We start from the raw sequence: 55,939 nt of genomic DNA, 5'->3' as shown, positions 1-55,939 counted from the left end.
CTCCTGGCCGTGCCGCCCGAGGCCGGGGACGTAGGTGAGCTGGAGGTAGCCGAGCACCGTGCCGTCGCCCTCGTCGAGCACCAGCATCTCGTTGCGGGGATCGGCGTCCACGTCGGCGAAGGCGCGGGCGTAGGACTCGTCGACCCGGACCGCCGCCGGGTCGGTCACACCCCGCTCGTCGGTCAGCAGCGCGATGATGGCGGGCAGGTCGCGGGCCTCCGCGGTTCTGAAGATCACGTGGGGAGTGTGGCAGGGGGGCCCGAGGGGGCACCCGCCGCCCGCGCGCCCGGCCGAGCAGGCGGGCGGGCGGTCAGCCGAGCAGGCGGGCGCGGACGGCGGCGAGGTCGGCCGGGTCGACGCCGGCGGCCAGCAGGTAGCCGGCCGGCGCGAAGCCGTCCAGCGCCGCGTACAGGGCCTCCTCGGCGGTCGTACCGGCCTCGGCGAGCACCGCGTCGATCCGTGCGTGCTGGTCGGGCAGGCCCAGCATGCCGTACAGCGGGCGGACGTTGGGCGCGCTGAGCAGGTAGTCGGCGACGATCGCGGACGGCTCGACGCCGGCGAGCGAGAGCAGCAGCAGCGCGGCCAGCCCGGTGCGGTCGCGCCCGGCTCCGCAGTGCACCACCACGCCGCCGTCGCCGGCCCGGGCGACCGCGGTGACCAGCGCGGCGGCGGCGTGCGGGCAGTGGTCGAGGTACGGGCGCAGCGCGAGCGGGGTGCCGTCGAAGTGGCCGTAGCGGTGCCACCACCGGTCGCCGGCCAGCTGGTCGAGCGGCACCCGGATCAGCTCGACGCCGTCGCGCGGCGCCAGCAGCGGCTTGTACTCGGCGGGGTCGCGCAGGTCGACGACGGTGCGCACGCCGTGGTCGAGGAGGGTGTCCCAGCCCTCGGCGGTCAGCCGGTCGAGGTTGTCGGCCCGTGTGACCGCCCCCCGGAGGGTGCGTCGGCCGTCGGTGGTGGGCAGCCCGCCGAGGTCGCGTACGTTGAGGCAGCCGTCCCAGACCAGCGTGCGGTCCTCGACGGCGGTGGTCAGCGTGTGCGTGCGGCTCATTGCGGCTCCCCGATTTCCCGGGGGTCCCGTTACCCCCTCGTTATCAGGACTCCCGGGTAACCCGGAAGGTTCCGGTTCGTCGCGGAGAGTCCGAAAAGACCGTCACCCGGGCCCCACGGCTCCCGTCCGAGGGTGTGGAGGCGGGCCCCGGCCGAGGGTGAGGGGCGGCCCCCGGCAGACCGCGGTTCGCCCACCGACCGCCGTGGCCGGGCGGCCCGGTCCGGGGCCGGGGTCGAGTGGCAGTGACTGCCAGCACATCGGCCCCGCCCGACCTGGGCCTTCGTCCTCGCGCAAGCCCGGCCCCGGGGGCCCCGCCGATGCCGCATGATGTGGCGGGTGCAGAGTGCAGAGCGCCCGGCAGCGGGCACCGACAGCGCCGTCGGCCGGCCCGGAGGGATTCCGCGGACCGGCCCGCCGCCCGAAGGGGCGGCTCCACGAGCGACAGCAGAGCCCGGCGACCTGTCGGCGGCCGTGCGGGCAGCACAGGCCGGCGACGAGGAGGCGTTCCGGACCCTGTTCCGGGCCGTCCAGCCCGGCCTGCTGCGTTACCTGCGGGTCCTGGTGGGCGGACGGCCGGAGGACGCCCAGGACGCGGAGGACATCGCCTCCGAGGCCTGGTTGCAGATCGCCCGCGACCTGGGCACCTTCTCCGGCGACGGGGACGGCTTCCGGGGCTGGGCCGCCACTGTGGCCCGCAACCGCGCGATGGACCACCTGCGGGCCCGGCGCCGGCGCCCGGTGGCGGACCTCCCCTTCGAGTACCTGGCCGAACTGGCCGCCGGTGACGACACCGCCCGCTCCGCGCTGACCACGGTCGGCACCTCGGACGCCCTGGCGCTGATCTCCCGGCTGCCCCGTGACCAGGCCGAGGCGGTGCTGCTGCGGGTGGTGCTGGGGCTGGACGCCGAGAGCGCGGCCGGGGTGCTCGGCAAGCGCGCGGGCGCGGTGCGGATGGCCGCCCACCGGGGGCTGCGCGGCCTCGCCAAGCTTCTGGAGCGCACCGGCTTCGACCGCTCCGGCGGGGGCGGGATCCCCGCCCAGGCGACCGGGGAGGGTGCCGAGACCGGCCGCGAAACCGGACGTAAGGGGACAAGACGACCCGGGGGCGGATCCGCGCACGGATCCGCGAAAAAAAATTCTCCGCAGGGTGTGACAGACCGCCGGGCCGCGACGCTGAAGGACATGAGATGAGCACCAACCGATCCCGTCGGATCGACCGTGACACGGCCGAGCAGCTGCTCGGCGGTGCCGTGGCCGGTACGCCGGCCGGCCCGGACGCCCACCTCACCGCAGACGCCCGCCCGGCCGGACCGGTCGGCGGCGCCGGACACGAGGGCCTGGCCCGCGTACTGGCCGCCGCCGCGGCCCCGGCGACGGAGGGCGAGCTGGCCGGTGAGGAGGCGGCCCTGGCCGCGTTCCGGTCGGTCCGTCTCGCCCCCGCACCAACCGTGACCGAACCCGTCCGGAGACGATCGATGGCGACCGCCGCGCTGGCCCGGGCCTCCAAGGCCCTGAGCACGAAGGCCGCTGCCGCCGTGCTCGCCGCCACCGCGCTCGGCGGCGTCGCGGTCGCGGCCGGCACCGGGAACCTGCCCTCGCCCCTGGGCGGCGGGCCGGAGCCGAGCCGTCCGGCCCTCGTGCCGGGCACCCTCGGCGGCCCGTCCGCCGGCTCCGGCACGGCCGGCGGCTCCCGCACCACCGGACCGTCCTCCGGCGGGCCGTCCGCCGGGGGCGCCGCGTCCCCGGCGGCGACCGGGAACACGGGCCACCCGGTGGACCCGGCGCTGGTCGCGCTCTGCCGGACCTTCGCCGACCGCGCGGGCAAGGGCGAACGCCCGCACGCGCTGGCCGGCGAGGGGAAGTTCGGGCCGCTGGTCGACGCGGCGGGCGGGCCCGACAAGGTGGAGGGCTACTGCGGGGCCGTCCTCGCGCGGGCGGGTGACGACGACCGCCAGGGCGCCTCCCCGCAACCCCATGCCTCGGGCGGCAACGCCAACAGCGGCGGGAACGCCAACAGCGGTGGCAACGCCGGTGGAGGCAACGCCAACAGCGGTGGGAACACAGGCAACAACGCCAACAGCGGTGGCACCGCCAACCGGGGCACCCCCGCCCCGAGCGAGAAACCGAAGACCGACCGCAGTGCCAAGCCGACCGGTACGGCCGCCGAACGCACCGCGGAGGAATCGTCACCCAAGAGGTGACCCCGAAACTCCGGACGGACGGCGGGCGAATCCCCCCGGGCCCGTCGTCCGTCCGGACTGCACCACCTGCACCACCGGCAGTACCCCGCAGTACCAGCACCACCCACCCGAGACTCCGGGTGGCCGGTCGGCTCCCCCGTGCCCGCCGTCCACCCGGCCCCGGCCCCGGCCGGACCGGTAGCAGGCGCACCCCGGACGCGCCCGCCGGTCCGGCCGGGACCGGACACCGACGGCCCGCCCGCCCCTCACCCGGGCGGGCCGTACCGCACGACCAGACCTGGACCAGCCGTGACCGTGAGCGAACGCCACCACGATCCGGCGGCCGGGGATCCGCTGCCCGGTTCCCCGTCCGCCCCCCTCGCCTGGCCGGGCCCCGACACCGTTCCGGCGTACTCCGCCGGAACGGGGTCCTGGGGCCCGGCCGGGGAGACCTTGGCCGACGCCACCGCCACCCTGCCGGTCACGGACGCCCACGCCGAGGCGTTCGACGCGGCCTACGCCGAGGCCGGCGGCTGGTACCCCGGGGCCGACGCCCCGGACGTCCCCGCCGCCGACGCCGGGCCCGAGGAGGCCGACACCGCCCCGCCGGTGTTCGTCGACTCCTCCGGCCGCCGCCAGCGCCGGGTGCGCAGGCTGGGCCTGGTGCTCGCCGTCCCGGCGGCCGGGTACCTCGTCCTGCTGGCCAGCACGGTGCTCGGCGGTCCCACCGTGAGCGCTCCCTTCCTGCCGCTGCCGCAGCCCGCCCCCAGCGCGCCCGCGCCCGAGGCACCCGCGCCGCTGCCGGGGATCACCGGCACCGCCGGACCGGACAGTGCGCAGGACGAGCCGGCCGCCCCGGCCGCCACCCACCGGCCCGACCAGGCGCAGGCCGGGGCGCCCTCACCGGCCGCGACCACCGCCCGGCCCACCCAGGCCGGGCCGCCGACCGCCGTCCCCACCCCGGGCAACGGCAACGGGAACGGCAACGCGACCCCCGGCCACGGCCGGCCCACCGACCCGCCGGGCAACTCCGGCAACAAGCCGACCAAGCCCACCGCGTAGGCCGCCGACTCCGCCCGTACCCGTTCCGTCCCGCCGCCGTCAGCCCTGAACCCCCGCCGAGGCCGTCCTGTGAGCGCATCCCGCCGTCGCCGTGCCCCGGCACGCCCCACCCGCACCGCCGACCGTACGCCGGGCGGCCCGCGCGGCGAGCGCCGCGGCCGGCGCGGAGTCGTCCGCCAGGGCCCGGTGCGCACCCACTGGCTGCTGCTCACCGCCCTGCTGCTCACGCTCTCCGCCGCCCTGCTGCTCCAGGGCTACACCCAGCACCTGTACGACCACCGGCCCGACGCCACCGACGCCCCGGCCTCCTCCGGCACCGTCCCGGCCCAGGTCGCCGAGGGCGGTCCGGTGATCGACGCCTCCGGCCCGTCGCCGCGCACCGCCGCGCCCGCACCCGGCACCGTCGCGCTCACCTTCGACGACGGCCCCGACCCGCGCTGGACCGCCGAGGTCCTGGACACCCTGCGCCGCAACCAGGTGCGCGCCACCTTCTTCGTGGTGGGCACCGAGGTCGCCGCCCACCCCGAGCTGGTCCGCCGGATGATCGACGAGGGCCACCAGGTCGGCGTGCACACCTTCACCCACGCCGACCTCGGCCAGCTCCCCGAGTGGCGCCGCTCGCTGGAGCTGCGCGAGAGCCAGCTGGCCCTGGCCGGCGCCGCGGGCGTGACCAGCTCGCTGCTGCGCCCGCCGTACTCGTCCACCGCCCAGGGCCTGGACGACCCCGGCTGGGCCGCCGTCCAGCAGGCCGGGCGGGAGGGCTACCTCACCGTGCTCACCACGCTGGACAGCCAGGACTGGCGCCGCCCCGGCGTCGACCGGATCGTGGAGGCGGCCACCGCCGGCCGGGGCGACCAGGGCCAGATCGTGCTGCTGCACGACGCCGGCGGCAACCGCTGGGAGACCGTCGCGGCCCTCGACCGGCTGCTGCCCGAGCTCAAGGCCCGGGGCATGCGGTTCACCACCGTCAGCGAGTCGGTCGGCCTGCCCGACCCGGTCCACCCGGCGAGCGCCGCCGAGCACTGGCAGGGCCTGGCCCTGATCGGCGTGCTGTGGGCCGGCGACCGGACGCTGGCCGTGCTCGGCTGGCTGCTCTGGGCGGCCGGCGCGGTCGCCGTCCTGCGCGCCGTCGCCGTCCTGGTCGCCGCCCGCCGGCACAAGCGGCTGCGCCGCCGCGCCTGGGGCCCGCCGGTCACCGAACCGGTCAGCGTGATCGTGCCCGCCTACAACGAGACGGCCGGCATCGAGGCCGCCGTCCGCTCGCTGCTCGCCTCCGACCACCCGGTCGAGGTCATCGTGGTCGACGACGGCTCCACCGACGGCACCGCCGACCTGGTGGAATCGCTCGCCCTGCCGTACGTCAGGGTGATCCGGCAGGAGAACGCCGGCAAGCCCGCCGCCCTCAACACCGGCATCGCCGCCGCCCGCGCGGAGCTGCTGGTGATGGTCGACGGCGACACCGTCTTCGAGCCCGACGCCGTCCGGATGCTGGTGCAGCCCTTCGCCGACCCGGCGGTCGGCGCGGTCTCCGGCAACGCCAAGGTGGTCAACCGGGGTGGCCTGCTGGGCCGCTGGCAGCACATCGAGTACGTGGTCGGGTTCAACCTGGACCGCCGGCTCTTCGACCTCGCCGAGTGCATGCCCACCGTCCCCGGCGCGGTCGGCGCCTTCCGCCGCTCGGCCGTGCTCGCGGTCGGCGGGGTCGGCGAGGAGACCCTCGCCGAGGACACCGACCTCACCATGGCCCTGTGCCGCGACGGCTGGCGGGTCGTCTACGAGGAGAAGGCCAAGGCCTGGACCGAGGCGCCCGCCTCGCTCTCCGCGCTGTGGCGTCAGCGCTACCGCTGGTGCTACGGCACCCTCCAGGCGATGTGGAAGCACCGCGGCGCGCTGCGCCAGGGCGGCCAGGCGGGCAAGCTGGGCCGGCGCGGACTCGGCTACCTGCTGATGTTCCAGGTGCTGCTGCCGCTGCTCGCCCCGGTCGTGGACGTCTTCGCGCTGTACGGTCTGGTCTTCCTCGACCCGGTCCGGATCGTCGGCCTCTGGGCGGCGTTCCTGCTGGTCCAGGTCGGCATGGGCGTGTACGCGTTCCGGCTCGACCGCGAGCGGCTGGGGCCGCTGTGGTCGCTGCCGCTCCAGCAGTTCGTCTACCGCCAGCTGATGTACCTGGTGGTGATCCAGTCGGTGGTCACCGCGCTGGCCGGCTCCCGGCTGCGCTGGCAGCGGATGCAGCGCTACGGCTCGCTGCAGGTGCCGGTGGTGCCGGTGGTGACCGCCCCGGACGGGCCCGGGGACGCGGACGGCTATCGTGCACAGGTGCACGAGGCCGCCCAAAGCCCTGGGCGCCGCATGTGAGGGGAGCGGTTCCAGTGATCGGACGCGCGCTGAACGGCCGGTACGAGCTCGTCGAGATACTCGGCGTCGGCGGTATGGCGACGGTCTGGCGCGGCTTCGACCACGTGCTGGGCCGCCAGGTCGCCGTCAAGGTGCTCGACGGCGGCCTCGCCGACGACCCGCGCTTCGCCGAGCGCTTCGGCCAGGAGGCCCAGCACGCCGCGATGCTGGTCCACCCGCGGATCGTCACAGTCTTCGACTCCGGCGTCGACGAGGGCTCGCCGTACATCGTCATGGAGCTGGTGCAGGGGCAGTCGCTGGCCGCCCTGCTCGCCCGGCAGGGCGCGCTGCCCGTGGAACGGGCGATCGGCATCGCGGCGGCGGTCTGCGAGGGACTGGAGGTCGCGCACACCGCCGGGCTGGTCCACCGGGACGTCAAGCCGGGCAACATCATGATCACCGACGACGGGGGAGTGAAGGTCGTCGACTTCGGCATCGCCCGGGCCGGCTCCTCCGAGAACCTCACCCGGACCGCGATGGTGGTCGGCACGGCCGCCTACCTCTCGCCCGAGCAGGCCACCGCCGCCCCGCTCGACGCCCGCAGCGACCTCTACTCGGTCGGCTGCGTGCTGTACGAGATGCTCACCGGCGCGCAGCCGTTCGTCGCCGACAGCCCGGTGGAGATCGCCGCCAAACACGTCAACGAGCACCCGGTGCCGCCGTCCGTGGTCCGCCCGGGGCTGTCCGCCGCAGTCGACTCCGTGGTGCTGCGGCTGCTCGCCAAGAACCCCGGCCACCGGCCCGCCACCGCCGCCCACGCGCAGGCCCAGCTGGTCGCCACCGTGCCGGCCTCGGCCGTCCCCGACCGCACCAGCGAACTGCTCGCCGGCGCGGCCGCCCCCACCCAGATGCTGCCGCCGGTGCCCGCCGCGGTCTTCGTCGAGCCGCAGCGCACCAGCCTGCTCCCGCCGCTGCCCCCGACCGGGCCGCGCGGGTTCGACCGGGCCGGGTACGGCGGTCAGGACGGGAGCGGGTACGGCGGTCAGGACGGGAGCGGGTACGACCGTGGGTACGACGGGCCCGTCCGGGAGAGCCGGCGCAAGCCGCTGCTGCTCGGGGCGCTCGGCCTGGTCGGAATCGCCGGGGCCGCGGTGCTCGGCCTCACCGCCTTCGACGAGCCGCCCGCCGACGCCGCCGCGCCCCGGCCGAGCGCCACCGCCACCGCCGCGCCCGGCGCCACCCCGGCGGCGACGCCCACCGCCGCCGCGAGCACCCCGGCCGCGACGCCCACCGCGCCCGCGACCACCCCCGCCAACCCCAAGGACCCGGCCGCCGCCATCGCGGCCTTCCGGCAGACCGTCGCGCAGACCCAGCCCGCCAAGGATCAGGAACGCCACGCCGAGGTCGTCCGGATGCTCGGCGAGGCGATCGACCGCCTCAAGGACGACCAGCCCGAGGCCGCCGAACGGGAACTGCGCAACGCCCAACGCGTCGTCAAGGACCTCGCCAAGAAGCACGCCGTGGACGAGCGGACCGCCCAGGCCTGGCAGAACCGCCTCTCCACGCTGATCAACACCGTCGAGAAGTCCGCCGACCAGCACGACTGAGCGCTGGGCGTGGCTGAGTGCTGAGTGCTGGGCGCGGCTGAGCGCGGCCGTGCGGGTTCCGGGAAGCCCCGGCCGGCTGTCGGCGCGCCGGGGGAGAATCCCGGCATGACGATCACCGCGAAGGAGCTCAACCGGGCCACGCTCGCCCGTCAGCTGCTGCTCGGCCGGGAGCGCCTGGACGTCGGGCGGGCGCTGCGCCGGGTGGTCGCCGTGCAGGCGCAGCAGCCGGCGTCGCCGTACCTGGCACTGTGGAACCGGATCGAGGGCTTCGACCCGGCCGACCTGGACGCGGCGCTCGCCGACCGGTCGGCGGTCAGGTCCACGCTGATGCGGATCACCCTGCACCTGGTCCACGCCGACGACTACCGGGCCTTCCGCGAGGCCGTCGAACCGACGCTGCGCGGCTCCCGGATCGGCGACCCGCGGTTCACCGCCTCCGGTCTCACCCCGGACGACGCCCGCGCACTGCTGCCCGAGCTCCTCGCGTACGCCGACCGCCCGCGCGCCGCCGCCGAACTGGGCGACTGGCTGGAGCGGCGGCTCGGCGCGCCGGTGCCCGTGGCGGCGCAGCGGCTGCTGCGGCAGTACGCGCCGCTGTGGCACGCGCCCACCGGCGGCCCGTGGTCGTACGGGACCAGGACCTCGTACGTCGTGGCCGATCCGGAGCCCGAGCTGACCGCCGAGGCCGCCGCCGGGGCGTTGCCGACCCTGATCCGCCGCTACCTGGAGGGCTTCGGGCCCGCCTCGGTGGCGGACATGGCGCAGTTCGCCCTGGTCCAGCGGGCCCGGGTCAGGACGGCGGTCGAGTCGCTCGCCGACGGGCTGGAACGGCTGGAGGGCCCGGACGGCACGGTGCTGTACGACCTCCCCGGCGCACCGCGCCCGGACGGCGACACCCCGGCCCCGCCCCGGCTGATGGCGATGTGGGACAGCGTCCTGCTCGCCCACGCCGACCGCGGCCGCCTCACACCGCCCGCCTACCGCAAGTCGGTCACCCGGGTGAACGGCGACGTGCTGCCCACCCTGCTGGTCGACGGCCTGGTCGCCGGGGTCTGGCGGGTCGTCGACGGCGGCATCGAGGCGACCGCGTTCCACCCGCTGCCGGAGGCGGCCTGGGAGGGGCTCGCCGCCGAGGCCGGTTCGCTGGCGGCGCTCCTCGCCGACCGCGACCCGGCGGCCTACCGCCGCTACGACCACTGGTGGGCCAAGGGCGTGCCGGCCGCCGAGACGCGGCTGCTGGCGCCGATGTGACCGGTGCTCAGCCGTCGGGTGTCGCTGATGGGTACCGGGCTCAGCCGCCGGGTGCCGGGCCGGGCTCCGGCGGCGGGTCCGTGTCCTTGGCGGGCTGCTGCCGGGACACCCGTCGGGCGACGCCGCTGCGCAGCTGGTTGGTCAGGGTGCCGGCGGCGGCCGCCAGGAAGACGAAGTTGTAGACGATCTGGAGCATCACCACCAGCCGGGTGGACTGGGCGGCCGGGGTGATGTCCCCGTACCCGATGGTCGACATCGTGACCAGGGTGAAGTAGAGCGCGTCCAGCCGGGTTTCGAGGCCGTCGAACTCGCCCGGATGCGCGGCCAGGATGTAGTAGGTGGCCGCGAAGACCACCATCGAGAGGCAGATCAGGAACGCCAGCCACATGCCGGGCCGCCGGCCGGTGCCGGTCAGGATGTCGGCGATGCGCTTGAGCAGCAGGCCGGTCAGCAGGGTGAGCGCCGCCGCGAAGATCAGCCAGCTGAGCACCGGCCGGTCGTCGCCCAGGCTGCGCAGCGGGAGGGTGAAGTAACCGACCATCAGCAGCGCGACCAGGAGGAGGAGCCCGAGCCAGGTCCTCGGTAGGGGGCTTTCGCGCGGCGGTGGCGTGGCTGGGCTCACCTGCCCAGCCTGGGGCGCTCCGTCGGCCGCCGCCCGACGGGCTGGGCCGTTCGGGCGGCTTGTGCGGGGAGGGGACTCAGGCGGGCCGGGGGCTTGTGCGGGGAGGGGGCTCGTACGGGGAGGGGGGTGCGGGAGCGGGTTCCCGGGCGGGGCCTATGCGGAGGGGTGGGCCCCGGCGACCGCCGTCCGGCCGTGGGCGGCCTGGGCGGAGGCGTTCTCCTGGGCGGCCAGTCGCAGCGCGGCGAGCATGGCCTCGCCCAGGACGGTGCCCAGGACCACGCCCTCCACCCGGCCGTCGTTGTCGGCCCGGTCCACCACGGCGGCCACCTCGGCCCCGGCCAACTGCTCGGCGGCCGTGGCGTAGGCGTCGCTGAGCCGGAGCAGGTCCTCCTGGCCGAGGTCGCGCTGGGTCATCACCACCTGGGCGATGGCGTCCCGGGTCGGGCTGCACGTGTCCACCAGCCAGCCGCGCCGCTCGATCAGCTCGTCGGCGTACCGGCGGGCGTCCTGCCAGGCGGGCGACTCCCGGTCGGCGGTGACCGGCGGGACGATGGCGGTGTGGGCGGTGCCCAGCAGCCGGTGCAGCTCGATGCCGGGTTCGTCGATGGAGACGAGCACCTCGCGGGCGGCGGCGATGGAGAGCTTGCCGACCTCGACCAGCGCCCGGACCAGCTTCAGCCGGCGGACGTGGGTCTCCCCGTACTGGGCCTGGTTGGGGCTGGTCAGCTCACCGGCCGGGAGCAGGCCCTCGCGCAGGTAGTACTTGATGGTCGGGACGGGCACGCCGGTCCGGTTGCTCAGCTCTCCGATGCGCATGCGGTGGTCTCCTCCAGGTCCTCCTCCGGCAATATGGATAGCCTACCTCTCCACTTCCCGTCGGGTCGCCGGGAGTGTCCGGGCCCGCCGGGAGTGTCCGGGCCCGCCGGGTCAGCCGGCGGTCGTGCCCGGTCCCGGTTCGTCCAGGAACTCCAGCAGCGCCAGCACCGCCACCAGCGCCAACGCCAGACAGAGCGTCACCAGCACGGTCGGGTAGCTCCACAGCAGGAACGCCAGCGCCGCGCCGGCGACCGCCGCCCAGCCCAGCCAGACGTGCCAGCGGTGGACGAAGCGCCCGACCGGCCCGAGCCGAAGCCCCGCCCGTTCGGCGGTCTGCCGGACGGCGCCCAGCCCGGACTGCCACATGCCCCGGACCACCCCGGCCCGCCGCCCGCCTCCGCTGATCCAGGCGCCCAGTGCCACCAGCAGGCCGAGTGCGATCGTCACCCGGACGGCGGAGCGCAGGTAGCGGATCAGCGTGTCGTACACCACCAGGGCCGCGGGCCGGTCGATGCCGGTCGGCAGGTCGTCCAGGTAGACGGCGCGGAACACGGTGAGCCCGATCCCCAGCAGCAGCGCCCCGCCGGCCATGCCGAGGGCGACGGCGACGGTCGCCCGGCGGCGCCGTACGGCCAGCAGCACCCCGCCCACCGCACAGGCCACGGTCAGCACGGGCAGCCAGAGGCCGGCCAGGTCCAGCAGCCGGAACCCGGTCCGGACCCGGGGGACGGCGTCGGAGCGGAGCAGCGTGTACCGGGTGTGCACCTCGGGGATCTTCGAGGCGATCGCCAGCCCGTCGGCCACCATCCGGGCCTTGACCTCGGCGATCACCGGGGCGAGGTCGAGCATCACGGCGTCGCCCTCGATCCGGACGGCGCCGCCGTCCTCGCCGGTGGGCGACTCGGTGACCGCGGCGTGCGCCGAACGGTTGAGGTCGTCCCAGATGCCGGTGAACGCCTCGCTGTCCACCACCCGCTCGACCTGGTCGTGGACGAAGCCGGCGATGCCGCTGCCCAGCGCCTCGTCGAGGGTGCCCAGCAGGGAGTCCAGCAGGGGCCGCTCAGCGGGTGCGATGCCGTCGAGCAGCGAACCGACCGGGACGTACTTCATGACCTCCTCGGTCACCCGGTCGGTGACCGCGGCCCGGACCGCCGGGTCCCGGGCGAGCGGGGCCATGGTGGCCACGTACCGGTCGGTGTCGGTGATCTCGGAGTTCGTCCACACCGCCAGCAGGCTGAGCGGGGTGAGCAGGCAGGCCAGCACCACCAGCAGGACGGCGAACGGCGAGCGGACCCGGTGCTTGCGTGAGGTCGCGGCGGGCTTCCGGCTCGGCTCGCCGGCCGATCCGCCGGCCGACCTGCCGACCGGTTCTCGGGCCGGTTCGTTCCCGGGCGGGCCGCTGCTCGGCATCCGACGCTCCGTTCCTGGTGGTCCGGGTTCCTGGTGGTCCGGATCCCGCGGCCCGGACAGGGCGGTGCGAACCAGGAGACAACGGATCATCGGGGACGGCCAGTCGGGAACGCCGAAGCCCCCGGCTCCGCCGAACGGGGAACCGGGGGCTTCGGTGAGAGATCAGGCGGTGGTGGTGGACCGGGGGGTCTCGGCGCCCTTGGTGATGTTGGTCGGCGTCACGGCCGGACGCGGCTGCTCGGCGGCCGGCTGCTGGGGAGCGGCGGCGGCCGGCGCGGCGGCGGTGCTCTGCGCGGTACCCTCGGCCGGCGCGTCGTCCTCGCGCAGAGCCTTGGTCTCCGCCTTGAGGATACGCATCGACTTGCCGAGGCCGCGGGCCATCTCCGGAAGCTTCTTCGACCCGAACAGCAGGACAACGACCGCCAGCACCACGACGATGTGCCAGGGCTCAAGACCGTTACGCAGCATCCCTGGCCACCGGTCCCTTCTCATCTAGAGTCACAGGCGGGCAAAGCGCCCGACCTGGCCAGTATGCCTGCCAGTGACCGCGAACGTATACACCGGCCGGGAAACGCTGGTCAAAAACCAGGTGTTGTCAAGGCGGCGCAAGAACGAGAGTGGCGAGGGCCACGTTGCCCGGGCCCGGCACGCTCAGTTCGCGTACCCGACGAGCAGTCCGCAGAACACCAGTGCCATCAGGGCCACCCCCACCGCCAGCGCGGGCAGCATCGGCGTACGGGGCAACGGTTCGCCCAGTCGCATCGCGCGCTCGACGCGCTGCCACCGCCGGTACGCCGTCGCGCCGAGGAGCGCGCCGCCCAGCGCGCACACCACGGCCAGGGCCGCCCGCAGCGGGGCCGGGGCGACGCCGGGCGTCAGCTGGTCGACGGCGATGCCGCCGGCGAGCAGGCCCAGGGCGGTGCGGATCCAGGCCAGGAAGGTGCGCTCGTTGGCCAGGGAGAAGCGGTAGTCCGGCTCCTCGCCGACGCCGCGTGCGGCGTCCTCGGGTGACTCCCCGTCCGGGGGTGGGGCCGGGTCCGGTTGTGGCATCCGCACCGCCCTTCGCCGGATCGAGGCGCGTCTGCGACCGACCCTAGGGGTGTCAGGGAGGGGGCGCAGCTCCGGTGCGGGGGCGACGGGCCGTTGGGAATCTGTCAGCCGTCAGCCGTCAGCCGTCAGCCGTCAGCGGTCAACTGTCGGCTGCCGGCCGTCAGCGGTCAGTCGACATCTGTCGGCCGTCATCCGTCATCGGCTATCCGTCATCGGCTGACCGTCATCCGGCGAATGCCCGTTGCCATCCGTCATCCGTTATCCGCCGACCGTCAGCCGTCAGTCTTCCGCCGTCGAGCCGTCCAGAACGGCCGTGGCCCGCGCGAGCATTCGTCCGAGCAGCTCACGTTCCTCCGCGCTGTACGCCTCGTACAGTCGCCGTTCGACGGCCGCCGCCGCGGTGTCGGCCTCCGCCAGCAGCGTCTCGCCGTCCGCCGTCAGCCGGGTGACCAGCACCTGCGCGTGGTCGGGGGAGGGTCGACGCTCGATCAGGCCCCGGGACTCCAGGGTCTTCAGCACGGTCGTCATGCTCTGCGGCGTCACCAGGCAGAGCCGGGCCAGCTTGGCGCCCGAGATCCCCGACGCGAGCGAGAGCGTGAGCAGCGCCGCGTACTGCGGCACGGTGAGCCCGTACGGCCGCAGCACCCGGGTCTTCTCGGTCATGAGGGCCTGCTCGGCGCGCTTGACGGCGGCGCCCAGGCGCCAGCCGACGGCCTCGGTCAGCCTCTGCTCGGTGTCCACGCCCGAAGGCTAGCGGACTTGGCAAGAACCCGTATGTTGATCAATACTCTGATGGCCATCAGGATATTGATGGTTGTCTGGCCATGGGGATGGCCATGGCTCCGCGGTGATCCGCAGGGCCTCGTGAGCTTCGGAGGGGAACCGCATGCCGACCGTCACCACCGGCACCAGCGTCGTGAACTACCTGCGTACCGGGGAGGGCCCGGGCCTGGTCCTGGTGCACGGCACCGGCGCGGACGGGCCGGGCAACTGGGGGTCGCTGATCGAGGCGGTCGGCGACCGCTTCACCGTGGTCGCGCCGGACCTCTCCGGCAGCGGGGCCACGGTCGACGACGGCGGCCCGATCCGGGTCGAGGGGCTGGTGGGGCAGGTGCTCGCGGCCGCCGAGGACGCGGGGCTGACGGAGTTCCACGTGGTCGGGCACTCGCTCGGGGCGGTGGTCGCGCTGGCCGTCGCGGCCACCCGTCCGGAACGGGTGCGTTCGGTGATCGCGCACGCGCCGTGGGCCCGGACCGACGCGCATCTGGCCTTCCAGTTCGACCTGTGGACCAGGCTGCTCGACCAGGACCCGGAGCTGCTGGCCCGGCTGCTCCAGTTGACCGCGGTGTCGGAGGACACCCGGCGCTCGCGCGACGCCGCGGACTTCGCCGCCGCCACGGAGGGGTTCGCCGGGCTGCTGGCCGCAGCGGGGGAGGGGTTCGCCCGCCAGGCCCGCGCGGATGCCGAGGTCGACCTCACCGCACTGCTTCCGCGGGTCACGGCGCCCACGGTGATCCTCTCCGGGACGGACGACCGGATCGTGCCGCCGTACCACCAGCGCGAGGTGGCCCGACTCGTCCCGGGTGCCGAACTCGTGGACCTGCCGGGCGGTCACGCCCTGCCCTTCGAGGACCCGGACGCCTTCGCGGCCGCCATCGCGGGCCGGCTGGCGGCCGCCTGACACCGGGCCGGCCACCGTCGGGTCGGCGGCCCGCCGGTCGACGGACCCGGGGCCCCGGAGCACCAGCGAACCCGGAACGCCTGAGAGCCCGGCCCCGCGGTACGGGGGCCGGGCTCTCGGATGACTCGCGCTGCTCCTGCCGGGGCTCCTGCCCCGGTTCCTGCGGGCGCCGTCAGGCGGCAGCGGGCTCGGTGCGCGCCTCCGGCCCCTCGGCCGAGGCCGAGGCCGGGGCCTGGGCCGGCAGGTGCCGCATCAGCCCGTAGGCCAGGGCGGCGGCGCCCAGGGTGAAGACCAGGCCGACCACGGCGGCCACGTGCAGGCCGTCGGTGAAGGCGAGCCGGGCGCTCTCCAGCAGGTCGGTGCCGAGCCGGCCGGGGAGGTGGGCGGCGACGGTGGCCGCACCGCCGAGGGTGTCCTGCGCGGTGGCGGCGGCCCCGCCGTCCAGACCGGCCGGGAGGGTGCCGTCCAGCCGGTCGCGGTAGACCGCGGCGCCGGCCGCGCCGAGCAGGGCGATGCCGAGGGAGCTGCCGAGCTCGACGGCGGTCTCCGAGGTGGCGGAGGCGGCGCCGGCCCGTTCGGCGGGGGCGGCGGAGACGACCATCTCGGCGGTCAGGGTCATGGTGCCGACCGTGCCGGCCGCCAGCACACCGGCGGCGGTGAGGATCAGGGCGAGCGGGGAGTGCACGCCGACCTGGGTCATCATCGCGAAGCCGGTCGCGCCGATCAGGAAGCCACCGGCCATCAGCACCGCCGGGCGGACCTTGCCGGCCAGGGCGCCGCTGATGCCGACCGCGGCGCCGACGCCCACGCTCGGGACCAGTGCCCAGAGCGAGGCCTCCAGCGGGCTCATGCCCTTGACCAGCTGCAGGTACTGCGAGGTGAAGAGGGTGAAGCCCATCATCGCGAACATCGCGATGGTGTTGACGGTGATCGCCCCGCTGAAGGTGCGGATCCGGAACAGGCTCAGGTCGAGCAGCGGGTCGGCGGCGGTGCGCTGGCGCCACACGAAGGCGGCGGCGATCAGCAGGCCGGCCGGGATCGCGGCGGCGGGCAGCACGCTCCAGCCCTCGACCGACAGGGTCTTGATGCCGTAGACGACCGGCAGGATCGCGGCCAGCGAGAGGGCGGCACCGGCCAGGTCGAAGCTGCCCCGGCGGGTGGCGGAGCGGTACTCGGGGAGCAGGGCGGGCGCGGCGGCCAGGACCAGCAGCATCACGGGGATGGAGACCAGGAAGGCCGCGCCCCACCAGAACCAGTGCAGCAGCAGGCCGCCGACGACCGGGCCGAGGGTGGCGCCGGCGGTGAGGACGCCGCCCCAGGCGCCGAGGGCGATCTGACGCTGCTTGGGGTCGTGGAACATGTTGCGGATCAGCGCGAGGGTCGAGGGCATCACGGTCGCGCCGGCGACGCCGAGCAGGGCGCGGGCGGCGATCAGCTGGGCCGCGCTGTCGGCGTAGGCGGCGAGCGCCGAGGCGCCGATGAACCCGGCGGCGCCGATCATCAGCAGCCGGCGGCGGCCGATCCGGTCACCCAGGGCGCCCATCGTGATCAGCAGCCCGGCCAGCAGGAACGAGTACATGTCCATGATCCACAGCTGCTCGGTGCCGCTCGGCGCCAGGGTGGTGGAGATGTAGGGGACGGCGAAGAAGAGGACGCCCATGTCCATCGCGACGACGAGGGTCGGGAGCAGGAGGACGGCGAGGCCGGTCCATTCGCGGCGGCCTGCGAGGCCGTTGGTTGCGGTCATGGGTGGAACCGTACGCTCGTGTCAGACGTTTGTCTAGTACGAGCGTCTAAATCGATCGTGCGAGACATTCGTGCAAGACGTACGTCCAGATCTTCCGTACCATCGGAGTCATGGGAAATCGCGAAGACCTGCTGACCGGCGCCAAGCGCTGCCTGGCCGAGAAGGGTTACGGGCGCACCACCGCCCGCGACATCGCCGCCGCCTCCGGGGTGAGCCTGGCCGCGATCGGCTACCACTTCGGCTCCAAGGAGACGCTGCTCAACACCGCGCTGATCGAGGCGGTGGGCGAGTGGGGTGACGCGCTGCACACGGTGGTCGTCGCGGCGAGCGCGAGCACGGACGATCCCGAGGAGCGCTTCATCGCGGTCTGGGACGGTGTGATGCGGACCTTCGTCGAGAACCGGGGGCTGTGGACGGCGCAGCTGGAGGCGATCGCCCAGGTCGACCACGCGCCCGAGCTGAAGGAGATGCTCGGCCACGCCCAGAAGGAGGCCCGGCTCGGCCTGGCCTCGGTGTTCCAGGGGCTCGAAGAGGTCCCCGAGAACGACGACGAGCTGGCGCGCGGCGCCTTCTACCAGGCGCTGCTGGCCGGACTGGCCGCGCTCTGGGTCTCCGCCCCGGAGCACGCGCCGAGCGGCCGCGACCTGCTGCACGGGCTGCGGCTGGTGGGCGGCAGCGTGCTCAACCCGTAGCGGCCCACGACGCCCACGCCCGGCCCACGACGCCCACGCCCGGCCCGGGCTCAGATGGCGACTCCCGTGCCCGTACGGCGACCCCACGCCGATGCCGTACCGCGCCCGCGCCCGGCCCGGTGACGCCCGCGCCCGGCCCGGTGACGCCCGCGCTCAGACGGTGACGGCCGTCAGCAGCACCACCGAGTCGACGTGCGCCAGCAGCCCGTGCCGCTCCTGCGGCAGCGGGTGCAGCTGGCCCGCCGTCAGCTCCTCCCGCCGTCCCGCGATGGTCACCGAGACCCGGCCGCGCAGCACCTGGAGGCTGGCGGCGGTCGGCGCGTTGTGCTCGTCCAGCACGGTGCCCGCGGTCAGCGCGATCACGGTCTGGCGCAGGACGCCGTCGTGCAGGACCAGATGGGCGCTGCGCCCGTGCGGGCTGGCGGCGGCCAGTGCGGTGTGCTCGTCGGCGAGGTGTTCGAGATCGTCCATCGCGCGTCCTCCTGCGACCGGACCGGCGGGGCCTGCGGGAACGGGCCCGCGGGCCCAGCGTCCCGGACGGCCGGTCCGCGCGCACCCGGAGCGGGCGCCGGGACGCGTGCCGCCGGGGGTGTCGCCCGGGAGGCGTCATCGGGCGGGCGCTCGACGTGCGAGGTGGGCCGAGTGCGCCCATGGTGGAGGCATGGCGAACACTGACAGTTTCTTCAGCGGCTTCCAGGTCAACCGCCCGCTCCTGGTCGGCGGCGCGGTGCTCACCGGGGTGGGCGCGCTCTGCGGCCTGACCGGGACGATGATGGTGTGCGCGGCACTGGCCTCGGCCGGCCGGGGCTGGATGCGCCGGATGGACCGCCCGCCGGCCGAGATGGCCCACCGGGCCCTGCACGAGGCCAAGGTCGCCTCGACGGCGGGCTGGGAGGCCTGGCGCGCCGAGCACAACTCGCCGAACTGATCCCGCCCGCGCCGTACGGCCGCGCGGTACCGGCGGCCGGGTCGCACCGGTGGCCGAAGAACGGCGGTGGCCGAAGAACGGCGGTGGACACACGACGGCGGCGGGCCCCGTGGGGGTGAGGCCCGCCGCCGTACGTCATGCTGCCGGTAGCGCCGTAGCGCCGTAGCGCCGTACCGCCGCGCCGTCGGGGCTACAGGCCCAGCGACTTGGCGACGATGCTGCGCATGACCTCGCTGGTGCCGCCGTAGATCCGGAAGACCCGGTTGTCGGTGTAGAGGCGGGCGATCGGGTACTCCAGGATGTAGCCGTAGCCGCCGTGCAGCTGGAGGCACTTGTCGATGACCTGGGCGGCCGACTCGGTGGTGAACAGCTTGGCCGCGGCCGCGTCCGCGACCGACAGCTCGCCGGCCTGGTAGAGGTCCAGCGCGCGGTCGACCATCGACTCCTGCGCCATCACCTGGGCCTGGCAGTCGGCCAGCGTGAACTTGGTGTTCTGGAACTCGGCGACGGCCTTGCCGAAGACCTGGCGGTCCTTGGTGTACTGGACGGCGAAGCGCACCGCCGCCGCCGAGGCCGCGTACGCGCCGACGGCGATCGCCAGGCGCTCCTGGACCAGGTTGTGGGCCAGGTAGGAGAAGGCCTTGCCCTCCTCGCCGAGCAGGTTCTCGACCGGCACCTTGACGTCGCTGAAGGCCAGCTCGGCGGTGTCGGAGGTGCGCAGGCCGATCTTCTCCAGCTTGCGGCCGACGGTGTAGCCCTCGGACGTGGTGTCCACGCAGAGGATCGACAGGCCGGCGCGGCGGTTCGCGGGGTCGTACGGCGAGGTGCGGGCGATCACCAGCACCAGGTCGGCGACCACGCCGCCGGTGATGAAGGTCTTGGCGCCGTTGAGGACGTAGTGGGTGCCGTCCTCGGAGAGCTTGGCGGTGGTGGTGATGCCGGCGAGGTCGGAGCCGGTGCCGGGCTCGGTCATCGCGATGGCGGTCATCATGTCGCCGGAGACGAAGGGCGGCAGCCAGCGCTGCTTCTGCTCCTCGTTGGCGTACTCCATCAGGTACGGCAGCACCAGGCCGGTGTGCACGCCGGAGGAACCGAAGCTCACGCCCGCGCGGGCGGTCTCCTCCATGATGACGGCCTGGTACTTGAAGCCGGTCTCGCCCGCGCCGCCGTACTCCTCGGGCACCTCGATGCCGAAGACGCCCAGCTCGCCGAGCTTGCGGTAGAAGTCGCGGGGCGGGTGGCCGGCGGCCTCCCAGCTCTCGTAGACCGGGACGACCTCGTTGGCGATGAAGTCCCGGATGGTCTCCCGGAACGCCTCGTGGTCCTCGGTGAACACGGTGCGACGCACGGCGGCGCTCCCTTCGGTGGTGCCAGGTGATGCCAGCCGAGCGGCTGACCGCCCCGCTAAGTTAATCGCGGGTAGCTTTACCTGTCCACAGTCCGGGTGCCCGCCGCGCGCCGCTCCGGCGACCCGCCCCACCAGCGCGGGGCGGGTCGCCGGCCCGGGCGGGCGGACCCCGTCCCCGGGTGGGCGGACCCCGTTCCCGGGCGAGCCGGGCCTAGTAGAGGACGAACGGGTAGTAGACCTCGGCGGCGAGGTTCCCGTTGCCCTGGAGGGCGCCGACCCCGCCGGAGTTGCCCGCGACGGCCGTGGTGCCGTTCTGGTTGGCCGCCCCGGAGCCGGTCGCGGCCTGCTGGGTGCCGACGGCGTTGCCGTTGACGCCGCCCACGATGTTCCCGGAGCCGATGGTGCTCACGACGCCGCTGTTGGAGTTGTGGTCGGCGCCCGCGCCGTTGTCGGCCTGGGCGGTGCCGGCGCCCAGGAGCAGGAACGCCCCGAGGGCGGTGACGGCGGCGGCGGTGCGGATACGGGACACGCTGGTCTCCCCGGTGATGGAGTGCGAAGGTGGCGCCCGTCGGAGTGGCCGCTCCGGGGTGCCGTTGCCTGACGTCGCACGGACAGCATTCACCAGCACCGTGGACGAACTCCACCGAATGGGTGGCAATTCGCCCGATGGTGTCATGAAGCGGACGTGGGAGCGGAACGCCCGCCCCGGCCACGGGTCACGTCCGGGTCCTGAAGTTCCCCCGTACGGCGTCGGGTTGACTCACCCGGGCGGCCCAGGGGGCGACTGCCCGCCGTCAATCCGCAGTTGACTGGAGGTCGGGTCCGGAAAAGGGACCGGAAAGAAATGGTCGGCGGATAGTCGCACTGGCACACTGGGGCCTCATGTCTGAAGGTCTCCGCCCCGACCCCGTGCCCGCCGAGGATCTGCGTACGACCGAGGTCGATCTCGGCGGACTGGTGAACGTCCTCGCCACCCACCTCTACTCCACCCCGCTGGTCGCCCTGCGCGAACTCGTCCAGAACGCCCACGACTCGCACACCCGGCGCCTGCTGGAGGACCCGGACGGCGAGCACACCCGGCTGATCCGGGTGCGCGGCGACGCGGTCCGGCGCACGGTCGCCATCGAGGACACCGGCGCCGGCCTCACCGAGCCGGAGATCCACGCCTACCTCGCCACCGTCGGCACCGGCTACACCCGGATGCTGCGCGACCTCACCGGCAACCAGGAGCTGATCGGCGCCTTCGGCCTCGGTTTCCTGTCCGCCTTCTCGGTCGCCGACGAGGTCACCGTCACCACCACCTCGCACCGCGAGCCGCACCTCGGCCACCGCTACCGCAGCCGCGGCGGCGAGCAGTACCGCGTCGATCCGGCGCCGGCCCGCCCGCAGCCCGGCACCGTGGTCGAGCTGGCGCTCAAGGCCGAGCACGCCCACCTCTCCGACGAGCAGGCGCTGCGCGAGGTGCTCGGCCGGTACTGCGTCCTGCTGCCGATCCCGGTGTACGTCGGCGACGACGAACGGCCCGTCAACGACGTCCCGGTGCCGTGGCGCCAGCGGATCCCGGGCGATCCGCACGAGGCCCGGATGCGCTTCGCGAGCGCCTTCGGCCGCCGCTTCGAGCCGCTGACCGCGTTCCCGGTCGAGCCGGTTGAGGGCGGCACCGACGCGGTGGGCCTGCTCTGGGTGCAGGACGGCGGCACGTACGGGAGCAGCGACAACCGCGACCTCGCGGTCTACCTGCGCGGCATGCTGCTCGCCGAGGACGCCCGCGACCTGCTGCCCAGCTGGGCCGGGTTCATCGGCGGCGTGGTCGAGTCCAACCGGCTCACCCCCACCGCCAGCCGCGAGGACCTCCAGCGCGACGAGCACTACCGGGCCCTCCAGCGGGCCCTCACCGACGCGATCGTGGACGGCCTGTACGAGACCGCGCGGCTGCACCCCGCCGCCTGGCGCCGCGTCCTCTCCCGGCACGGGCAGGACCTGCTCGGCGCCGCCCTCTGCGACGACCGGCTGTTCACCCTGCTCGCCGACGACGTCCCGGTGCCCACCTCCCAGGGCGACCTGACGGCCGGTGCGCTGCGCGCGGCCGGCGGCGGGGCGGTGCACGTGGCGCTCGGCACCGGCGGCGGCTTCGAGGAGATGCTCTACCGCGCGATGCAGGTGCCGATCGCCCGCGGCGACCGGTACGCCGTCCTGCCGTTCCTGCGCCGCTACGCCCAGCTGCGGGACTGCCGGATCGTCGAGCTCGGCAGCGAGAGCGGCAACCGCGAGCTGTTCCGCGACCCCGAGCGGCCGCTGCCCGAGGAGGAGCGGGCCTGGCTGGCCGGCGCGCTCGCCGGACCGGGCGAGCAGTTGGTGCCGGCCCGCTTCGACCCGCCCGGCCTGCCGCTGGTCCTGGTGCCCGACCGGGAGGCCGAGCTCAAGGCGCGGATCGAGGACGACCAGGCCGACGCCCGGATCCCGTCCGCCGCGCTGCGCCTCGCCCGGGCGTTCACCGCCCGCACCGACGGCGAGGTCCGGGCCCGGCTCTACCTCAACCTGGCCTGCCCGGCCGTCCTGGACCTGCTCGCCGCGTACCGCTCCGGCCACACCGGCAGCGCCACCGCGGCGGGGCTGCTGCGCTCGCTGAAGGTGATCATGGCGGCCGCCTCCGCCGGATCCACGGCCACCGCTCCGGGCGGGTCCGGCGGCCGGGCCGGGGACGACGGCGCCGGCGCCGGGGAGCTCGCCGCCGCCCTGGCCGGCATCGGCACCGCGGTCTCCGCGCTCACCGCGGCACTGCCCGCGGGCCTGCCGGACATCCCCGACAGCTTCACCGACCGGGCCTGACCGGGCCCACCGACCGGGCCTGACCGGGCCTGACCGGGCCCACCGACCGGGCCCGGCGGCCGCCGGACGGATTGTCAGCACCACCCGCCACACTGTCCACCAGCACCACACGCCACCCGCAGGGGGAGACGGAAACCGCATGAGCACCGACATCTGGGCCTGGGTCCGTGACGCCCACCGGCAGCTCGCCGAGTCCGGCCAGCACCGGCTGGCCGACGCCATCTACGAGCTGCCCGGTCACGCCGGCGAGGGCCGCAACGAGCAGCTCGACGCGGCCTTCCCCGAGGCGCTCGCCTCCGCCCGCGCCCTCGGCCTGCCCTGGGTCGAGGTCTACCTGCGGCACTGGCGCCTGCAGAACCTGCTGAACAAGCGCCACCAGGGCGAGAAGGCCCTGCCGGAGGCCGTCGAGCTGCTGGAGTTCGCGCACCGCGAGGAGACCCTGGGCTGTCCGCAGTCCGTCTGCACGGTGCAGGACTTCGCGATCTGCCACGCCCGGGTGGACGGCCCCGGCTACGTGCCCGAGCGGCTGGCGGTGCTCGGCGAGACCCTGGAGCGGATCGAGCCGGCCCGGGCCTGCTTCGACTGCCTCTCCCGGGAGTACGCCGACGCCCTGGAGGACGACGACCGCCCCGCCGAGGCGCTCGCCCACCTCGACACCGCCGCCGCCCGTATCCAGGCCGCCGGGGAGGAGCTCTCCCTGCACTTCCACCACGCCCGCGCGGGCCTGCTGCACGCCCTCGGCCGGTACGAGGAGGTGCTCGCCCTGCTGGACACCGCCGAGGAGGCCGAGCTCCGCCGCGGCCGGGAGATCGCGGACAGCGACCGCCGCTGGGCCGCCCTGGTGCGCGCCCGGACGCTGGCGAGCACCGGGCGGACGGAGGACGCGCTGGCCCAGCTGCCGTCCTTCGAGGAGGCCGAGCGGTTCCCCAGCCTGCGCGCCACCTGGCTGCAGACCGTCGAGCTGCTGATCGACGCCGACGCCTGGCAGAACGACGCCCGCCTCGGCGCGGCCGCCGCCCACTGGGTCGCCTACCTCGACGACGCCGGCTCGCACCGCCCCTGCGTCGACCTGCTGCTGCGGGCCGGCGGACTGGCCGTACGGCGCGGCGCCCGCACGGTCGCGCTCACCCTGGCCGCCACCGGCGAGCGCAAGCTCGCCCAGCTGCGCCGCACCGAGGGCGTCGCCGAGCGGATCGCCGGGCTGCGGGCCGCCGCCGAGGCGCTGCCCGAGCCGGAGCTGCCGGTGCCGCCGGCCGAGCTGCTCGACCACCTCGACGACCGGATCTCCCCCGAGACCGGCGCCGACCTGCTCTCCGTCGCCCTGGACCGGTACCGGGGTGAGCAGGACGGCGCCACCCTGCTGCTGCTCAACCTGGCCGGGTCGCTGGCCGTGCTCGGCCACCTGCGGGCCGCCACCGACCTGCTCTGGGAGCGGCTGGACACCTGCCCGGGCGACGAGGCGCTGACCGGCACGCTCGCCGCGATGCTGATCGAGGCCCGGGACGGCGAGGGCGTCCGCCGGCTCGCCGACCGGCTGGCCGCGGACGACCCGGCCGAGGCGCATTGGGTGCGGGCCCGCTGGGCCGCCGCCGAGAGCCGCTGGTCCGAGGTGCTGGAGCACACCTCCGCCCTGCTCGACGAGGACCCGACGCGGATCAACACCCGCCGGCTGGCCGCCACCGCGGCCACCGAGCTGGGCGAGCACGCCACCGCGCAGCGCCTGCTCCAGGAAATCCTGGAGCACGCCCTGCCCGCCGACGCGGTGCCGGAGGACGAGCGGTACCGCACCGTCCAGGACCGGGACCTCTGGTGCCTGATCACCGCCGCCACCGCCAACCGGGACTGGCCGGCGGTCCGCTCCACCGGCGCGCTGCTGGGCATCGAGTTCGACGAGGACGAGGGCCCGGTGGAGGAGGAGTGGCAGGTGGTCACGATCCGGGCCACCCGCGAGAGCGGCGCCACCGCCGACCTGCCGGCCCTGCGCACCGGCCCGGCCACCGCCCGGATCTACCCGGTGACCGGCGACGACCTGGCGCTCAACCACCACGACCTGGTGGTCTTCTCCCCGGCCCTGCTGGAGGAGCCGCCGGCCGAGGACGCCCCGGAGGAGGAGCGCCGCGCCTGGCGGCCGGTCTTCGAGCTGCTCACCCTGCTCGACCCGGCCGGCTACACCACCTACTGGATCGACGGCTGCTGGCCCGGCCCGGAGGCCTGGTCGGCGTTCCGCGCGGAGCTGCGCGAGGCCGGCTTCGCGGTCTGGGTGTACAGCGGCGATCAGTACAGCATCACCGACCCGGCCGAGGAGGACGGCATGCTGCCCGGCGTGTACGCCGCCCTCGGTGTGCCGCCCACCGCCAAGGCCGAGGAGGCGGACGCCCTGCTGCTCCGGCTCACCGGGGGCTGGGCGCACCCGCTCGCCTGGCCGGACCTGGCCCGCGCGGCGGGTACGGACGTGGCGCGGCACGAGGAGATCACGGAGCGCTACGGGCTCTGACGCGGTCGTACCGGCCCCGGCGGGAACCTCCCGCCGGGGCCGTCGCGTCCTCGGAAGGGGTGGGCGGGAGGCCGGTTCGGGAGTCTCTTGGTGAATGCTTTACTGTTTCATTGCCAAGAGTCGACCTTCCAGGAGTGTCCACCCGTGACCAGCCTCGCCCTCGGCCCGTCCTGGCTCGATCCGACCACCCTGATCTCCACCTTCGGGCTGATCGGCATCCTGGCCATCGTGTTCGCCGAGTCCGGTCTGCTGATCGGCTTCTTCCTCCCCGGGGACTCCCTGCTCTTCACCACGGGCCTGCTGGTCGCCGGCGGAACCTACCTGCACCAGCCGCTCTGGCTGGTCTGCGCGCTGATCGTGGCCGCCGCGGTGGCGGGTGACCAGGTCGGCTACCTCTTCGGCCGCAAGGTCGGGCCGAGCCTGTTCAAGCGGCCGGACTCGCGGCTGTTCAAGCAGGAGAACGTGGAGAAGGCCGCCGGCTTCTTCGACCGGCACGGGCCCAAGGCCATCGTGCTGGCCCGCTTCGTGCCGATCGTGCGCACCTTCACCCCGATCGTGGCCGGGGTGAGCCGGATGAACTACCGCACCTTCGTCGTCTTCAACCTCGTCGGCGGCGTGCTCTGGGGTGCCGGCGTCACGGTGCTCGGCTACTTCCTCGGCCGGATCCCCTTCGTCCGGGACAACATCGAGGCGATCCTGGTCGGCATCGTGCTGCTCTCGGTGGTCCCGGTCGCGATCGAACTCCTCCGGGCCCGCCGCTCCGCCCCGGCCTCCACCGCCCGGCACCGCGCCCGCTAGCCGCCCGCACCGCTCGCGCCGTCCGGGCCCCGGCCGCGCGCCGACCGGGACCGCCGCCTCCGCCCTTCCGGTGCCCCCGGCGCTCTCGCCCGGTCGACCGCGCCGGGGAGGCGTCCGCCGTGACGCCCGTCCGCCGTCCCGTACATGTGCGTTCGGCTGTTCGATCAGGCAAGGTGTATCCGGAGAGCGAACGGCGGCCCGGCTGGACCGGCGCCGACCAGGGGCGGCGAGGAGCGGGAAGTGCCTAAGCGGGGCCGGCCGGGTGCGGGCAAGCGGGCCAGGGGCGGCGGAGCGGCCCGGCAGGCACGCCGGACGGGGTCGGACCGTCCCGTCCTCCCCGCCGACGCACCGCCCACCGAGGGTCTGCCCGGCCACCCGGCGCCGCCCGTCGAGCCCACCGCCGACGTCCCGCCGACCCCGCCGCTGACGCCCACCAGGGGCCTGCTGGGCCCCGAGTTCACGCCCGAGCCCGAGCCCGATTCCGAGCCCCGCGCGTCCGCCGGGCCTTGGCCGTACGCCGAACCCCGCGCCTATGCCGAACCCCGGCCGTCCGCCGGGCCCCGGCCCGAGGCGCCCGCCGACGCGGGGCCCGGCGCATCCGCGCCCCGGCGCCGTTCGGTCGCCGAGGACACCCTGACCCCCGAGGAGTGGCGGGCCGCCGGCTACACCCCGCCGAACGGCATCGCCGTCCCCACCCTGCGGGCCGGCGCGCCCGGCGAGGCGCCCTGGCCGGACCGGATGCGCACCCTGCTGCGCACCCCGATGTCCGAGCGCCCGGCCTTCGAACGCACCGCCCGCGAGCTGCACCCCTCCGCCGCCCGCAACGTGCCGCGCATCCTGGACCTCACGCTGCGCATCGGCGAGCTGATGCTGGCCAGCGGCGAGGCCGCCGAGGACGTCGAGGCGGCGATGCTCGGCATCGCCCACGCGTACGGGCTGGACCGCTGCGAGCCGCAGGTCACCTTCACCCTGATCGGCATCTCGCACCAGCCCTCGCTGGTGGAGCCGCCGGTCACCGCGGACCGGGTGGTGCGCCGCCGCACCTCGGACTACACCCGGCTGAGCGCCGTCCACGAGCTGGTCGCCGACATCACCTCCGAGCGGGTCACGGTCAACGACGCGTACCGCCGGCTGGCCGCGATCCGCCGCAACCGTCACCCGTACCCGGTCTGGCTGCTCGCGCTGAACACCGGGCTGCTGGCCGGCGCGGCGACCTTCCTGGTCGGCGGGAGGCTGGACGACAAGGCGTGGCTGGTGTTCGTCAGCGCCTTCATCGCGGCCGTCCTCGGCGACCGGCTGGCCTCCTGGGTGGCCCGGCGCGGGCTGCCCGAGTTCTACCAGTTCGTCCTGGCGGCGATGCCCGCCGGCGTCTCCGGCATCGTGCTCTCCTTCAACGACCTGGGCCTGCGCGGTTCGGTGGTGATCACCGGCGGCCTGTTCGCGCTGCTGCCCGGACGGGCCCTGGTGGCCGCGGTGCAGGACGGCCTGACGGGCTTCTACATCACCGCCGCGGCCCGGCTGCTGGAGGTGATCTACCTGGTCGCGGGCATCGTGATCGGTGTGATGCTGATTCTCTACCTGGGGGTCGGCTTCAACGCCAAGCTCACCCCGGACGAGAGCCTGGTGGGCGTCAACTACCCGCCGGTCCAGCTGGTCGCCGCGATGGTGCTGACCCTGGCCTTCGCGATGCTGCTGCAGACCGACCGCCGCAGCCTGGCGCTGGTCACCCTGAACAGCGCCGTCGGCTGGTCCAGCTACGGCGCGCTGGTGTACAACGCGAACGCCTCCCCGATCGTCGCCACCGGTGTGGCGGCCGGCCTGGTCGGCCTCTTCGGCCAGCTGACGGCCCGTTACCGCAACGCCTCGGCACTGCCGTACGTGACGGCCGCGATCGGCCCGCTGATGCCGGGCTCGGCGCTGTACCTCGGCATGCTCTCCTTCGCCCAGGGCCACGCCAGCGGCGGACTGGTGCAGATCACCCGGGCCGCGGCGATCGCCCTGGCGCTGGCGATCGGGGTCAACCTCGGGGGCGAGGTCGCCCGTCTGTTCATGAGGGTGCCGGGCGTCGCCGGCCGGCCCTCGCCCCACCCGGCCGTCCCCAGACGGGCGGCCAAGCGCACCCGGGGCTTCTGACCGCGCGTTGTGCCCGGCGGGGTCCGCAGGTGGGACCGCCGTCGGCCCCCGGCCATGTCGGGGCAGGCAGGACGCAGTACCAGGAACGAAGGTAAGACCCATGCTGACCCCACTGCTGGAGGGCTACCGCGAGCACATCATCGCGGCCAACAAGCAGCCGCTGTTCCTCCTGTTGATCGGGTTCATCACGTCCTTCGTCTGCATCCGGTTCAGCGTCCGGATGATCCGGGCCAAGGTGCGCTGGTGGCCCGGCAACATCACCCCCGGCGGCCTGCACATCCACCACATGGTGTTCGGCCTGGGCTTCCTGCTGCTGGGCGGCCTCGGGGTGTTCGCCACCGGCGGCGGGCACCCGTGGATCGACCTGTTCGGCCTCTGCTTCGGCATCGGCTGCGGGCTGGTGCTGGACGAGTTCGCGCTGATCCTGCACCTGGACGACGTCTACTGGTCCGCGCAGGGCCGCAAATCGGTGGACGCGGTGATCCTCGGCATCCTGTTCACCGCGCTGCTGCTCACCGGGTACGTGCCGCTCGGGGTGGTGCCCAGCCAGGAGACCCGCTGGGGCCTGGTCGCGGTGATCTCGGTGAACGCGCTGGTCTCGATCATCGCCCTGGTCAAGGGCAAGGTGTGGACCGGCCTGCTGGGCATCATGGTGCCCGGCCTCTCCTGGATCGGCGCCATCCGGCTGGCCCGCCCCAGCAGCCCCTGGGCACGCTGGCGGTACGCCGACCGCCCGCGCCGCCGGGCCCGCGCCCTGCGGCGCGAGCGCCGGCTGCACCAGCGCGCCGACCGGGCCCGTACCTGGCTCTTCGACCTGATCGCCGGGGCCCCGGACAAGGTCCCGGCCAACCACCCGGCCGCCCACCGGGTCGCCGAGCGGATGGCCGCCCGGGCCACCGCCCACCTGGACGCCCACACCGCCCGGGCGCTCGCCCGCCGCTCCGCCCGGCTCGCCGACCGCCGTTCGGCGGCGGCCTCCCCGGCCGGAGGCGGGACGGTCGCCCACGAGGCCGTCCGGCTCGCGTCCCCGGTGCCCGGCCGGGACCGCCAGGGCCTGGCGGCCGAGCTGCGCGGCCGCACGGTCCGGGCGGGCCGGGTCCGGACGTACGCGGTGCGGCCGACCGGCCTGGAGCGCCGGACGGACCGCCACCCGCACCTGCGGCACCGGACGCCGAGGATCCACCGGTAGGTCCTCCCCTGCACGGCGCCCGGGGCCCGGCGGGGGCGGGAGGCCTCCCGCTCAGGGCCCCGGAGCCGGCCTGACCAGGTCGTTCGTCCGCCACCGGAAAATCGGATGCCATCGGGGGGAGCCGGTCGTACGGTGGCCCAATGGGCAACGACAAAGTGGGCGAAACCCGCGATCCGGGCGACGACCGCTCGAACGACTCCACCGGCCACGTCGACCGCACCGGCCACGCCGACAGGGGTGCCGATCGCACCGGCCCCACTGCCGACCGCACCGACCCCGCCGACGGCCGCACCGGCCTCGTCGACACCGTCGACGGCGTCGAGATCCGCGCCATCCGCGAGGACGAGGTCGCGGACTGGGACCGCGCCCTGGCCTTCGGGTTCCTGCGCTCGCACGTCGAGAGCGCCGCCGACTACCGCCGCATGCAGTACCGGCCGGGGCGCCTGCTCGCGGCGGTCGACGGTGACCGCCACGTCGCCACCTACCGCAGCTTCGACGTCGAGCTGACCGTCCCCGGTGGCGCCACCGTCCGGGCCAACGCGATCACCAGCGTCACCGTGACCGCCACCCACCGCCGACGCGGACTGCTCAGCCGGATGATGCGCCACGACCTCGCCGCCGCCCGGGAGCGCGGCCTGCCGGTCGCCGTCCTGATCGCGGCCGAGTACAACATCTACGGCCGGTACGGCTTCGGCCCCGCCACCCGCGGCCACGGCTGGACCGTCAAACTGGCGCGCACCCGCGGCCTGCGCGAGGGCCTGCCCACCCCGCCCGGCGGCCGGATCGACCTCGTCACCATGGCGGAGCTGCGCAAGCTCGGCCCCGAGCTGCACGACCGCTGGCGGCTCACCCAGCCCGGCGCGCTGGCCCGCGACGAGCTCTGGTGGAAGCGCTCCACCGGCGAGGTCCAGGTGCCGGGCTTCGACTGGAAGGAGCCCTTCGCCGCCGTCCACCGCGACGCCGGGGGCACCGTCACCGGCCTGGCCGTCTACCGGATCAACGACGACTGGGACGGCAGCTACCCCAACTGCACCCTCACCGTCGTCGACTTCCTGGCCCTCGACCGGCCCACGGCCAACGCGCTGTGGGGCTTCCTGCTCTCCGTCGACTGGGTGCGCGAGGTCGTCGTCGAGAACATCGGCCCGGACGACCCGCTGCCGCTGCTGCTGCAGGACCCGCGCGCCGCCACCCCGTACGTGGACAACGCCGACTTCATGTGGCTGCGGGTGCTCGACGTGCCCGCCGCCTTCGGCGCCCGCACCTACGGCCTCCCGGGCCGGGTCGTGCTGGACGTCGACGACCCCGCCGGCCCCGCCGCCGGCCGCTGGGCCCTGGAGGTCGCCGCGGACGGTACCGGCCGCTGCACCCCGACCACCGACCCGGCCGACCTCGCCCTGGACGCCGGCGCCCTCGGCGCCCTCTACCTGGGCGGCGAGACCCTGCCCCGGCTGACCGCGGCCGGCCTGGTCACCGAGCTGCGCCCCGGCGCCGTGGCGTCCGCCGACCTCCTGCTGCGCACCCCGCTGCTCGGGTGGAACCCGGACAGCTTCTGATCCGCGTCCCGCCGTCGGGGCCGGTCGTCCTCCCCGGACGGCCGGCCCCGACGGCGTCGTGGCCCCGTGCGGTCGGTTACTTGACGGCTTACTTGACGGCCGTCTTCCCGATGGTGGGCAGGATGAAATCCTGGATGAGGCCCTTGGCGTCCCGGACGATCGGGCGGAACACCCGGTAGCGCGAAAGGTTGATCACCCGGGCGGCCATGGGGGTCGACCGGCGGACGAACTCCCGCGTCCGCTCCGTGTCCGGGGTCCGGTCGAAGACCCAGTAGAGGACCACGATCATGAGGTGCAGCCAGAGCACGTCGGGTAGCAGGTCGACCAGCTCGGCGTCCAGCTTCGGCGCCAGATCGGACCCCTGGAGGACCTCCCGGAAGAGCTCCACGGCGGTGGCCCGGGCGGGGTGGGACTCGTTGGAGAACGGGCTCAGCGAGCTGTTCGGGTCGGCGGCCGTGCGGAAGAACTGCGCGGCGAACTCGTGGTACGGCGCGGCCGTGTCGAGCCAGGAGACCAGGGCGATCTCCAGGCGCTCACCGAAATCCCGCGTGTGCGCCATGCGGATCCGGGCGTCGGCCGCGTGGTCGTACGTCATCCGGTCGTAGAACCCCTGGATCAGGAATTCCTTCGCCGCGAAGTAGTAGTAGGCGTTCCCGACCGAGACGCCCGCCTCGGTGGCGATGGCGCGCATCGTGGTCTTGTCGTACCCGCGTTCCTGGAACAGCCGCATGGCCGTCTCCAGGATCAGCGCGCGGGTCTGCTCGCTCTTGTCCGTCTTCGGCTTGGCACGGCTGCCGCGCCCCTCGCCGGCCGCCGTCGGCACGCCCCCGGGGGCGCTCGCGTCGGTCACGGCCCCCGGGGGCGTGCCGCCCGCGCCGGGTGCGTTGTTCGTGTCGTTCGTCGGTGCCACGTCGTCCACGGTCCGAGCCTAGCCGGAGCCGCTGTCGGCGCCGGCCCCTTCGTCGCCCGCACCGGTCCCTCCCGGTGCCGGCGTCAGGTCCACGCGGTGTCGGTGCGCGCGGCACCGGATGCCCCCTCCGCATCCGGTGCCGCCGCGCCGCCCCCGATCCTTTCGAACGCGTTCAAAAGCATGGGCATGACTGTAGCGGTCCTACTTGAACGCGTTCAAGTCGAATCTGTGGGAGGCTCGTCACATGATCGCCCCCGACATCGTCATCCGCCGTGGCACGGCCCGCGACACCGAGGCCGTCGCCGACCTGCACGCCGTCAGCTGGCGTACCGCGTACGCCGGCATCGTCCCGGAGCAGGCGCTCGGCGACGGGCTCGTCGAGGAGCGCCGCGAGCTGTGGGGCCTGCGGCTGGACGCCGACTACGGGGAGCCCGCCAACACGCCCGAGCTGCTGATCGCCGAGGCGCCCGGCGCGGAGGCCGACGGGCCGGTCGGCTTCGCCTACCTCGTCCCGCAGCAGGACGGGCGGGTGCTGCTCGACAACCTGCACGTGCGGCCCGGCCGTACCGGCGGGGGCGTGGGCCGCGCGCTGCTGGCCGAGGCCCGGGCGCACGTCGCCCGCCGGCACCCCGGCGCCGACCTCTACCTGGAGGTGCTGCGCGACAACACCCGGGCGGTCGCCTTCTACGAGCGCGAGGGCGGCCGTCGCACCGATGAGCGCGAGGGCGTCTTCCCCGGCGGGCACACGCTGCCGGAGTACGAGTACACCTGGCATTCCTGAGCGGGTTCCGGGGGGCCGCACGGGGCGCGCCCGTGGAGGTCGTGGAGGTCAGTCGTGGTCGTACACCGTGACCGGCACCCCACGGGCCGTCAGGCGGGAGGTGACCAGCGGTTCGACGCGGTCCCAGCGTCCGCCGGCCAGGCCGCAGCCGATGCGCGGCATGTGGACGGAGGCGCCGAGGTCGAGCGCGTGCCCGGCCAGCGTCCCCAGTCCGCGGTCGATGGCCTCGTACCGCACCGGCACGCCGGAGGAGCGGCCGGTGCGGATGCCGCGCTGGCCGACCAGGTTCGCCACCCAGACGTCCGGCTCGACCCGCACCAGCTGGAGCGCGCCCAGGCCGAAGTCGTTGTCCGCCCGCTCGCGGTGCCACCGCCGGTACTCGGCCTCCGGCCCGGGCCAGCGCCGGGACAGCGCCAGCACGAACCCCTTACCCCAGCCGCCCAGGTCGTTGCAGATGTGCGCGATCACCTTGGGCCCCTTGGCCTGGGGGGAGGTGGCGTCGCCGCGCAGGTACCGGACGCCGGTGCCGCTGGTCTCCATGGCGCCACGCTAGCGGGCGGCACCGACAGGCTGTCCGGATTTTCCGTGCCGGCCGGGAGCCCCTGCGGTGCCGGCCGGGGCCGGGGCACCTGCGGGGGCGGTGTTGGCCGGGGCCGGGTCGCCGGCGGTGGTGCGGCCGCCGCCCGCCGTGATCCGCCCGTCGCCGGCCGTCTTCAGGTGCCGGCGGCCGGCGAGGGCGATCAGCAGGGCGAGCCAGGCGGCGCCGGCGGGGAGCCAGTAGCCGGTGCCGGGCGCGGCGTGCTCGGCGACGGCCCCGCCGAGGGCGGCGCCCACCGAGAGGCCGACCAGGATGCCGGACACCGCGACGGCCATGCCCTCGTTCAACTGCCGCTGCGGCAGCAGCTCCTGGACCAGCGTCATCCCGGTGACCATGGTCGGCGCGGTGCCGAGACCGGCCGTGAACAGCACCACGCCGAGGACGGCGACCCCGGCCCCGCTCAGTCCGACCGCGAGCGGCAGGAGCAGCAGCCCGGCCATCGCCCCGACCCCCAGCAGGAAGCGGGTGCCCGGGGCCCGGCGCGGTCGCAGCAGTCCGAAGAGCAGCCCGGCCGCGCAGGAGCCGCCCGCGACCAGCGCCAGCAGCCCGCCCGCCGCCGGGCGGTGGCCCAGCGCGTCGGCGTACGCGAGGGTGGTGACCTCCAGCGAGCCGAACAGCAGCCCGGTGGCCAGGAAGGCGGCCGTCAGCACCCGCAGTCCGGGCACCCGCAGAGGCGAGCCGTGGCGGACGGCCGCCGCCGCCGGGGCGAGCGGGGGTTCGGTACGGCGCTGGGCGGCGAACAGCAGCGTGCCGAGGGTGCCGAAGGTGCCGGCGGCGATCAGCCCGGCCTCGGGGGCCAGCGTGGTGCAGAGCACCATCGCCAGCACCGGGCCGGCCATGAAGCACAGCTCGTCCAGCGCCTGCTCCAGGGAGTTGGCGAGGTGTCGGGCGGCCGGGTCGTCCCTCAGGAGGTGCGCCCAGCGGGCCCGGGCCATGCCGCCGAGGTTCGGTGTGCCGGCGCAGGCCGCCCAGCAGAGGTGGAGCGCCCAGTCGGGCGCGCCGGTCCGGACGCAGACCAGCAGGCCGGTGAGCGGTACGGCGTTGTAGAGCACGGCCGGTACGGTGACCCGGGCCTGCCCGTACCGGTCGACCAGGCGGCCGATCAGCGGCATGCCGATCGCGCCGGTGACCAGCCCGGCGGCGGCGACCGTGCCGGCCAGCGCGTAGGAGCCGCGCCGGTCGGAGATCAGCACCACCAGTGCGACGCCGGACATCGACAGCGCGATCCGGGCGAGCAGTCCGGCGAGCGTGAAGGCGGCGGCGCCGGGCACGGTGAACAGCCGGCGGTACGAGGCGGGCATGGGACTCCGGTTCCGTGATCGAAGGGGGATGTCACCAGCCTGGCCGGACGCTCCGCCTCCGGTCCAACACCTGTTTCGCCGTACTGACAACAGCCTGTTGTTAATCTTCGTCCATGCCCCGTGACCTGCACCCCCGTCTGCTGCGCGGTTTCGTCGCCGTCGCCGACACCCTGCACTTCGGCCGCGCCGCCGAACGCCTGCACATCGCCCAGCAGGCGCTCAGCCGCGACATCCGCTCGCTGGAGGTCACGTTCGGCGAGGCGCTGTTCGTCCGGACCACCCGCAGCGTCGAGCTCACCCCGGCCGGCACCCGGCTGCTCCCCGGCGCGCGCCAACTGCTGGCCCTGCACGACGAGCTCCTCGGCAGCGCCGGCCACCGCCCGCTGCTGCTGGACGTCAACAGCGACGTCACCGGCCCCGACCTGACCACCGGCCGGCTGCTCGAACGGGCCCGCGCCGGCTGGCCGGAGGGCGACATCCTGGCCCGCTTCCTCGGCGGCCTCTCGGCGGCGGCCGGTGAACTCCTCGCCCACCGGGTCGACGCCTCGCTGGGCCGCTTCGCCGGACTGGAGGCCTCCGTCCGCGCCCGGCTCGTCCAGGTGCCGGTGCGGCTGGAACAGGTCGCGGTGATGATGGCGGCCACCCATCCGCTGGCCGGGCGCCCGGTCCTGCGGCTCGCCGAGCTGGCCGGCCACCCCGTCGACGTCTGCGCGGGCAACCCGGCGACCACCGAGTGGGCCGACCTCGGCCTGCGGCTGCTGCGCGAGCACGGGCTCACCCCGGCCGCGCCGTACGTGCCGCCGATCGGGGTGGACGAGACCGCGCGCTACCTCGCCCGGCACGGCGACCCGATGCTGACCAGCACCGGCGGCCCGGCGATCCCCGGCGCGGTGACCGTGCCGCTGGTCGACCCGGTGCCGCTCAGCCTGGTCAGCCTGGTCCACCGCCCGGGCATGCGGCACCCGGGGCTGACCGCGCTGCGTACGGCGGCCGCCGAACTCGGCGCGGAGGAGCGCTGGTTGAGCCGTCCGACGGGCAGCTGGCTGCCGGCGGAGGACGCGGCGCTGCTGGGCGGGTGAGCCGGGGAGGCGGGCCCGGACCGCCGGGCGGGTGAACCGGGGGAGGGCGGGCCGGACGCGGAATCGCCGGCGGGCGGGCGGTGTTGGGGACGGGTACGGCTCCGCCCCTGCCGCTCGGGGGTCGGCAGGGGAGGAGGTCCGGGGGCACGGCAGGGCCGTGCCGGGTGCTCGGCCGGGTCAGGCCGCCTTGACGGCGGAGATGTCGAAGCTGAGCTTGACCTTCTCGCCGATCAGCACGCCGCCGGTCTCCAGTGCGGCGTTGTAGGTCAGGCCCCAGTCGGTGCGGTCGAGGACGGCCGTGCCCTCGAAGCCGACCCGCTCGGCGCCGTACGCGTCGGTGGCGCTGCCGGTGTAGTCCAGGTCGAGGACGATCGGGCGGGTGGTGTCCTTGATCGTCAGCTCGCCGGACATCCGGTACGAGTCCTCGCGCAGCCGCTCGGCGGAGGTGGAGCGGAAGCGGATCTCCGGGTAGGTCTCGGCGGCGAAGAAGTCGCCGGTGCGCAGGTGGGCGTCGCGCTGGGTCTGGTTGGTGTCGATGCTCGCCACCTTGATCACCAGCTCGGCGGTGGAGTTGGCCGGCGTGGTGCCGTCCAGGAACAGCTTGCCGTCGTACTCGGTGAAGCGGCCCTTGACGTTGGTGACCATCGCGTGGCGGACCGAGAAGCCGACCTCGCTGTGGGTGGTGTCGATGGCCCAGTCGCCGGTGAGGTGGGCCAGGTCGGGGCCGGCGGGGGTCGCGGTGGCGGTGTCGACGGTGGCGGCGGTGGCGGTCTTGGTGCGGTTGAAGATGCCCATGGCTCCTCCTCGGGTCCGAAGCCGGTTGTTTAGGCTTCAACTTGTTGGCTCCACTGTAGACCCGTTTCGTTCAAAGTTCAACCATGGCGGGTGGGTGTCTCCCGGGAGCCCCCGGAAACCGCCCGTTCGGAGGGGCGCCGCCGCCCCGGCCGCTTCGGCCGGCGAACCGTTTCGTCGGAGGCGGTGGATACGCTGCAGGAGCCCGAACCCCGCTCGCCCCGACCAGCTCCGCCCCGGACCGGGAGGCCCGCCCATGTACGCCCTGCACGCGCTCTGGCGCGCCGACGGGCGGCTGGCGCTCTGGGCGGAGGACGGCACCCGGGAGCTCCCGGACGGCGCCCCGCGCGTCGACCGCCCCGCCCCGCACGCCGACCGCCCCGCCCCGCGCGCCCACCCGTACGCCTGCCCGGCCGAGCGGGTGGCGGCCCTGCTGGCCGGTATCGGTCCGGGCCTCGGCTGGCTGGCCGGCCGGGCGCCCGAGCGCTGGGCCACCCTGTCGCTGCCCACCGTCGCCGGGCTGCCCGCCCCCTCGCCCGACCTCCCGCTCACCGCGCCGCGCGCCGCCGCGACCCTGGTGCCCTGGCGGGTGCCGGCCCTGCTCTTCGATCCGGCCGAGGCGGCCCAGCTGCTCGGCGAGGTGTTCGACCCGCACTGGGCCGTGACCGGGGCCGACCTGCCCGGCACCGGGCGGGTCGACGTCGCGTACGGCTCCTCGCTGCGCTGGCTCACCGCCGTCCACGACCTCGCCTGGCGGCTGGTCGGCCGGGGGCGGCTGCTGCCGGTGGCGGTGGTCGAGGACGGCGGACCGTGCGCCCGGTGGCGGCCCGACCCCGGGCCGTCCGAACGCCGCGAGGCCGCCGCCCTCGCCACCGGCTGCCCGCCGGTCCTGCTGGGGGAGCGGCTCCCCGACCGGCCCGCCGCCCGCCGTACCGGCGAGGACCTGATCGAGGCCGCCCTCGCCGCCCTGGTCGACGCCGAGGCCCGGACCGCCCTCGCCGACGCGCCGCCGCTGCTCCGGCCCGCCACCGCCCACCCGGCCGTCCCCGAACGCTGGCTCGCCGCCCTCACCACCCCGGACGCCCGGCTGGCCGCCGGGCGGGAATCCGGTGCGCAGGATGCCGTAGCACCGGACGCCGTCGCACAGGACGCCGCTGCACCGGACGCCGCAGCACAGGAAGTCGACGGGTCCGACTTCTCGCGCACGGCACTCGCCGGGGCGGGGGAGGCCGAGGTGTCCGAGGAGGCGCGCGCCTTCGCCGCGTTCCGACGGCGGCTCGCCGACTGGTACGCCGCGGCGGCGCCGGCCTCGCCCTGGGTGCGGCTCTGCTTCCGGCTGGTCGAGCCGCTGGGGCCCGACCCGGACGACCCGGTGGGGCAGCCCTCGGATGACCACTGGCAGCTCGAACTCCTCCTTCAGGCCGTGGACGAGCTCTCACTGCTCGTCCGCGCCGCCGACCTGCACGCCGGAGGCCCCGCCCTCGCGGCGCTCGCCCGCACGGCGACCGGGGCCGGAGGCAGAGGCGGAGAGGAAGCCGCGGACGGTGGCGGTGCCTCCGCCGACGACCCCGCGGCCGTCCTCGACGTGCTCGCCACCGAGATCTCCCGCGCCGCCCACCGGTTCCCGGCGCTGGACGGACTGCGCCGCCGCCCCCGCCCCGCCGTCCTCCCGCTCGACCGCGCCGGGGCCCTGGAGTTCCTGCGCGACGCGGCCCCCGCCCTCGCCGAGGACGGCTTCGGCGTCCTCCTGCCCGCCTGGTGGCGCCGCCGCCCCCGGCTCGGGCTCGCCCTGCACGTCGCCTCCGGCCAGCCCGCCCCCGGCACCCTGGCGATCACCAGCCAGGTGGACCGCGACGCCGTGGTGGACTTCCGCTGGCAGGCGGCCCTGGGCGAGGACGGCGACCCGCTCACCGAGGAGGAGCTGGCCGACCTGGCCGCCGCCAAGCAGGGGCTGGTGCGGATCCGAGGCCGGTGGCTGGAGGCCGACCCGGCGCAGATCGCCGCCGCCCTCGCCTTCCTCGCCCACCACCGGGACGGCGTCCTGTCCACCGCCGAGGTGCTGCGACTGGCCGTCGACCCCGGCGCCACCGTCGCCGGCCTGCCGGTCACCGCCGTTCGCGCGGACGGGCCGCTCGGCGACCTGCTGGCCGGCCGCGCCGCCGCCGCACCCGCCCGCGACCGCCTCCCCGCGGACTTCGGCACCACGCTGCGCCCGTACCAGGAGCGGGGGCTGGCCTGGCTGCGGACGCTCGCCGCGCTCGGGCTCGGCGGGGTGCTGGCCGACGACATGGGGCTCGGCAAGACGGTGCAGACCCTCGCCCTGCTCGCCGTCGAGCGGGCCGAGCACGCCCCCGGGCCCAACCTGCTGGTCTGCCCGATGTCCCTGGTCGGCAACTGGCAGCGGGAGGCCGAGCGCTTCGCCCCCGGGCTGCGGCTGTACGTCCACCACGGCGCCGGCCGGGTCGACGCGGACCGGCTGCGCGGGCTGGCGGGCACGGTGGACCTGGTCATCACCACCTACGGCCTGGTCCAGCGCGATCTGGCGGCGCTGCGCGGGATCCGCTGGCGGCGGGTGATCGCCGACGAGGCGCAGCAGGTCAAGAACCTCGGCACCGCGCAGTCCCGGGCGATCCGCGCGCTGCCGGTCACCGTCCACCGGATCGCCCTGACCGGCACCCCGGTGGAGAACCGGCTCGCCGAGCTGCACTCCGTCCTGGACTTCGCCAACCCGGGCCTGTTCGGCTCGGCGGAGCGGTTCAAGGAGCGGTACGCGATCCCGGTGGAGCTGCACCGCAGCGCCGAGCTGACCGCCGAACTCCAGCGCCGCACGGGCCCGTTCGTGCTGCGCCGGCTGAAGTCCGACCCGCTGGTGGCGGCCGAGCTGCCCGCCAAGCAGGAGATGACCGTCTGGTGCAACCTGACCGCCGAACAGGCCGGCCTCTACCAGGCGGTGGTCGCGGACCTGCTGCGGCGGGTGGGGGGCGTCAAGGGCGTGGAGCGTCGCGGCACGGTGCTGGCGGCGATCGGCAAGCTCAAGCAGGTCTGCAACCATCCCGCCCAACTGCTGCACGACGGTTCGGCGTTGGGGGAACGGTCGGGCAAGGTGGCGCGGCTGGAGGAGATCCTCGCGGAGGCGCTCGCGGAGGGCGACCGGGCCCTGGTGTTCACCCAGTACGCGGAGTTCGGCGCGATGCTGCGGCCGCACCTGGCCCGGCGGCTGGGCGAGGAGGTGCTCTTCCTGCACGGCGGGATGTCCCGGGCGCGCCGCGAGGAGCTCGTCGCGCGCTTCCAGTCCCCGGACGGGCCGCGGGTGTTCCTGCTCTCGCTGCGGGCCGGCGGGACCGGCCTCAACCTGACCGCCGCCAACCAGGTGATCCACCTCGACCGCTGGTGGAACCCGGCCGTCGAGGAGCAGGCCACCGACCGGGCGTTCCGGATCGGCCAGCGCCGGGACGTCCAGGTCCGGCGGCTGGTCTGCGTCGGCACGGTGGAGGAGCGGATCGCCGAACTGCTCGACGCGAAACGGGCGCTGGCCGAGGCGGTGGTGGGCGAGGGGGAGCACTGGTTCACCGACCTGCCCGCCGAGGCGCTGCGCGAGCTGGTCACCCTGGCACAGGACGCGGTGGCGGAGGAGGAGGCACGATGAGCGGCGGTGCGCAGGACCCGGCCGGGGGGACCGGCGGGAGCGCCGACCCGGTCACGGTGGCGGACTACTGGCGCGGCGACTTCACCCTGCGTGGTGGCGACGGCGGCGGTTACGTCGGTGACGGTGACGATGACAGTGACGGCGGTGGCGGCGGTGCCGGGCCCGAGGAGTCGTCCCTGCGGCGCCTCGGCCCGTCCGGGATCACCGTCCGGGGCCGCGACCTGGCCGTCCTGCTCGCACCCGCGTACGACGCCTTCCGCGATTGAGCCCCCACACCTGCCCGCCCGCCCCGACCGGCGGCCCCGACCTCCGGGTTGACCCTCGACCTGGTCGAGGCACCAGAGTCACCGGACATGGAGAACGACCTGCGCAGCATCGGTGAACTCGCCCGCGACAGCGGACTCGGCGTCAGCGCCCTGAGGTTCTACGACGGCGCCGGTGTGCTCGCCCCCGCCTGGGTCGACCCGCAGACCGGCTACCGCTGGTACGGGCCGCGGCAGCTCGCCGACGCCCGGCTGCTCTGCCGCCTGCGCCGGGTCGGGCTGCCGCTCGCCGGCATCCGGGAGGTGCTCGGCGCGGCCCCCGGCTCCGGGACGGCCCAGCGGGTGATCGACACGCACCTGCGCCGGCTGGAGGACGGGCTGACCGACGCCCGCAGGGAGATCTCCTTCATCCGAGCACTCATCGACCAGAGGGAGAACCCAATGGGCACCACCCCGAACGAACTGCGCCTCACCGTCCCGGCCCGGGAGCTGGCCGCCGCCCTGGACGCGGTCCGCTTCGCCGTCTCGGACGACGCCGAGCGCCCGGTGCTGGCCGGCGTGCTGTTCGACCTGGACCGGGAGGGGGAGGGTGGCGCCGCGGTGCTGCGCCTGGTCGCCACCGACCGCTACCGGATGGCGCTGGCCGAACTGCCGGTCGGTGCCGGGACCGCCGACTCGGGGACCGCCGGCGCCGGGGCGGGTGGCGGTGCGCCGTTCGGCGGGGCCGTCGTCCCGACCCCGCTCGTCGACGGCATCCGGGCACTGCTCGGCGCGGGCGCCGAGGAGGCGGCGGTGACCCTCGCCGGCGGACTGGTCCGGGTGGAGACCGGCGGCCACCGGATCGAGGGCGCCACCGTGGACCAGGACTACCCCGACTACCGCGCCCTGGTCCGGCTGGAACCGCTCCACCGGGTGGGCCTGCCGGCCGCCGACCTCCGCCGGGCGGTGGAGTCCGGGGCCACCCGCACCCTGCCGTCCGGGCCGCACGGGGCCGAGGCCGAGATCACCGTGCTGTCCGTGACCCCGGAGGGCGCGCTCCTCGTGGCCGCGGAGGACGTGCCGGCGGACACCCTGCAGGTCGCGGTCAACCGGGACTTCCTGCTGGAGGCCGTCCAGGCCGGCCCGGACGCCGGGACCGGCGCCACCGGCCAGCTGGTCCTCGAACTCGGCGGCCCGATCGCCCCCCTCGCCATCCGCTCCGCCGACCGGGCGGGCAGCTTCTCGATCCTCATGCCGGTCCGCCTCCCCGCCTGATCCGCTCCCCGAGCCGTTCCCGGAGCCGCCCCTGACCCGGCCTGCCCGATCCGACTCGCCCGATCCGGCCCGGATCCGATCCACCTGACTCGACCCGCCTGATCCGATCCACCTGATCGGTCGGGCCCGGGCCGCACCCCATTCGCCCGGGCCCGACCGTGATTGCTCCCGCTAGCACCCTGCTTGCAATTGCAAGCAGGGTGTTGCAGTCTGGTGGCATGGCCTCACTGAACGTCGGCTCGCTGGGCGAGTACATCCGCGAGCAGCGGCGCAACGCGCGGTACTCGTTGCGGCAGCTGGCGGAGGCCGCAGGCGTGTCCAATCCGTATCTCAGCCAGATCGAGCGAGGATTGCGCAAGCCGAGTGCGGAGATCCTGCAGCAGATCGCCAAGGCGCTGCGGATCTCGGCGGAGACGCTGTACGTCCAGGCCGGGATCCTGGAGGAGCGACGGGTCGAGGGCCCGGGTCTGCGGGCCGCGATCCTGGCCGATCCGCTGATCAACGAGCAGCAGAAGCACGCGCTGCTCGCGGTCTACGAGGCCTTCCTCAAGGAGAACGCGGCCAAGGGGACCACGACCGAGGGAGCGACCTCCGACGGCACCGCCGCCGCGGGGGGCTCCGCCGAGGGTGCCGCAGCCGGATCGCGGGACCGGGTGGACTCCGACCGCCCGTAGTCACCACCCGTAGTCACCACCCGCAGTCACCGCCCGCAGACATCCCCCGTGGACGCCATCCGCGGACCCGGACCAGAAACACCTAGCCACCGGGAGGACCGGTCATGCCGATCACCGACGAGATCAAGAAGACCCTGAGCGACCCGACCCCGTTCTACGCCCTCGCCGGCGCCGGGGACCTCGCCTACGCGAAGCTGCGCGAGGTGCCGGGCAAGGTCGAGGCCATGGCGGCCGACCGCAAGGGCACCCAGGAGAAGGCCGCGGCCAGGCTGCAGGAGGCGCAGACCAAGGTCGCGGACAGCGTGGCCACCCTGCCGGCCGACCTCAAGGTGCTGCAGGAGAAGGCGCAGACCTTCGCCCTTCAGCAGGTGGGCCGGGCCGTCGAGCTGGCCGTGAAGGCCAAGGAGGCGTACGACGAGCTGGCCGAGCGCGGCAAGGGCGTCGTGGAGCGCGGGCGCGCCGATGAGGGCCCGGACGCGTCGGCGCAGGACGTGCGGCCGGAGCTCGTCGCGGAGTAGGCGGTTCGGCGGCGGCCGTCCGGGGCACATCCGGTGGGCCCGGTACGTTGACACTTTCGCCGGTGGCCCGGCGTGCCAGGATGGCGGTCGGCCGCAGCCGACCGGAGTTGAGAAGCAGAGGAGATCGTGATGGGCGGAATGGGGCAGATCCTGAGCCTCCAGTACCTCAACCCGTTCTGGTGGCTGGCCGTCGCGATCCTGGGCTTCAAGGCGTACGCCTTCGTGGACGCCGCGGTGCGCCCGGAGGCCGCCTACCGGGCGGCGGACAAGAAGACCAAGCCGTTCTGGCTGATCGTCCTCGGGATCTCCTTCGGCCTCGACATGCTCTTCGGGGCGAACTTCCTCTACAGCTTCCTGACCCTGGCCGGCCTGGTCGCCTCGATCGTCTACATGGTGGACGTCAAGCCGGCGATCCAGCAGCTGACCGGCCGTGGCGGGAGCCGCGACGACCGGCGCAACATGGGTCCGTACGGCCCCTGGTGACGAACCGTCCGGCCGGGGGTTCCCGGCCCTCCGCCGCAGGGCTCCGGTGCGAACCGGAGCCCTCGGCCGTTCCCGGGCCCGGCCCGGCGCTGGCCGGTCCGGCGGCGACCGGACCGGCGGCGCTCCGTCCGGTCGTGGTCGGCCCGGCAGCGGTCAGCCCAGCAGCAGCTGGACCGGGTTGCGTTCGAGGAGCAGCACCGCGACGTCGTCCGTGAGCGCGCCGCCGTTCAGCTCCTCGACCTCGGCGATCGCGCTGTCCACCAGGCGGCCCCGGGTCAGCCCGGAGGACTGGTGGTCGCCGATCAGCTCGGCCAGTCCGTCCTGTCCGAGCCGGCGCGACCCGGCGCCGACCCGGCCCTCGATCAGCCCGTCGGTGTAGAGCAGCAGCCGCCAGCCGGGGTGGAGCTCGATCCGCCGGGCGGGCCAGGCGGCCTGGCAGTCGTCGCAGGGGATCAGGCCCAGGGCCGGACCGGCCAGGTCGGCCGGCAGGAGGGCGGGCCGGTGGCCGGGGCCGAGCAGCAGCGGGGCCGGGTGCCCGGCGAGGTAGAGCCGGGCGTACTCGACGCCGTCCGGATCCTCCCCGGCCGCACCGTCCCCGGCCGGACCGTCGCCGGCGGCGCCGTCGGCAGGGTGGTGCCCGCCGGTGGCGCCGGAGGGCTCGATGACCAGCATGCAGAGGGTCGCGAAGATCTCGTCGCTGCGCCGCTCGTGCTCCAGGACGTGCTGGAGGGTGGTCAGCAGTGCCTCGCCGGTGAGGCCCGCGAAGACCAGGGTCCGCCACGCTATCCGGAGGGCCACCCCGAGGGCGGCCTCGTCGGGACCGTGGCCGCAGACGTCGCCGATGACCACGTGCACGGCGCCGTCGTCGGTGCGGACGGCGTCGTAGAAGTCGCCGCCGAGCAGGGCCCGCCGTCGGCCGGGACGGTAGCGCCGGGTGAAGGAGAGGTCGGCGCCGTCGAGCAGCGGGGTCGGCAGCAGGTGGCGCTGGAGGCGGGCGTTCTCCTGGCCGCGCAGTTCGGCCTCGACCAGGCGGCGCTGCGACTCGTCGGCCCGCTTGCGCTCCACGGCGTACCGCAGGGCACGGGCGAGCAGCGGGCCGTCCGTCTCGTTCTTGATCAGGAAGTCCTGGGCGCCGGCGGCCACCGCGGCGGCGCCCAGCTCGGCGCCGCCCGCGTCGGTGAGCACCACCACCGCCGTGTGCGGGGCCCGGCGCAGCAGCTCGTGCAGCCCCTCCAGGCCGTCGGAGGGGTCGGACGGGTGCGGCAGGTCGGCGGGTGCGGCCAGGTCGAGCAGCACGCAGCTGAAGTCGCCGCCGCGCGGGCGGCTGCGCCTGTTCCACGCGGGCACGGGGGCGAGCAGCTCGCCGGCCTGCTCCAGGCCGCGGGCCCAGTGGATCTCGATCGAGGTGCCGCTGTCGGCCACCGCGTCCCTGATCAGCTGGACGTCCGAGGCGTCGTCCTCGATCACCAGCAGCTTGAGCGGGGCGGGGGCGGGGCCGGTGGAGAGACCGGCGGTCGCCCGGCCGTCGGCGACGGCGTCGATGCCGGGCAGCGTCGGGGCGGTCGCGATCGGGTTGCCGGGACCGGCCCCGGAACGCCCGAGGTCGGACCGGGGGTGAGGTATCGGGGGAGCCGCCGCGACGAGGCCGCTCGGGCGTTCCGCCGGACCGGACCGGTTCCGGGCACGGCCTACGGGGGCGCCGCCCTCGGCGCCCGGCAGGTCCGCGGCACCTGGTGCCCGCCCGTCTCCCGTTGCGGGCATCGGATGGTCCTCCCTTTCCCCGACTGCGTAACGGCCGGAGTCCGTGCGCAGTGCCCGCCTGGCACCGCGTGTCGGGGAACTTCTCGCGACCATAACGTGATCTCCGGGGATTTCTCTGGCCGACCGGCACCGTTGTGGCTATTGCCACGCCGGTGGCGGCGTGGTGGACGGGTATGCGCGACCTGTGCGGCCCGCGGAGGGCGGGCCCGGGAAAGGGGGTTGATCATGGTGGTGCGCATCACCCTGGTCGAGGGTGACATCACACAGCAGCAGGTGGACGTGGTGGTGAACGCGGCCAACAGTTCGCTGCTGGGCGGCGGCGGGGTGGACGGCGCGATCCACCGCAGGGGCGGACCGGAGATCCTGGCCGAGTGCCGCAGGCTGCGGGCCTCGCACTACGGCAAGGGGCTGCCGACCGGCAGGGCGGTCGCGACGACGGCCGGGCGGCTGCCGGCCCGCTGGGTGGTGCACACGGTGGGGCCGGTCTATCTGGCGGAGGAGTACGAGGACAGGGCGGGACTGCTGGCCTCCTGCTACCGCGAGTCGCTCCGGGTGGCGACGGAGCTCGGCGCGGCGACGGTGGCCTTCCCGGCCGTGTCGGCCGGGGTGTACGGCTGGCCGCTGGACGACGCGGCCAGGATCGCGCTCGGCACCGTGGCGCAGACGGTGCGGAGCGGGGGGACGGGGCTGGACGAGGTGCGGTTCGTGTTGTTCGGGTCGGAGGCGTACGGGGTGTTCGAGCGGGTGTACCGGGAGCTGGAGGAGGGCTGGTAGCGGGGCCGGTGGGGCCGGTGGGCGAGGAGGGGCCCGGGCGGTGGGTGGTGACACCGGTCGGGTGCCCCCATCGTGGCGTGACGAGGCGTCAACACGCCAGAGGTATTCGATAACTCGTTCGAGTGAAATCCCGCGATCGCTCGCGTTCGTGCCCGATCGGAGCGGTCCCGGGAGCCAGCCCCGGCGCACCGGCCCCGTGCCCGGCCCCGCGCGCCCGCTACGGGGCCAGCGCCGTCCAGGGCAGTGTGACCTCGCCGTGCCGCCACCGCCCCCGGGCGTCCACCAGCGGCCAGCTGCCCGCCAGCGCCGTGCAGGCGGCCACCCAGCGCTGCCGCGCGCCGAACGCCCCGTACGGCGCGGCGGCGGCCCAGGCCCGGTCGAAGTCGGTCAGGAAGGCGTGCACCGGGCGGCCCGGCACGTTGTGGTGGATGAGCGCCTTCGGCAGCCGTTCGGCCAGGTCGGACGGCTGTCCGAGGCCGCCGAGCCGGGCCGCGAAGGTGACCGTCCGCGGGCCCTCCGGGCCGAGCGCCACCCAGACGTGCCGCCGGCCGATCTCGTCGCAGGTGCCCTCGACCAGCAGCCCGTCCGGCGCCAGCCGTCCGCACAGCCGCGCCCACACCCCGGCCACCGCCGCCTCGTCGTACTGCCGCAGCACGTTGGCGGCCCGGATCAGCTGGGCCGGCGCGCCGCCGTCGAGCGGGACCTCGAAGCCGCCGCGCCGGAAGGTGAGCAGCGGCGGCACCGCGTACGGCAGGGCGGCCGCGACCCGCTCGGGCTCGATCTCGATCCCGACCACCCGGACGTCCGGCCGTACGGCGCGCAGCCGCCCGGACAGCTCGACCGCCGTCCAGGGCGCCGCGCCGTAGCCGAGGTCGACGGCCACCGGCGGCCGGTCGGCCGAACGCAGCGCGGGGCCCAGCGCGTGGGCGATCCAGCGGTCCATCCGGCGCAGCCGGTTGGTGTTGGTGGTGCCCCGGGTCACCGTGCCCACCGGGCGGCCGGCGGGGGAGCGGTCGGGGCGGCCGCGGGCAGGCGGGGCTGCGGGATCGGAGGTGGCGGCCATGCCGAGAAGGGTACGCGGCGGCCCGCCGCGGCCCGTGCCCGCCCGAGCCGGTCCACGGCCCCGTCACGGCCGCGCCACCGCCCCCGCACGCTGTGTGCCAGCTCATGTGCCCGGGCGGGAATGCCGACCGGTGTGCGGGTGGTTGGGACACTGGTGGTGGCACGGGCCGGGACGGGGCCCACGCCGGCGTGCCGGGGCAGCGGGGCGCGGGCGGTGGGGGCGGCACGCGGTCACCGCGGGCAGCGCCGGCGCCGGAAGGGGCCGGCGTCCCGGCAGTTCGAGCGGCAGTACGAGCAGTACAGAGGAGGCTTCAGCCAGGTGATCCAGCACCCCGTCCGTTCGGTTCGCCGTGCCCAGTCGGCTTCGCCCGCGCCGGTCCGCGGCAGGCTCCAGGCGCTCGTCTCCGGCCGTGCCCGCCGGCCGCGCCGGATCGCGATGCTCAGCGTCCACACCTCCCCGCTGCACCAGCCCGGCACCGGTGACGCGGGCGGCATGAACGTCTACATCGTGGAGCTGGCCAAGCGCCTGGCCGAGCTCGACATCGAGGTCGAGGTGTTCACCCGGGCGATCTGCTCCGACGACGCGCCCACGGTCGAGCTGGCTCCCGGGGTGCTGGTGCGGCACGTGACCGCCGGCCCCTTCGAGGGCCTGGTGAAGGAGGACCTGCCGGCCCAGCTGTGCGCCTTCACCCACGCCGTGCTGCGCACCGAGGCGGGTCACCGGCCCGGCCACTACGACCTGGTGCACTCGCACTACTGGCTCTCCGGCCAGGTCGGCTGGCTGGCCGCGCAGCGCTGGGGGGTGCCGCTGGTGCACACCATGCACACCATGGCGAAGGTCAAGAACGCCGCGCTGGCCGAGGGCGACACCCCCGAGCCGGCCGCCCGCGTGATCGGCGAGACCCAGGTGGTCGAGGCCGCGGACCGGCTGATCGCCAACACCTCCGAGGAGGCCGCCGAGCTCGCGCTGCACTACTCGGCCCGCCCCGACCAGCTGGCCGTCGTCCACCCCGGCGTCAACCTGGACGTCTTCCGGCCGGGCGGCCCCCGGGCCCGCCGCGACGCCCGGGCCCGGCTGGGACTGCCGCAGGACGCCGCCGTACTGCTCTTCGCCGGCCGAATACAGCCGCTGAAGGCCCCGGACGTGCTGCTGCGCGCGGTCGCCGTGCTGCTGGAGCGCCGGCCGTGGCTGCGCGAGAAGCTGGTCGTCCCGGTCGTCGGCGGCCCCTCCGGCACCGGGCTGGCCAAGCCGGAGAGCCTGCACAAGCTCGCCGCCCAGCTGGGCATCGGCGATGTGGTCCGCTTCCACCCGCCGGTCGGCCAGGAGCTGCTCGCCGAGTGGTACCGCGCCGCGACCGCCCTGGTGATGCCCTCGTACAGCGAGTCCTTCGGCCTGGTGGCACTGGAGGCGCAGGCCTGCGGCACCCCGGTGGTGGCGGCCGCGGTCGGCGGCCTGCCGGTGGCGGTCGAGGACGGCGTCACGGGCACGCTGGTGCACGGCCACGACCCGCAGGCCTGGGCCCGGGCGCTGCGCCCGTACGCGGACCTGGACGCCGCTCCGGGCCTGGCCGCCCGGCAGGGCGAGGCGGCGGCGCGGCACGCGGCCCGCTTCGGCTGGGACACCGCCGCGGCGACCACGGCCGAGGTGTACGGCGGAAGCCTGGCCCGTCCGGCGGGCCGGCTCTCGGGCTCGCGCCTGCTGCTGGCCTGAGCCGGGCCCGGCGCGCCGACGACGCGGACCGTCCGGGCGGCCGCTGCTGCGCGCCCCCGGTACCGCCGAGTAACGTCACCCCCATGGCAATCCGCACCAAGGACGAGGCCCTGACCCTCCTGCGCGCCGCCCTGGACGAGGCCGGGGTGGCCTGGGAGCCGGCCACCACCGATCCGTACACGCTGGTCGCGACGCTCCCGGGCACCCGCAAGCTCAGCACGACCTGTGCGCTGCGGGTGGGCGATCACACCCTCTCGGTGAACGCCTTCGTGATCCGCCGTCCGGACGAGAACCACGAGGCCGTCTACCGCTGGCTGCTGGAGCGCAACACCCGGCTGTACGGCGTCGCCTACGCGATCGACGCGCTCGGCGACGTCTACCTGGCCGGCCGGCTGCCGCTGGAGGCGCTGACCCCGGACGCGGTCGACCGGCTGCTCGGGACGGTGCTGGACAACGCCGACGAGCCGTTCAACACGCTGCTGGAGCTGGGCTTCGCCTCGGCGATCCGGCGGGAGTGGGAGTGGCGGACCAAGCGCGGGGAGTCCACCCGCAACCTGGCCGCCTTCGCCCACCTCGCCGGCCCCACCGCGCAGTAGCGCCCGGCGCCGGCGCTCAGGACACCTCGGCGGGCCGCTTCCGGAGCTCACCGGAGGCGCCCGCCGCGGCCGGGGCCGGTACCTCGCCCTCCGTCGCGCCGGCCTCCTCGGTGTCCGCCGTGCGAGCCCCCGCCGCCCCGGCCCCCGGCTCCGGCGTGCGCGCCCCGTCCCCCGTCCGCCGCCCCAGCAGCAGGAACCCGAACGCGGCCACCGTGCCGAGGACCGCGCAGGCGCCCCAGGTGACCCCGCTGCCCGCGCGCTCCAGCAGCAGCCCGCCCGCCGCCGGCGCGATGACCGAGGCGAGCGACCAGGAGAGCGAGTAGACGCCCTGGTAGCGCCCGCGGGCGTGGGTCGGCGACAGCTCCGAGACCAGGCTCATCATGGTCGGCGCGTTGAGGATCTCGCCGACCGTCCAGATCACGATGGTGAGCGCGTAGAACCAGGCGGACGACCCGGCGAGCGCGGTCAGCCCGAAGCCCCACCCCATGAACAGCGCGCTGGCGACCAGCAGGCCCGAGCGGCTGCGGCCGTCCATCCACCGGGTCAGCGGGATCTGCAGCACCACGATCAGCAGTCCGTTGAGGCCGATCAGCACCCCGTACTGGCCGGGCGAGATACCGTGCCGGCCCATGTCGACGGCGAGCGTGGTGCTGCCCTGCTGGGCGACCAGGGCGAGCAGCAGGGTGAGCCAGACCAGGGCCATGAAGCGGGTGTCGCGGAAGACCGTCGCCAGCCCGACCTCGGGCTCCCTCCGCTCGGCCCGGGCGGCCGGGACCTCGGGCCTGGTCTCGGGGATCCGGACGAAGACCACCACGGCGCAGATCAGCGTGGAGAGCGCGTCCAGCAGGAACAGCAGCAGGTAGCCGTGCGCGGCGACCAGACCGGCGGCGGCCGCCGAGACGCCGAAGCCGATGTTGATCGCCCAGTAGTTCAGCGAGTACGCGCGGACCCGGTCGGCCTCGGGCACGAGGTCCGCGATGATCGCCGAGGTGGCCGGCCGGGAGGCGTTGCCGCAGAAGCCGACCAGGAAGGCCACCACGGCGATCGCGACCTGGCCGTCGGTGAACCCGAGCACCGCCGTGAACACCGCGGTGCCCACCTGGGCGACGAGCAGGGTAGGCCGGCGCCCGATCCGGTCGGTCAGCACCCCGCCGACGATCGCCGCGATCGCCGAGCCCAGTCCGAAGAGGGCCGCGACCAGTCCCGCGTAGGACGGCGGGTAGCCCCGCTCGGTGCTGAGGTAGAGCGACAGGAAGGTGACCACGAACCCGCCCAGCCGGTTGACCAGGGTGGACATCCAGAGCCACCAGAACTGCGGGGGCAGTCCGCCCATCGTCTCCCGCACCGCTCTGAGCATCCGGTCGAGGGCTGTCGGGGCGGGTGCGATCGGCATGTCGGGGCTCCCGTGGCGGCAGGTGTCCGCTGAGCGGTGCTGGTGGATCCGCCCAGCTTTCAGGTAAGAGGCGCAAGTGCGCGCCACACATTACCGATGCCGATAGGTGCAGGCCAGGGGTTTTCCGGGCTCCATTAAGCTGGGGGCCATGGCTGACACGACGTACCGACTCATCCTGCTCCGCCACGGCGAGAGCCAGTGGAACCAGAAGAACCTGTTCACCGGTTGGGTCGACGTCGACCTCAACGAGAAGGGCGAGAAGGAGGCCGCGCGTGGCGGCGAGCTCCTCGCCGCCGAGGGCCTCTTCCCCGATGTGGTGCACACCTCGCTGCTGCGCCGCGCGATCCGCACCTCGCAGATCGCCCTGGACAAGGCCGACCGCCACTGGATCCCGGTCAGCCGCAGCTGGCGCCTCAACGAGCGCCACTACGGCGCCCTGCAGGGCAAGGACAAGGCCCAGACCCTCGCCGAGTTCGGCGAGGACCAGTTCCAGCTGTGGCGCCGCTCGTACGACACCCCGCCGCCCGTGCTCGCCGACGACGCCGAGTACTCGCAGGCCGGTGACGCCCGCTACGCCGACATCCCGAGCGAGCTGCGTCCGCGCACCGAGTGCCTCAAGGACGTCGTCGAGCGGATGCTCCCGTACTGGTACGACGCCATCGTCCCGGACCTCGCCGCCGGCAAGACCGTGCTGGTCACCGCCCACGGCAACAGCCTGCGCGCGCTGGTCAAGCACCTCGACGGCATCTCCGACGAGGACATCGCCGGCCTGAACATCCCGACCGGCATCCCGCTGGTGTACGAGCTGGACGCCGACTTCAAGCCCGTCGCCAAGGGCGGCCGCTACCTCGACGCGGAGGCCGCCGCGGCCGCCATCGAGGCGGTCAAGAACCAGGGCAAGAAGTAAGCCCGAGCACGGAACGGCCCCCCACCCGCGCGTACGGCGCCGGGTGGGGGGCCGTCGTCGTCCCCGGGCCGTCCCCGGGCCGTCGCGCCTTCACCTGTGATCGCCAACTAGCCCTCCTGGCAACGGTGTTGGCGCGTCGCAAAAGTGGTTCAGACCATTGACGGCCCGGGTGCGGGCTCCTACCGTGTGAGCACCGACCTGGCGCAGGCATGCCAGAGATCCTTCGCGGCCGCCGCTCCCCCACGCGTGCGCGTCCTGCGTCCGGCGCACTCTCCATCCACCCCCACGGAGGAGCACCATGCGCAAACGTCACATCATCGGCGCGGCCCTGGTCGCGATCGTCGTACCCGTCACGCTGGCCCTGCCGGCGCTGTCCCACGGCTACATCACCACGCCGCCCAGCCGGGCCGCGCTGTGCGGGGCCGGGGTCGTCACGAACTGCGGCGACATCCGGTGGGAGCCGCAGAGCGTCGAGGGGCCGAAGGGCTTCCCGACCAGAGGGCCGGCCGACGGCACCATCTGCGCCGGCGGGAACTCCCGCTTCGCCCAGCTGGACGACCCGCGCGGCGGCGCCTGGCCGACCAACAAGGTGACGGCCGGGCAGTCGCAGACCTTCACCTGGAAGTTCACCGCGCGGCACTCGACCACGAACTTCCGCTACTACCTGACCAAGCCGGGCTACGACGCCACCCAGAAGGTCACCCGCGCCAACCTGGAGCTGGCGCCGTTCCTGACCGTCCCCTACCGCGGCCAGCCGCCGAGCACGCTCAGCCACGCCGCGACCATGCCCACCGGGCGCACCGGGCACCACGTGGTGGTCGCGGTCTGGGAGATCGCGGACACCGCCAACGCCTTCTACTCCTGCATCGACGTGCAGTTCTAGAAGACGGGAGCCCCGGACCGGACGCCGCCGTACCCGGGGATGACCGGGGAGCCGGTGACCCCGGACACGGCGGAACCCGGGGTGCCCGGCCGTCTCCCACGGCGGTCGGGCACCCCGGAGTCCGCTCCGGTGACCGTGATCCGCGCCCGCGCGTCAGTGCCCGCAGCAGCCGCCGCTCGCGCCGCCGCACTGGCAGGGCGAGCCGGACTGGCAGCCGCAGCCGCAGCCCGGGCCGCAGCCGCAGCCGGCCGCGAGGACGGGCAGCGAGCGGGGGGCGGGCGGCTCGACGGTGTCGTGTGCCGGTGCCGGTCGGGTCGGGGTTGCCTTCATCGCGCTGGACCCTCCTCGTGACGGGCACACCTCGGTGCCCACGGCTTCGAGTGAAGCCGCCGATCGGAGGGAGCGTCAACGGGCGCGCAGTGGTGGGGCGCCCGGTCCGACGTGCGCCCGTACCACTCCTGCCGGAGGTTTACTCACCCCCCGGGGTGAGCCTCACTCGCCCCCGGCGGGCTCCGCCGTCGCGATGAAGTCGTCCACGTGCTCACCGGTCACCAGGTACACCACGCGCTTGGCGACCGAGACCGCGTGGTCCGCGAACCGCTCGTAGTAGCGGCCGACCAGGGTGACGTCCACGGCCGTCTCGATGCCGTGCTGCCAGCGCTCGTCGATCAGGTGGGCGAACAGCTCGCGGTGCAGCGCGTCGATCCGGTCGTCGTCCTGCTCCAGCTCCAGCGCCTTGTCGACGTCCTTGGTGGCGATCACCAGTCCGGCCTTGGCGACCAGCCGCTGGGCGAGCTGGCCCATCTCCAGGACGGTCGGGTGCAGGTCGCGTGGTACCGCCGTTCCGGGGTAGCGCAGCCGTGCCACCTTGGCCACGTGCCGGGCCAGGTCGCCGCAGCGCTCCAGGTCGGCGCTCATCCGCAGCGAGGTGACCACGATCCGCAGGTCGGTGGCGACCGGCTGCTGGCGGGCCAGCAGGTCGATGGCCCGGTTCTCCAGGTCGTGGTGCAGTTCGTTGATCTTCTCGTCGGCGGCGATCACGCTCTCCGCCAGTTCCAGGTCCGCGTCGAGCAGCGCCGTGGTGGCCCGGCCCAGGGCGGATCCGACCAGCCGGGTCATCTCGACCAGGCTGTCGCCGATCGAGTCGAGTTCCTCGTGGTACGCGTCGCGCATGCTCTCTCCTCAGTAGCTGTGTCGGTGGCGGTGCCGACCGGTCATCCGGTACGACCGCCGATCCGGCGTCCGGGTGACCGCTGCTGGTGGCGCGAATGGTACGCGCGCACCGGGGACGCCGGACGGAAGTTCGGCCGGACGGCCCTCCCACACGGGCTGCATGGACAACCCTGGGCCGTCCGGGCGACCACGCACGACCCGAGCGGTGAACCAGCAGCCACGTGAAGGTGAATTCTCGGCAACGCCCGGTCGATCCCTTGATCGGACCCTTGGGGAGGGCCCGCACCGTGCGCTTAGGCTGGCGGTATGGACGTGAACGTGGCCGCCGCCGCTGCCTGCGCCATAGCCGGGCTCGGCGTCGGCCTCACGGCCTCCATCGCGTTCCGCTGGAGCGAGCGCGAACAGGCCCGGGGCAGGTACAGCGGCACCGGCGGCAGAGCAAACGGCAGGCACCACGGGCCGAGCACCGGCTCCCACGAGCCGCCGCTCCCGCCGGGCGTCGACACCGTGCTCTCGGTGCTGCGCTCCTGCGCGATCGTGCTCGGCGAGGGCGACGAGGTGGTCAAGGCCAGCTCGGCCGCCTACGCGATGGGCCTGGTGCGCGGCGGCGCGATGGCCGTCGACCAGATGCTGGCGCTGGCCCGTGCCACCCGCCGGGACGGCGAGATCCGCCAGGTGGAGCTGGAGGTGCCCCGCCCCGGCGCGGCGCGCGCCGCCGAGCCGCTGGCGGTGTCGGTCCGGGTCGCCCCGCTGGGCTCCCGGCTGGTGCTGGTCCTGGTCGAGGACCAGACCGAGCGCCGCCGGGTGGAGGCGGTCCGCCGCGACTTCGTGGCCAACGTCAGTCACGAGCTCAAGACCCCGGTCGGCGCGCTCTCCCTGCTCTCCGAGGCGGTCGCGGACGCGGCCGACGACCCGGAGGCCGTCCAGCGCTTCGCCGGCCGGATGCAGATCGAGGCGACCCGGCTGGCCAGCCTGGTCCAGGAGATCATCGACCTCTCCAGGGTCCAGGACGACCGGCTGATGGTCGACCCGGAGCCGGTCGCGGTGGACGAGCTGATCGCCGAGGCGATCGACCGCTGCCGCCAGCAGGCCGCCGCCAAGCAGATCCTCATCGCGGCCGGCGGCATCGCCGGCCTCTACCTGCACGGCAACCGCGGCCAGCTGGCCGCCGCGCTCGGCAACCTGGTCGAGAACGCGGTCAACTACAGCCCGCCGCGCACCCGGGTCGCCATCGCGACCCGCCGGATATCCAGCGCGGCCGCGCTCGGCGAGGCGGACGGCGAGCTGATCGAGATCTCGGTGACCGACCAGGGCATAGGCATCTCGGAGAAGGACCGCGAACGCGTCTTCGAACGCTTCTACCGGGTGGACCCCGCGCGCTCGCGGGCCACCGGCGGAACCGGCCTCGGCCTCTCCATCGTCAAGCACGTGGCCGCCTCGCACCGCGGCACCGTCTCGGTGTGGAGCGTCGAGGGCCAGGGCTCCACCTTCACCCTGCGGCTGCCCGCGGGCCAGGCCCCCGCCGAGGCGGCGCCCCCCGCGGAGCGCCCCGAGCCGGCCGGGCCCGCCGGCCCCCAGACCCTCACGGCCCGTACGGGCGGCGCGGACGAGCAGCCCGCCGCCGACCGCACGGACCGGGCGCTCCCCGCAAGGGAGTCGCAGCAACCCCTGTCAGACCCAACCCCCAAGCTTGCCCCGGAGGCCCGATCGTGACCCGCGTACTGGTGGTCGAGGACGAGGAGTCGTTCAGCGACGCCCTCTCGTACATGCTCCGCAAGGAGGGCTTCGAGGTGGCGATCGCGGCCACCGGCCCCGACGCCCTGGAGCAGTTCGAACGCAACGGCGCCGACCTCGTCCTGCTCGACCTGATGCTGCCGGGCCTGCCCGGCACCGAGGTCTGCCGCCAGCTCCGGGTGCGCTCCAACGTCCCGGTGATCATGGTCACCGCCAAGGACAGCGAGATCGACAAGGTGGTCGGCCTGGAGATAGGCGCGGACGACTACGTCACCAAGCCCTACTCCACCCGCGAGCTGGTCGCCCGGATCCGCGCGGTGCTGCGCCGGCGCGGCGAGGACGGCGGCAACGGGACGGACGGCGGCGGCCCCGGCGCGCTGGAGGCCGGCCCGGTGCGGATGGACGTCGACCGCCACGTGGTGACGGTGGACGGCGCCAAGGTCGACCTGCCGCTCAAGGAGTTCGACCTGCTGGAGATGCTGCTGCGCAACGCCGGCCGGGTGCTCACCCGGATGCAGCTGATCGACCGGGTCTGGGGCGCGGACTACGTCGGCGACACCAAGACCCTGGACGTCCACGTCAAGCGCCTGCGGGCGAAGATCGAGCCGGACCCGGGCGCCCCGCGCTACCTGGTGACGGTCCGCGGCCTGGGCTACAAGTTCGAGCCGTAGACCGCCCGGCCGTGCGGCCGGGCGCCCACCGCGCCCGGCCCGCCCGGCGCCGACGGTCACGGCAAACGCGAAGGGCCCGCTCCGGTACGTACCGGAGCGGGCCCTTCGCGTCGGATCAGTGGCCCGCGGTGGAGGCGGACGCCGAGGCGGCACCGGACGGGGTGGCCGCACCGGAGGCGGTCGCCGCGCCCGACGGGGTGGCC

51 protein-coding genes (1 of these 51 cut by a window edge) are annotated in these 55,939 nt (G+C 74.9%); 30 read left to right on the top strand and 21 right to left on the bottom strand.

Going from position 1 to position 55,939, the window contains the following annotated elements; genetic code table 11:
• On the bottom strand, positions 1 to 237 hold the 5' portion of the coding sequence (locus ACWEQL_RS10280; protein ID WP_452149769.1) for an N-acetyltransferase family protein. The gene continues 210 nt to the left of window position 1, outside the view; the window shows 237 of its 447 coding nt (coding positions 1-237); it begins with the start codon at positions 235 to 237; its stop codon lies off the left edge, out of view.
• A gap of 73 nt (positions 238 to 310) precedes the next feature.
• Positions 311 to 1,048, bottom strand: coding sequence for a tyrosine-protein phosphatase (locus tag ACWEQL_RS10275; RefSeq protein WP_452149768.1), 738 nt, complete (start codon positions 1,046 to 1,048; stop codon positions 311 to 313).
• A 324-nt stretch (positions 1,049 to 1,372) separates the two neighbouring features.
• Here ACWEQL_RS10275 and ACWEQL_RS10270 point away from each other — a divergent pair, with 324 nt between their 5' ends.
• From ACWEQL_RS10270 to ACWEQL_RS10245, 6 genes are all read left to right on the top strand, one after another.
• Positions 1,373 to 2,239, top strand: a complete 867-nt coding sequence (locus tag ACWEQL_RS10270) for an RNA polymerase sigma factor (protein WP_452149767.1) — start codon at positions 1,373 to 1,375, stop codon at positions 2,237 to 2,239.
• Positions 2,236 to 3,249 (top strand): hypothetical protein, encoded by a 1,014-nt coding sequence (locus ACWEQL_RS10265; protein WP_452149766.1) that lies wholly within the window; start codon positions 2,236 to 2,238, stop codon positions 3,247 to 3,249. Before ACWEQL_RS10270 ends, ACWEQL_RS10265 begins: the two co-directional genes overlap by 4 nt.
• A 288-nt stretch (positions 3,250 to 3,537) precedes the next feature.
• Positions 3,538 to 4,290, top strand: coding sequence for a hypothetical protein (locus ACWEQL_RS10260; protein WP_452149765.1), 753 nt, complete (start codon positions 3,538 to 3,540; stop codon positions 4,288 to 4,290).
• A gap of 69 nt (positions 4,291 to 4,359) precedes the next feature.
• Complete coding sequence (locus tag ACWEQL_RS10255) at positions 4,360 to 6,645, top strand: bifunctional polysaccharide deacetylase/glycosyltransferase family 2 protein (protein WP_452149764.1); 2,286 nt, start codon at positions 4,360 to 4,362, stop codon at positions 6,643 to 6,645.
• A 14-nt stretch (positions 6,646 to 6,659) separates the two neighbouring features.
• A complete protein-coding gene (locus ACWEQL_RS10250; RefSeq protein ID WP_452149763.1) occupies positions 6,660 to 8,231 on the top strand; it encodes a protein kinase domain-containing protein in 1,572 nt (523 codons plus the stop codon).
• A gap of 105 nt (positions 8,232 to 8,336) precedes the next feature.
• A complete protein-coding gene (locus ACWEQL_RS10245) occupies positions 8,337 to 9,482 on the top strand; it encodes a winged helix DNA-binding domain-containing protein (RefSeq protein WP_452149762.1) in 1,146 nt (381 codons plus the stop codon).
• Between the two features lie 40 nt (positions 9,483 to 9,522).
• On the opposite strand, the gene ACWEQL_RS10240 is transcribed toward ACWEQL_RS10245, so the two are convergent.
• The 6 genes from ACWEQL_RS10240 to ACWEQL_RS10215 all read right to left on the bottom strand — a co-directional run bounded on the left by ACWEQL_RS10240 (position 9,523) and on the right by ACWEQL_RS10215 (position 14,121).
• Positions 9,523 to 10,104 (bottom strand): potassium channel family protein, encoded by a 582-nt coding sequence (locus ACWEQL_RS10240; protein ID WP_452149761.1) that lies wholly within the window; start codon positions 10,102 to 10,104, stop codon positions 9,523 to 9,525.
• A 153-nt stretch (positions 10,105 to 10,257) separates the two neighbouring features.
• Complete coding sequence (locus ACWEQL_RS10235) at positions 10,258 to 10,920, bottom strand: MerR family transcriptional regulator (protein ID WP_452149760.1); 663 nt, start codon at positions 10,918 to 10,920, stop codon at positions 10,258 to 10,260.
• Positions 10,921 to 11,031: 111 nt separating this feature from the next.
• Positions 11,032 to 12,330 carry a hypothetical protein gene (locus tag ACWEQL_RS10230; RefSeq protein ID WP_452149759.1) on the bottom strand — a complete coding sequence of 433 codons (1,299 nt, stop codon included), beginning with the start codon at positions 12,328 to 12,330 and terminating at the stop codon, positions 11,032 to 11,034.
• Positions 12,331 to 12,492: 162 nt separating this feature from the next.
• Positions 12,493 to 12,798, bottom strand: coding sequence for a Sec-independent protein translocase subunit TatA (tatA, locus tag ACWEQL_RS10225; RefSeq protein ID WP_452149758.1), 306 nt, complete (start codon positions 12,796 to 12,798; stop codon positions 12,493 to 12,495).
• Positions 12,799 to 12,981: 183 nt separating this feature from the next.
• Entirely contained in the window at positions 12,982 to 13,380 is a 399-nt protein-coding gene (locus tag ACWEQL_RS10220; RefSeq protein ID WP_452149757.1) for a YidH family protein, read from the bottom strand.
• Between the two features lie 279 nt (positions 13,381 to 13,659).
• Entirely contained in the window at positions 13,660 to 14,121 is a 462-nt protein-coding gene (locus ACWEQL_RS10215) for a MarR family winged helix-turn-helix transcriptional regulator (RefSeq protein WP_452149756.1), read from the bottom strand.
• 145 nt (positions 14,122 to 14,266) lie between these two features.
• On the opposite strand from ACWEQL_RS10215, the gene ACWEQL_RS10210 reads away from it, so the two are divergent.
• Positions 14,267 to 15,061, top strand: coding sequence for an alpha/beta fold hydrolase (locus tag ACWEQL_RS10210; RefSeq protein WP_452149755.1), 795 nt, complete (start codon positions 14,267 to 14,269; stop codon positions 15,059 to 15,061).
• Between the two features lie 172 nt (positions 15,062 to 15,233).
• Here ACWEQL_RS10210 and ACWEQL_RS10205 read toward each other — a convergent pair whose 3' ends face one another.
• Positions 15,234 to 16,808, bottom strand: a complete 1,575-nt coding sequence (locus ACWEQL_RS10205) for an MFS transporter (RefSeq protein WP_452149754.1) — start codon at positions 16,806 to 16,808, stop codon at positions 15,234 to 15,236.
• Positions 16,809 to 16,918: 110 nt separating this feature from the next.
• Here ACWEQL_RS10205 and ACWEQL_RS10200 point away from each other — a divergent pair, with 110 nt between their 5' ends.
• Positions 16,919 to 17,500: a TetR/AcrR family transcriptional regulator gene (locus tag ACWEQL_RS10200; protein ID WP_452149753.1), complete on the top strand. Its 582-nt coding sequence runs from the start codon at positions 16,919 to 16,921 to the stop codon at positions 17,498 to 17,500.
• Positions 17,501 to 17,653: 153 nt separating this feature from the next.
• Here ACWEQL_RS10200 and ACWEQL_RS10195 read toward each other — a convergent pair whose 3' ends face one another.
• The gene (locus ACWEQL_RS10195) at positions 17,654 to 17,971 is read right to left on the bottom strand and encodes a cupin (RefSeq protein ID WP_452149752.1); all 318 of its coding nucleotides are present in this window, start codon (positions 17,969 to 17,971) and stop codon (positions 17,654 to 17,656) included.
• Positions 17,972 to 18,161: 190 nt separating this feature from the next.
• On the opposite strand from ACWEQL_RS10195, the gene ACWEQL_RS10190 reads away from it, so the two are divergent.
• Complete coding sequence (locus ACWEQL_RS10190; protein WP_452149751.1) at positions 18,162 to 18,428, top strand: hypothetical protein; 267 nt, start codon at positions 18,162 to 18,164, stop codon at positions 18,426 to 18,428.
• Positions 18,429 to 18,618: 190 nt separating this feature from the next.
• Here ACWEQL_RS10190 and ACWEQL_RS10185 read toward each other — a convergent pair whose 3' ends face one another.
• Complete coding sequence (locus ACWEQL_RS10185) at positions 18,619 to 19,776, bottom strand: acyl-CoA dehydrogenase family protein (RefSeq protein ID WP_452149750.1); 1,158 nt, start codon at positions 19,774 to 19,776, stop codon at positions 18,619 to 18,621.
• Between the two features lie 211 nt (positions 19,777 to 19,987).
• On the bottom strand, positions 19,988 to 20,305 hold the full coding sequence (locus ACWEQL_RS10180) for a hypothetical protein (RefSeq protein ID WP_452149749.1): 318 nt from the start codon (positions 20,303 to 20,305) through the stop codon (positions 19,988 to 19,990).
• Positions 20,306 to 20,658: 353 nt separating this feature from the next.
• Between ACWEQL_RS10180 and ACWEQL_RS10175 the strand changes: the two genes are divergently transcribed.
• From ACWEQL_RS10175 to ACWEQL_RS10150, 6 genes are all read left to right on the top strand, one after another.
• Positions 20,659 to 22,605 carry an ATP-binding protein gene (locus ACWEQL_RS10175; RefSeq protein WP_452149748.1) on the top strand — a complete coding sequence of 649 codons (1,947 nt, stop codon included), beginning with the start codon at positions 20,659 to 20,661 and terminating at the stop codon, positions 22,603 to 22,605.
• Positions 22,606 to 22,744: 139 nt separating this feature from the next.
• Positions 22,745 to 25,099 carry a hypothetical protein gene (locus ACWEQL_RS10170; protein ID WP_452149747.1) on the top strand — a complete coding sequence of 785 codons (2,355 nt, stop codon included), beginning with the start codon at positions 22,745 to 22,747 and terminating at the stop codon, positions 25,097 to 25,099.
• 144 nt (positions 25,100 to 25,243) lie between these two features.
• Positions 25,244 to 25,897 (top strand): DedA family protein, encoded by a 654-nt coding sequence (locus ACWEQL_RS10165; protein ID WP_452149746.1) that lies wholly within the window; start codon positions 25,244 to 25,246, stop codon positions 25,895 to 25,897.
• 240 nt (positions 25,898 to 26,137) lie between these two features.
• Complete coding sequence (locus tag ACWEQL_RS10160) at positions 26,138 to 28,030, top strand: threonine/serine exporter family protein (protein ID WP_452149745.1); 1,893 nt, start codon at positions 26,138 to 26,140, stop codon at positions 28,028 to 28,030.
• 100 nt (positions 28,031 to 28,130) lie between these two features.
• A complete protein-coding gene (locus ACWEQL_RS10155; RefSeq protein WP_452149744.1) occupies positions 28,131 to 29,219 on the top strand; it encodes a hypothetical protein in 1,089 nt (362 codons plus the stop codon).
• Between the two features lie 140 nt (positions 29,220 to 29,359).
• Positions 29,360 to 30,772, top strand: coding sequence for a GNAT family N-acetyltransferase (locus tag ACWEQL_RS10150; RefSeq protein WP_452149743.1), 1,413 nt, complete (start codon positions 29,360 to 29,362; stop codon positions 30,770 to 30,772).
• An 88-nt stretch (positions 30,773 to 30,860) separates the two neighbouring features.
• On the opposite strand, the gene ACWEQL_RS10145 is transcribed toward ACWEQL_RS10150, so the two are convergent.
• Positions 30,861 to 31,691: a TetR family transcriptional regulator gene (locus tag ACWEQL_RS10145; RefSeq protein ID WP_452149742.1), complete on the bottom strand. Its 831-nt coding sequence runs from the start codon at positions 31,689 to 31,691 to the stop codon at positions 30,861 to 30,863.
• Positions 31,692 to 31,926: 235 nt separating this feature from the next.
• Between ACWEQL_RS10145 and ACWEQL_RS10140 the strand changes: the two genes are divergently transcribed.
• Positions 31,927 to 32,463 (top strand): N-acetyltransferase family protein, encoded by a 537-nt coding sequence (locus ACWEQL_RS10140; RefSeq protein ID WP_452149741.1) that lies wholly within the window; start codon positions 31,927 to 31,929, stop codon positions 32,461 to 32,463.
• A 48-nt stretch (positions 32,464 to 32,511) separates the two neighbouring features.
• Here the strand turns inward: ACWEQL_RS10140 and ACWEQL_RS10135 are convergent, their stop codons facing one another.
• Together ACWEQL_RS10135 and ACWEQL_RS10130 are read right to left on the bottom strand one after the other, a co-directional pair.
• A complete protein-coding gene (locus tag ACWEQL_RS10135; protein ID WP_452149740.1) occupies positions 32,512 to 33,003 on the bottom strand; it encodes a macro domain-containing protein in 492 nt (163 codons plus the stop codon).
• 9 nt (positions 33,004 to 33,012) lie between these two features.
• Positions 33,013 to 34,362: an MFS transporter gene (locus tag ACWEQL_RS10130; RefSeq protein WP_452149739.1), complete on the bottom strand. Its 1,350-nt coding sequence runs from the start codon at positions 34,360 to 34,362 to the stop codon at positions 33,013 to 33,015.
• A gap of 113 nt (positions 34,363 to 34,475) precedes the next feature.
• Between ACWEQL_RS10130 and ACWEQL_RS10125 the strand changes: the two genes are divergently transcribed.
• Positions 34,476 to 35,441 (top strand): LysR family transcriptional regulator, encoded by a 966-nt coding sequence (locus ACWEQL_RS10125; RefSeq protein ID WP_452149738.1) that lies wholly within the window; start codon positions 34,476 to 34,478, stop codon positions 35,439 to 35,441.
• A gap of 177 nt (positions 35,442 to 35,618) precedes the next feature.
• On the opposite strand, the gene ACWEQL_RS10120 is transcribed toward ACWEQL_RS10125, so the two are convergent.
• Positions 35,619 to 36,236 (bottom strand): YceI family protein, encoded by a 618-nt coding sequence (locus ACWEQL_RS10120; RefSeq protein ID WP_452149737.1) that lies wholly within the window; start codon positions 36,234 to 36,236, stop codon positions 35,619 to 35,621.
• Between the two features lie 253 nt (positions 36,237 to 36,489).
• On the opposite strand from ACWEQL_RS10120, the gene ACWEQL_RS10115 reads away from it, so the two are divergent.
• The 6 genes from ACWEQL_RS10115 (at position 36,490) to ACWEQL_RS10090 (ending at position 43,071) form a co-directional block, all read left to right on the top strand.
• On the top strand, positions 36,490 to 39,879 hold the full coding sequence (locus tag ACWEQL_RS10115; protein WP_452149736.1) for a DEAD/DEAH box helicase: 3,390 nt from the start codon (positions 36,490 to 36,492) through the stop codon (positions 39,877 to 39,879).
• Complete coding sequence (locus tag ACWEQL_RS10110) at positions 39,876 to 40,145, top strand: hypothetical protein (RefSeq protein ID WP_452149735.1); 270 nt, start codon at positions 39,876 to 39,878, stop codon at positions 40,143 to 40,145. Before ACWEQL_RS10115 ends, ACWEQL_RS10110 begins: the two co-directional genes overlap by 4 nt.
• Before the next feature lie 87 nt (positions 40,146 to 40,232).
• Positions 40,233 to 41,396 carry a DNA polymerase III subunit beta family protein gene (locus ACWEQL_RS10105; protein WP_452149734.1) on the top strand — a complete coding sequence of 388 codons (1,164 nt, stop codon included), beginning with the start codon at positions 40,233 to 40,235 and terminating at the stop codon, positions 41,394 to 41,396.
• A gap of 218 nt (positions 41,397 to 41,614) precedes the next feature.
• Complete coding sequence (locus tag ACWEQL_RS10100; RefSeq protein ID WP_452149733.1) at positions 41,615 to 42,070, top strand: helix-turn-helix domain-containing protein; 456 nt, start codon at positions 41,615 to 41,617, stop codon at positions 42,068 to 42,070.
• A 104-nt stretch (positions 42,071 to 42,174) separates the two neighbouring features.
• On the top strand, positions 42,175 to 42,588 hold the full coding sequence (locus ACWEQL_RS10095; protein ID WP_452149732.1) for a hypothetical protein: 414 nt from the start codon (positions 42,175 to 42,177) through the stop codon (positions 42,586 to 42,588).
• A gap of 129 nt (positions 42,589 to 42,717) precedes the next feature.
• Positions 42,718 to 43,071, top strand: a complete 354-nt coding sequence (locus tag ACWEQL_RS10090; RefSeq protein ID WP_452149731.1) for a DUF2516 family protein — start codon at positions 42,718 to 42,720, stop codon at positions 43,069 to 43,071.
• Positions 43,072 to 43,224: 153 nt separating this feature from the next.
• On the opposite strand, the gene ACWEQL_RS10085 is transcribed toward ACWEQL_RS10090, so the two are convergent.
• A complete protein-coding gene (locus ACWEQL_RS10085; RefSeq protein WP_452149730.1) occupies positions 43,225 to 44,832 on the bottom strand; it encodes a SpoIIE family protein phosphatase in 1,608 nt (535 codons plus the stop codon).
• Positions 44,833 to 45,060: 228 nt separating this feature from the next.
• Here ACWEQL_RS10085 and ACWEQL_RS10080 point away from each other — a divergent pair, with 228 nt between their 5' ends.
• A complete protein-coding gene (locus ACWEQL_RS10080) occupies positions 45,061 to 45,606 on the top strand; it encodes an O-acetyl-ADP-ribose deacetylase (protein WP_452149779.1) in 546 nt (181 codons plus the stop codon).
• A gap of 217 nt (positions 45,607 to 45,823) precedes the next feature.
• Here the strand turns inward: ACWEQL_RS10080 and ACWEQL_RS10075 are convergent, their stop codons facing one another.
• Positions 45,824 to 46,669: a class I SAM-dependent methyltransferase gene (locus tag ACWEQL_RS10075; protein ID WP_452149729.1), complete on the bottom strand. Its 846-nt coding sequence runs from the start codon at positions 46,667 to 46,669 to the stop codon at positions 45,824 to 45,826.
• Between the two features lie 318 nt (positions 46,670 to 46,987).
• Between ACWEQL_RS10075 and mshA the strand changes: the two genes are divergently transcribed.
• Together mshA and ACWEQL_RS10065 are read left to right on the top strand one after the other, a co-directional pair.
• Positions 46,988 to 48,379, top strand: a complete 1,392-nt coding sequence (gene mshA / locus ACWEQL_RS10070; protein ID WP_452149728.1) for a D-inositol-3-phosphate glycosyltransferase — start codon at positions 46,988 to 46,990, stop codon at positions 48,377 to 48,379.
• A gap of 83 nt (positions 48,380 to 48,462) precedes the next feature.
• Positions 48,463 to 48,975, top strand: a complete 513-nt coding sequence (locus tag ACWEQL_RS10065) for a YbjN domain-containing protein (RefSeq protein WP_452149727.1) — start codon at positions 48,463 to 48,465, stop codon at positions 48,973 to 48,975.
• 16 nt (positions 48,976 to 48,991) lie between these two features.
• On the opposite strand, the gene ACWEQL_RS10060 is transcribed toward ACWEQL_RS10065, so the two are convergent.
• Entirely contained in the window at positions 48,992 to 50,368 is a 1,377-nt protein-coding gene (locus ACWEQL_RS10060; RefSeq protein WP_452149726.1) for an MDR family MFS transporter, read from the bottom strand.
• A 148-nt stretch (positions 50,369 to 50,516) separates the two neighbouring features.
• Here ACWEQL_RS10060 and ACWEQL_RS10055 point away from each other — a divergent pair, with 148 nt between their 5' ends.
• Together ACWEQL_RS10055 and ACWEQL_RS10050 are read left to right on the top strand one after the other, a co-directional pair.
• The gene (locus ACWEQL_RS10055; RefSeq protein WP_452149725.1) at positions 50,517 to 51,275 is read left to right on the top strand and encodes a phosphoglyceromutase; all 759 of its coding nucleotides are present in this window, start codon (positions 50,517 to 50,519) and stop codon (positions 51,273 to 51,275) included.
• A 298-nt stretch (positions 51,276 to 51,573) separates the two neighbouring features.
• Entirely contained in the window at positions 51,574 to 52,158 is a 585-nt protein-coding gene (locus ACWEQL_RS10050) for a lytic polysaccharide monooxygenase auxiliary activity family 9 protein (RefSeq protein WP_452149724.1), read from the top strand.
• Between the two features lie 153 nt (positions 52,159 to 52,311).
• Here ACWEQL_RS10050 and ACWEQL_RS10045 read toward each other — a convergent pair whose 3' ends face one another.
• Positions 52,312 to 52,488 carry a hypothetical protein gene (locus ACWEQL_RS10045; RefSeq protein ID WP_452149723.1) on the bottom strand — a complete coding sequence of 59 codons (177 nt, stop codon included), beginning with the start codon at positions 52,486 to 52,488 and terminating at the stop codon, positions 52,312 to 52,314.
• Between the two features lie 162 nt (positions 52,489 to 52,650).
• On the bottom strand, positions 52,651 to 53,331 hold the full coding sequence (phoU, locus tag ACWEQL_RS10040; protein ID WP_452149722.1) for a phosphate signaling complex protein PhoU: 681 nt from the start codon (positions 53,329 to 53,331) through the stop codon (positions 52,651 to 52,653).
• 306 nt (positions 53,332 to 53,637) lie between these two features.
• On the opposite strand from phoU, the gene ACWEQL_RS10035 reads away from it, so the two are divergent.
• Complete coding sequence (locus ACWEQL_RS10035; RefSeq protein ID WP_452149721.1) at positions 53,638 to 55,044, top strand: sensor histidine kinase; 1,407 nt, start codon at positions 53,638 to 53,640, stop codon at positions 55,042 to 55,044.
• Entirely contained in the window at positions 55,041 to 55,736 is a 696-nt protein-coding gene (locus ACWEQL_RS10030; protein WP_452149720.1) for a response regulator, read from the top strand. Before ACWEQL_RS10035 ends, ACWEQL_RS10030 begins: the two co-directional genes overlap by 4 nt.
• Positions 55,737 to 55,939 lie beyond the last annotated feature (203 nt).

The organism is Kitasatospora sp. NPDC004240 (genome assembly GCF_053603215.1).
Note: the sequence above shows the minus strand (reverse complement) of the source record. Positions and strands in the feature narration are given on the sequence as shown.

Coding starts and splice junctions, on each gene's coding strand:
- ACWEQL_RS10275 (WP_452149768.1), bottom strand. CDS start 1,048: ATGAGCCGCACGCACACGCTGACCACCGCCGTCGAGGACCGCACGCTG.
- ACWEQL_RS10270 (WP_452149767.1), top strand. CDS start 1,373: ATGATGTGGCGGGTGCAGAGTGCAGAGCGCCCGGCAGCGGGCACCGAC.
- ACWEQL_RS10265 (WP_452149766.1), top strand. CDS start 2,236: ATGAGCACCAACCGATCCCGTCGGATCGACCGTGACACGGCCGAGCAG.
- ACWEQL_RS10245 (WP_452149762.1), top strand. CDS start 8,337: ATGACGATCACCGCGAAGGAGCTCAACCGGGCCACGCTCGCCCGTCAG.
- ACWEQL_RS10235 (WP_452149760.1), bottom strand. CDS start 10,920: ATGCGCATCGGAGAGCTGAGCAACCGGACCGGCGTGCCCGTCCCGACC.
- ACWEQL_RS10230 (WP_452149759.1), bottom strand. CDS start 12,330: ATGCCGAGCAGCGGCCCGCCCGGGAACGAACCGGCCCGAGAACCGGTC.
- tatA (WP_452149758.1), bottom strand. CDS start 12,798: ATGCTGCGTAACGGTCTTGAGCCCTGGCACATCGTCGTGGTGCTGGCG.
- ACWEQL_RS10220 (WP_452149757.1), bottom strand. CDS start 13,380: ATGCCACAACCGGACCCGGCCCCACCCCCGGACGGGGAGTCACCCGAG.
- ACWEQL_RS10210 (WP_452149755.1), top strand. CDS start 14,267: ATGCCGACCGTCACCACCGGCACCAGCGTCGTGAACTACCTGCGTACC.
- ACWEQL_RS10205 (WP_452149754.1), bottom strand. CDS start 16,808: ATGACCGCAACCAACGGCCTCGCAGGCCGCCGCGAATGGACCGGCCTC.
- ACWEQL_RS10200 (WP_452149753.1), top strand. CDS start 16,919: ATGGGAAATCGCGAAGACCTGCTGACCGGCGCCAAGCGCTGCCTGGCC.
- ACWEQL_RS10195 (WP_452149752.1), bottom strand. CDS start 17,971: ATGGACGATCTCGAACACCTCGCCGACGAGCACACCGCACTGGCCGCC.
- ACWEQL_RS10190 (WP_452149751.1), top strand. CDS start 18,162: ATGGCGAACACTGACAGTTTCTTCAGCGGCTTCCAGGTCAACCGCCCG.
- ACWEQL_RS10175 (WP_452149748.1), top strand. CDS start 20,659: ATGTCTGAAGGTCTCCGCCCCGACCCCGTGCCCGCCGAGGATCTGCGT.
- ACWEQL_RS10170 (WP_452149747.1), top strand. CDS start 22,745: ATGAGCACCGACATCTGGGCCTGGGTCCGTGACGCCCACCGGCAGCTC.
- ACWEQL_RS10155 (WP_452149744.1), top strand. CDS start 28,131: ATGCTGACCCCACTGCTGGAGGGCTACCGCGAGCACATCATCGCGGCC.
- ACWEQL_RS10150 (WP_452149743.1), top strand. CDS start 29,360: ATGGGCAACGACAAAGTGGGCGAAACCCGCGATCCGGGCGACGACCGC.
- ACWEQL_RS10140 (WP_452149741.1), top strand. CDS start 31,927: ATGATCGCCCCCGACATCGTCATCCGCCGTGGCACGGCCCGCGACACC.
- ACWEQL_RS10135 (WP_452149740.1), bottom strand. CDS start 33,003: ATGGAGACCAGCGGCACCGGCGTCCGGTACCTGCGCGGCGACGCCACC.
- ACWEQL_RS10130 (WP_452149739.1), bottom strand. CDS start 34,362: ATGCCCGCCTCGTACCGCCGGCTGTTCACCGTGCCCGGCGCCGCCGCC.
- ACWEQL_RS10125 (WP_452149738.1), top strand. CDS start 34,476: ATGCCCCGTGACCTGCACCCCCGTCTGCTGCGCGGTTTCGTCGCCGTC.
- ACWEQL_RS10120 (WP_452149737.1), bottom strand. CDS start 36,236: ATGGGCATCTTCAACCGCACCAAGACCGCCACCGCCGCCACCGTCGAC.
- ACWEQL_RS10115 (WP_452149736.1), top strand. CDS start 36,490: ATGTACGCCCTGCACGCGCTCTGGCGCGCCGACGGGCGGCTGGCGCTC.
- ACWEQL_RS10110 (WP_452149735.1), top strand. CDS start 39,876: ATGAGCGGCGGTGCGCAGGACCCGGCCGGGGGGACCGGCGGGAGCGCC.
- ACWEQL_RS10105 (WP_452149734.1), top strand. CDS start 40,233: ATGGAGAACGACCTGCGCAGCATCGGTGAACTCGCCCGCGACAGCGGA.
- ACWEQL_RS10100 (WP_452149733.1), top strand. CDS start 41,615: ATGGCCTCACTGAACGTCGGCTCGCTGGGCGAGTACATCCGCGAGCAG.
- ACWEQL_RS10095 (WP_452149732.1), top strand. CDS start 42,175: ATGCCGATCACCGACGAGATCAAGAAGACCCTGAGCGACCCGACCCCG.
- ACWEQL_RS10090 (WP_452149731.1), top strand. CDS start 42,718: ATGGGCGGAATGGGGCAGATCCTGAGCCTCCAGTACCTCAACCCGTTC.
- ACWEQL_RS10085 (WP_452149730.1), bottom strand. CDS start 44,832: ATGCCCGCAACGGGAGACGGGCGGGCACCAGGTGCCGCGGACCTGCCG.
- ACWEQL_RS10075 (WP_452149729.1), bottom strand. CDS start 46,669: ATGGCCGCCACCTCCGATCCCGCAGCCCCGCCTGCCCGCGGCCGCCCC.
- ACWEQL_RS10065 (WP_452149727.1), top strand. CDS start 48,463: ATGGCAATCCGCACCAAGGACGAGGCCCTGACCCTCCTGCGCGCCGCC.
- ACWEQL_RS10060 (WP_452149726.1), bottom strand. CDS start 50,368: ATGCCGATCGCACCCGCCCCGACAGCCCTCGACCGGATGCTCAGAGCG.
- ACWEQL_RS10055 (WP_452149725.1), top strand. CDS start 50,517: ATGGCTGACACGACGTACCGACTCATCCTGCTCCGCCACGGCGAGAGC.
- ACWEQL_RS10050 (WP_452149724.1), top strand. CDS start 51,574: ATGCGCAAACGTCACATCATCGGCGCGGCCCTGGTCGCGATCGTCGTA.
- ACWEQL_RS10045 (WP_452149723.1), bottom strand. CDS start 52,488: ATGAAGGCAACCCCGACCCGACCGGCACCGGCACACGACACCGTCGAG.
- phoU (WP_452149722.1), bottom strand. CDS start 53,331: ATGCGCGACGCGTACCACGAGGAACTCGACTCGATCGGCGACAGCCTG.
- ACWEQL_RS10035 (WP_452149721.1), top strand. CDS start 53,638: ATGGACGTGAACGTGGCCGCCGCCGCTGCCTGCGCCATAGCCGGGCTC.